Source organism: Streptomyces sp. ISL-94, from assembly GCF_018614075.1.
Lineage (GTDB): Bacteria > Actinomycetota > Actinomycetes > Streptomycetales > Streptomycetaceae > Streptomyces.
Window position 1 is genome coordinate 1 of record NZ_JAGGOZ010000023.1, and the last position, 56,972, is coordinate 56,972.

A 56,972-nucleotide genomic window follows, 5' to 3' on the forward strand; every position below is an offset into this window, starting at 1 on the left:
GTCGACGGCGCGCGCGGGAGCCCAGGCCGCCGGCGGTTGGCGGTCGAGCGGGCAGCCCCCGGCGGGCCGGCGCTCCTGCCCGCCGCCCGTTTCCGCGTGCCCGTGCCCGTACCCGTGCCCGTGCCCGTGCCCGTGCCCGTGCCCGTGCCCGTACCCGTACCCGTACCCGTACCCGTACCCGTACCCGTACCCGTACCCGTACCCGTACCCGTACCCGTACCCGTACCCGTGCCCGTACCCGTGCCCGTACCCGTGCCCGTACCCGTGCCCGTACCCGTACCCTGGCCTGCCGCGTGCTCGGCCTGGCGTGCTCACCGAGCCGCCGCTGCAGCCCCGGCGCCGGCTGAGGCGAGCGCGTCCGCGGGGTTCGAACGACGGCGGATGACCATCGCCATCAGGGCCGCCATCGCGCACAGGCCGCCGGACGCGTACCAGACCAGGTCGTACGAGCCGAAGGCGTCCCGCGCCAGGCCGCCGAGGAAGGCCACCACCGCCGCGCCGACCTGGTGCGAGGCCAGCACCCAGCCGAAGACGATCGCGCCGTCCTCCCCGTACTGCTCGCGGCACAGCGCGATCGTCGGCGGGACGGTCGCGACCCAGTCCAGGCCGTAGAAGATGATGAAGAAGATCAGCGGCGGCTGCACCGAGGGCGCCAGCAGCATCGGCAGGAAGAGCAGCGAGATCCCGCGCAGCGCGTAGTACACCGCGAGCAGGCGCCGGGCGTCGAAGCGGTCCGTGAACCAGCCCGAGGCGATCGTGCCGACCACGTCGAACACGCCGATCACCGCGAGCAGACCCGCGGCCGCCGTCACCGGCATGCCGTGGTCGTGGGCGGCCGGCACGAAGTGGGTCCGGACCAGACCGTTGGTCGAGGCCCCGCAGATCGCGAACGTGCCCGCCAGCAGCCAGAACGGTCCGGTCCGGGCCGCCTTGAACAGCACGGTGACGGCCCTGCGCGCCGCGCCCGGGACCGGCGCGGGCTTGGGCGCGTAGGTGCCCCCGTACGGGGCGAGGCCCACGTCCGCGGGGTGGTCGCGCAGGAGCAGCCACACGAAGGGGACCACGGCCAGGGCCGCAAGCGACACGGTGATCGACGCCGGCCGCCAGCCGTGGTGTTCCACCAGCCAGGACAGCAGCGGCAGGAAGATCAGCTGCCCGGAGGCACCCGCGGCGGTCAGGATGCCCGTGACCAGCCCGCGCCGGGCGGTGAACCAGCGGTTGGTCACCGTCGCCGCGAAGGCCAGCGCCATCGAGCCGCTGCCCAGGCCGACCAGCACGCCCCAGAACAGCACCAGCTGCCAGGAGGCGGTCATCCACACCGTGGCCGCCGAACCGCCGGCGATGACGGTGAGGGCCACCGCGACGACCTTGCGGATGCCGAAGCGGTCCATCAGGGCGGCGGCGAAGGGCGCGGTGAGCCCGTAGAGCGCGAGATTGACGGAGACCGCGAAGCCGATCGTGCCGCGCGACCAGTCGAATTCCCCGTGCAGCGGCTCGATGAGCACTCCGGGGAGGGAGGCGAAGGCGGCGGAGCCGATGATCGTCACGAAGCCGACGGCCGCGGCGAACCACGCGCGGTGGATACGTCCGGCCTGGCGGGGGGCGCGCGGGGCGGCGTGGGAGGTGGGTGCTGTCTGCGTCACGCCGACAGCTTCCGGCCTGCGGGGGCGCGTACGACAGTGGCCTGACTGTCACGCTTCGATATGATCGGGCCATGCATGCGCAACCGCAGGAGCCGCAAGAGCCGCAGGAACTGCAGGAGCCGCCGCGCGGCCGGAGGCCGCACCGGGTCGTCGTCCTCGCCCTCGCCGGACTGCTCCCCTTCGAACTCGGCATCCCGCACCGGATCTTCGGCCGTGCCAAGGATCCGGCCGGGCGGTCGCTGTACGAGATCCTCACCTGCGGGCTGGCCCCCGGGCCGGTGCCCACGGACGCCGACTTCGCGGTCCAGGTCGAGCACGGGCCCGAACTGCTCGCCGCGGCGGACACCGTGGTGGTGCCCGCCTCCTACGAGCTGGGCCCGGCCTACGAGCAGGGCCGGCTGACCGGCGAACTCGCCGCGGCCCTCGCGCACATCCGGCCCGGCACCCGGCTCGTGTCCATCTGCACGGGCGGCTACGTGCTGGCCGCCGCCGGGTACCTGGACGGGCGCCGGGCCACCACCCACTGGGCCTCCGCCGAGCACTTCCAGGCGCTGTTCCCGGCCGTACGGGTCGACGCGGGCGTGCTCTACACCGACGACGGGGACGTGCTGACCTCTGCCGGTGTCGCCGCCGGCATCGACCTGTGCCTGCACATCGTGCGCCGCGACCACGGCGCGGCCGTCGCCAACGAAGTGGCCCGGCGGACCGTCGTACCGCCGCACCGGGACGGCGGGCAGGCGCAGTTCATCGCCCGCCCAGTGCCGCAGCCGCAGCTCGCCAGCACCACGGCGGCCCGCGCCTGGGTGCTGGACCGGCTGCACGAACCGCTGCGCCTGAGCGACCTGGCGCGCCAGGAAGCCATGTCGGTACGGACCTTCACGCGCCGGTTCCGGGAGGAGTCGGGCGTCAGTCCGGGCGAGTGGATCACCGGTCAGCGCGTGGAGCGGGCCCGGCAGTTGCTGGAGCAGACGGATCTGCCGATGGAGCAGGTGGCGCGGGAGACCGGCTTCGGGACGGCCCAGTCGCTGCGCAAGCACGTGCAGGCGGCGCTGGGCGTCAGCCCGACCGCCTACCGCCGCACCTTCAGGGCAACGTCGGGAACCCTGCCATCTTCTGATGGGCCATCAGCCAAGGTCGGATCCGTGCATTGACTTCTCCCGCCGCCCGCTCGTGAATGGCCCCCTGTCGGCGGGACGGAACCCAGGGGGCGGGCAGTGCGAACACGGGCGCGCAGCAGGAGATGGTCGGCAGCCGTCGGCACGGCGGTGCTCGCGGCCGCGACCGGGGGCGCGCTGGGCGCACCGGCGGCCGCCGACGGGGCCGTGCCGCCTGCCGGGCCCCCCGGCCACGTACAGGGCCAGGTCACCTTCCCGACGCACTGCCTGCCGCCCCAGGAGGCCGGGCTCCCGCCCGCCGACGGCCCGACCACCGCCCGGATCACCGTCGACGACCCGGCCCCGCAGATCGGCGACACCGCCACCGTGACCTACCAGGTGGCTGCCACCCCCGCCGTGAGCCCCGTCGGCGGCGACCTCCCCGCCGACGTGCTGACCCCGACCGGGCGCGTCCTGCTCGCGGGCGCCCAGAAGGGCGAGGTCACCGTCGCCGGCGCCCGGCGCAACGATCCCGTCCCGCCGGGCGCGGCCCTCCCGGCCGTCACCATGACCGGCACCTTCACCGTCACCGCACCCGGCGGGATCACCCTGGCCCCCGGCGGTTACACCCTGCACACCAGCCACCTGCTCGACCTGGACACCACCTGCGCGGCCACCGGGACCCCCGTCTCCGAGCGCCTCACCGCGATCCCGCTGCCCACGGCCAACCTGCGCAGCGTCGCGCTCGCGGCGGCGTACGGGAAACCGGGCGCCAAGGTCAAGGTCACCGCCGCCGGATTCACCCCGGGCGCCACGGTGACGGTGGCGGGCCGGGCGGGTGCCGCCGAGACCGCCGACCGGGTGGCCGCCACGGCGGACCCGCTGGGCGTGGTCCTGGCGGAGCTGCCGGTCACCGACAAGGCCACCAGCGCGGTGGTCGCGTACGAGGGTCCGGCCTGGTCGGCGGGACAGGGCTCGGGCCCGGCCGCGTACACGGTCATCGGCCCCGCGCCGCTGCCGCCGGGCACGCAGAAGGTCAAGGCCACCGTCGAGCCGGGCGCGCTGGGCATGACGCAGACGGGCGGGGACATCGCGTTGGGGGCGGTCCCGTACGGCGACGGCGGCGCCGCCCCCGGCCGGATCGGCACCGTCACCGTCAAGGACGCGCGCGGCGGCCCGGCCGGCCGGCCCCTGCCCGGCGGCGGCCGCGAGCTCACCGGACTGCCCGCCGAGCTGCTGCCGGGCCAGGAAATCCGGCTCCGGACCGCCTGGGACGGCCCACTCGCCGCGGAATGGGCGGAGCTGACCGTACGCGCCCGGGCCGACGGAACCACAGCTCAGGGCAGTGCCGCCTACGCCGCGCACCCCCGGCTCGGGCCCCTTCTCACGGGCGGGACGGCCCTCGCGGCCGTGGCCTGGTCGGCGCTGGGAGTCGCATCGGGGAGAATGGCCCGTATGAGCGATCGTTCCCCCGAGTCCACCGCCCCGCACCGTGCGGGCTTCGCCTGCTTCGTCGGCCGCCCCAACGCGGGGAAGTCGACCCTCACCAACGCACTCGTGGGCACCAAGGTCGCGATCACCTCCAACCGGCCGCAGACCACCCGCCACACCGTCCGCGGCATCGTGCACCGCCCCGACGCCCAGCTCGTCCTCGTCGACACGCCCGGCCTCCACAAGCCGCGCACCCTGCTCGGCGAGCGCCTCAACGACGTCGTACGGAGCACCTGGGCCGAGGTCGACGTCATCGGCTTCTGCCTGCCGGCCGACCAGAAGCTCGGCCCCGGCGACAAGTTCATCGTCAAGGAGCTCGCGGGGATCAAGAAGACCCCCAAGATCGCCATCATCACCAAGACCGACCTCGTCGAGTCCAAGGTGGTGGGCGAGCAGCTCATCGCCGTCCACCAGCTCGCCGAGGAGCTGGGCTTCGAGTGGGCCGAGATCGTCCCCGTCTCGGCGGTCGGCGACAGCCAGGTCCGGCTGCTGGCCGACCTGATCGCGCCGCTGCTGCCGGAGAGCCCGCCGCTGTACCCGGAAGGCGACCTCACCGACGAGCCCGAGATGGTCATGGTCGCGGAACTGATCCGCGAGGCCGCGCTGGAGGGCGTACGGGACGAGCTCCCGCACTCCATCGCCGTGGTCGTCGAGGAGATGATCCCGCGCGAGAACCGCCCGGCCGACCGGCCGCTGCTCGACATCCACGCCAACGTCTACATCGAGCGGCCGAGCCAGAAGGGCATCATCATCGGCCCGAAGGGCGCCCGTCTGAAGGAGGTCGGGATGAAGTCGCGCAAGCACATCGAGGCGCTGCTCGGGACGCCCGTCTTCCTCGACCTGCATGTGAAGGTCGCCAAGGACTGGCAGCGGGACCCCAAGCAGCTCCGCAAGCTTGGCTTCTGATCCACTGGCCCTTGGCCCGCCGGACTCCGTCCGGCGGGCCCGCACCGGCGCCGGGCCGCCGGCACGGCCGCCCACCCCGCCGGGCAACCTTCTTAACCGTTCGGGCAAACCCCCGGCCCGCAGGCCGGCCGGTCAGGCCCCCGGCTGCGCCGGCGGCTCCGCGATCAGGGCCGTCGCCACGCGGCGGAATCCGGCGCGGGCGTAGACGCGGGCCACGTCCTCGTCGCCCGCCGAGAGGAAGACGGTACGGGCGCCGCGCGTGAGGGCGTCGGCGACCAGGGCCCCCGTGACCCCGAGGGCCAAGCCCTGGCGGCGGGCCGACGGGAGGGTGCCCACCGCCACCACCTCGGCGACGTCACCGACCGGGTTGTACTGGCCCGAGCACAGCACCAGGCCGTCGCGTACGGCGGCCGCCATGCCGGTACGGCCTGACGCGAGCATCCCGGACACCCTGGCCCTGCCCTCCTCCGCCGACGGCTCGGCCATCGCCGCCGCCAGCTCCGCCGGGCCGGCCTCGCCCAGCGCCGTCCCCGGGGCGGCGAAGGCCAGCGCCGGGACCGTGACCGCCGCCGTCAGCAGCGGGTCGTCCGCGCCGAGGAGGCGTATCTCCGGATGCGCGGGGAGCCGTACCGCGGCGGTGTCCAGCACCATCAGCGGATGCGCGTGGACGTAGAGTCCCGCCGCCTCCACCGCGGCCCGCAGGGAGGGGCTGTTTTCGGCCACCCACTCGAAGGCCTCGGGCACCTTCAGCTCCCGCTGCCGGGCCAGTACCCGGCGCACATCGGCCGCGGTCGCCGCCGGGCCGCCGAGCGCGGGCCGCGCGTAGTACGGCCACCCGGCGCCCTCCTGGACGAACAGGGTCAGCGGGCCGAAATCCTCGGCCCGCGCCCCGCCCACCCGCGGCACCGTGTCGTAGTACCGCTCCAGCTCGGACAGCGTCGAATCGATCATGTGGTCGGTCATCCGGTCATCCGGTCATCCAAGCAAAGCGGCGCCGCCGGGGCACCTGCGTTTACGCGCCCTGCTTCAGGGAGAACCCCTGCTCACGCCCCCTCTTTCAGAATGCGCGAGATGAGGGACCGCTGCGCCTCCGACAGGTTCGGCTCCTGGCAGGCCACCGTCCGCCCGTCCACCGTGATCCGGTACGAGAACCCGTCCCGCACCCGGTCCGCCGGAGGTCCCGGCGGACCGGGCCGCAGCGCCAGCTGGGCCAGGGCCTGCCACTCGGCCTCGTCCGGCCGGCCCGAGGTGTCCACCTCGGCCCGGCGCTCGATGCCCGCGAAGCCGCCCGTCCGTACCACCTGAATCCGCATGCGTCCCCTTTACCCCGCCAGCGGGACGCCCACCGCCGACCACGCCTTCTGGAGGGCCAGGTGTTCCGGGCCCCCGTCCCCGTAGCGGGCCACGGCGGCCGCCGTCGACAGCCGGGCGAAGTCGGCGAAGCCGGCGTTGGAGGCCAGCTGCCCGCCCGTCAGGGTGTCGTACCAGATCTGCCCGGCCCGCTCCCAGGCCTTGCCGCCCAGCTCGGTCGCCACCACGTAGAAGGCGTGGTTCGGGATGCCGGAGTTGATGTGCACCCCGCCGTTGTCGCGCTGGGTCTCCACGTAGTCGTCCATGGTCCCCGGCTGGGGGTCCTTGCCGAGTTCGTCGTCGTCGTACGCCGTCCCCGGCGCCTTCATCGACCGCAGCGCGACCCCGCTGACGTTGGGCCCCAGCAGTCCGGCCCCGATCAGCCAGTCGGCCTGGTCCGCCGTCTGCTCCAGCGAGTACTGCTTGATCAGCGAGCCGAAGACGTCCGACATCGACTCGTTCAGGGCGCCCGACTGCCCGTGGTAGTTCAGGTTCGCCGTGTACTGCGTGACCCCGTGGGTCAGCTCGTGCCCGATGACGTCCACCGACACCGTGAAGTCGAGGAAGAGGTCCCCGTCCCCGTCGCCGAAGACCATCTGCTGCCCGTCCCAGAAGGCGTTGTTGTAGTCCTCGCTGTAGTGGACGCTCGCGTCCAGCGCGAGCCCGGCACCGTCGATCGACCGCCGCCCGAAGCCCTTCAGGAACAGCTCGTACGTGGCCCCGAGCCCGGCGTACGCGCGGTTGACGGTGGCGTCCTTGCTCAGCGCGTCACCCTCGCCGCGCACCTTCTTCCCGGGCAGCCGGGTGCGGTGCTGGGCGTCGTAGACCGTCCGGCGCGGATCGTCGGAGGCCTCGGGGGCGGGCGCCCCCGGGGTGGCCGCGACGCCCCGGACGGCGGTGACCCGGCGCCGGGTGCGCAGGAGGGAGTCGCGTTCGAGGGTGCGCTGGGCGAGATCGGCGCGCCGTGAGTCGCCGGAGAGGGCGGCCTTGTCGAGCAGGTGCGGCGGCACGACGGTGCAGAAGACGGGGTGACGGTGGCTGTGGGAGGCGTCCATGCCCGGCAATGTGGCAGTGGGTCATGCCCGTGTCACTAGCTGCGACCATGATTCATTCGCTTGTCTGAAAGCGCGGCGCCGCGTTGACGGATCGGCCGAACCTTTCCGGAGCGAGGAGGCTTAGCTCACATTTGGTGTAAATCGGACAGGACGGTCTTGCATACTGAACAGGTCCTCGCCTTACGGCGTGGCTCGGCTAGGCTCGGTCCATCATGCGTTTCGGGCTGCTTCTCCTTAGCTGCCGCGGCGAGGGTCTGTAGTCGTAAGGCCGACCCCCTCCCCGCGGAGTTTGGTGTTGCGGTTTTACGACCGCCGTCGGCCGTCCCAGCGAACTACCGCGGACACGCGAGGAGCCCAACGCCATGAGTCAGCACACTTTTGTCGGTCGCCCCACGCCCATCACCAACGCGACCCACACCCAGAAGCCCTCCGGGATGCCGATCCACAAGTACGGCCAGTACGAGCAGGTGGACATCCCGGACCGCACCTGGCCGGACGCCCGCGTCACCAAGGCCCCCCGCTGGCTCTCGACCGACCTGCGCGACGGCAACCAGTCGCTGATCGACCCGATGACCCCCGCCCGCAAGCGCGAGATGTTCGACCTGCTGGTGCGCATGGGCTACAAGGAGATCGAGGTCGGCTTCCCGTCCTCCGGTGAGACCGACTTCGCCTTCGTGCGCTCCATCATCGAAGAGGGCGCGATCCCGGACGACGTGACCATCTCCGTGCTGACCCAGGCCCGCGAGGACCTGATCGAGCGGACCGTCGAGTCGCTGGTCGGCGCCAAGCGCGCCACCGTGCACCTGTACAACGCGACCGCCCCGACCTTCCGCCGGGTCGTCTTCCGCGGCTCCAAGGAGCAGATCAAGCAGATCGCCGTCGACGGCACCCGCCTGGTCATGGAGTACGCCGAGAAGCTGCTGGGCCCGGAGACCACCTTCGGCTACCAGTACAGCCCGGAGATCTTCACCGACACCGAGCTGGACTTCGCCCTGGAGGTCTGCGAAGCCGTCTGCGACGTCTGGCAGCCGGCCGAGGGTCGCGAGATCATCCTGAACCTGCCCGCCACCGTGGAGCGCTCGACGCCGTCCACCCACGCGGACCGCTTCGAGTGGATGGCCCGCAACCTGACCCGCCGCGAGCACATCTGCATCTCCGTGCACCCGCACAACGACCGCGGCACCGCCGTCGCCGCCGCCGAGCTGGCCCTGATGGCCGGCGCCGACCGCATCGAGGGCTGCCTGTTCGGGCAGGGCGAGCGCACCGGCAACGTCGACCTGATCACGCTGGGCATGAACCTGTTCTCCCAGGGCATCGACCCGCAGATCGACTTCTCGCAGATCGACGAGATCCGCCGCACCAGCGAGTACTGCAACCAGATGGAGGTCCACCCGCGCCACCCCTACGCGGGCGACCTCGTCTACACCGCCTTCTCCGGCTCCCACCAGGACGCCATCAAGAAGGGTTTCGACGCCATGGAGGCCGACGCGGCCGCCCAGGGCAAGACGGTGGACGACATCGAGTGGGCGGTCCCGTACCTGCCGATCGACCCGAAGGACGTCGGCCGCTCCTACGAGGCGGTCATCCGGGTCAACTCGCAGTCCGGCAAGGGCGGCATCGCGTACGTCCTGAAGAACGACCACAAGCTGGACCTGCCGCGCCGCATGCAGATCGAGTTCTCCCGGATCATCCAGGCCAAGACCGACGCCGAGGGCGGCGAGGTCACGCCGAAGGCGATCTGGGACGTGTTCTGCGACGAGTACCTGCCCAACCCCGAGAATGCCGCGTCACGATGGGGGCGCATCCAGCTGCGTTCCGGCCAGACCAGCACCGACAAGGACGGCACCGACACGCTGACCGTCGAGGCGGTCGTGGACGGCGTGGACACGGTGCTGAACGGCACCGGCAACGGTCCGATCTCGGCCTTCTTCGACGCGCTGGCCGGCATCGGCGTCGACGCCCGCCTGCTGGACTACACCGAGCACACGATGAGCGAGGGCGCCTCCGCCGTGGCCGCCTCGTACATCGAGTGCGCGATCGACGGCCGGGTCCTGTGGGGCATCGGCATCGACGCCAACACCACCCGCGCCTCCCTGAAGGCGGTCATCTCCGCCGTCAACCGCGCGGGCCGCTGAGTCACCTGTGACGGAGCCCTGTCCCTCCTGCCGGAGGGGCGGGGCTCCGCCGTGTTCCGCGGGGCCGGGGCGGGGGCGCACTTCGGCCAAGTCCGGCCCTCGCCCGATGTTGTCTTGTCACACGACTGACGCATCCTCACCGATGTGGCTAACATCACGCCAACCCGGCGATGTTGCCGTGGGGGTCCCTCCCGTGCCCCCGAAGGGCCACGGGGGCGTTTACGGAGGTGCGACGTGCTGCCAGTTCGGGGTGGGGACGGCCGGAAGCTGACGGTCTGGGGCATCCGTACCACCTGGAGCACCGTGGGCGACGGGGAGTTCTTCTGCCCGGCCTGCGGTGGAGACCGCAACTACCGCCGGCGGACCGGGCGCCGCCGTTTCGCCGTGCTCGGCGTGCCGCTGCTGCCGCGCGGGAGCGCCGGGCCCGTGGTCGAGTGCCAGGCCTGCCGGGAGCGCTTCGCCACCGACGTCCTGGACCACCTCACCACCACCCGCTTCACCGCGATGCTGCGCGACGCCGTGCACACCGTGGCGCTGGCCGTACTCGCCGCGGGCGGGACGGCCTCGCGCAGTGCGCTGGAGGCCGCTGTGCACGCCGTACGGGCCGCGGGGTTCCAGGACTGCACCGAGGAGCAGCTGGAGTCCCTCGTGGAGGCGCTGTCCAGCGACGAGGGCCGGCTCGGGCTGTACGGCGTACCGGAGTGCTGCGGGGCCGCGCTGTCGATAGAGCTCCACGAGGCCCTGGAGCCGCTGGCTCCGCACCTGGCGGGTCCGGGCCGGGAGTCGCTCCTGCTCCAGGGGGCCCGTATCGCGCTCGCGGACGGTCCGTACATCCCGGCCGAGCGCGAGGTGCTCTGCACGGTCGGCGCGGCGCTGCGGATCGACGCGGACGACGTGGCCCGGCTGCTGTCGGCGGTGCGCGCGCCGTAGCGGAACCCCTTACCGGCGACGCCCGAGCCCTGTGGGGCTCGGGCGTTTCGCTGTGCCGGACGCCGGGTCCCGCTGAGCGGAGCGGATCCGTCCGAAAGTGGCCGGGTACGAGGTAACAATCCGGCCTCACGGGGCCTGTTCCGGGCTCTCGTGAACCTCCTGTGAACGCTGGAATCACGTAGTCCACACACCGTCAGTCCACCAGCCGGACGCCCGGAGCGCTTGCTTCGACTTCGCTGGTCCGAACGGTTGCGCAGCTTGTTTCCGCAGGTCAGACGAGGGGCGCTCCGCACACGCGCAGTCGGAGTAGCTGCTTGGGGGTGGCTCTGCGCTTACACCTCCAGGTGAGGTCGCGCCACTGGAGAAACCTACAGATCAGGCAGCCCTCGGAGTCAACAATTTGTAGCAGTTGACGATATCTGTGAGGCCTCCCACAGGCGTTCAATTCCGGTCACACGACAACACGAGGCCGATAACACAGCGCGGCTTCGATGCACATAAGCGTGAACGCACTGACAACCCCGGCGGATCAACGGGATAGCGACCCACTCCGGCCGGGGACAACCAGATCTCCTCTCAGTTACCTACCTCTTTGAAGGGCAAGGCAGAGATGGCACGTGTCGCCGCCCGGCTCTCCACCAGTGGAGACCAGAGCACGCACCCGGTCGACGAGGTGCTCCCCGTCCCCAAGCTCGCGCTGTACGGCTTCCAGCACGTACTCGCGTTCTACGCCGGCGCGGTGATCGTCCCGATCATCGTGGGCGGTGCCCTCGGCCTGACCACCGAGCAGCTGGTCTACCTGATCAACGCGGACCTGTTCACCTGCGGTATCGCCTCGATCATCCAGGCCTTCGGCATCGGCCGGATCGGTGCCCGCCTGCCCCTGATCCAGGGCGTCACCTTCACCGCGGTGTCCCCGATGATCGCCATAGGCCTCGGGGCGGGCGGCGGAACGGCGGGCCTGCTCGTCATCTACGGCGCGGTCATCACGGCCGGCATCGCCACCTTCGCCTTCGCCTGGCTGCCCCCCAAGGCCTTCCGTACGGTCATGAGGCTCTTCCCGCCGGTCGTCACCGGCACGGTGATCACCGTCCTCGGCATCGTGCTGGTCCCCGTCGGCCTCAACGACGCCGCGGGCGGCCTCGGCAGCCCCGACTTCGGCGACCCCAAGCACTTCGCCTACGCCGGCGGCACCATGCTCTTCATCCTCGTCCTGATGAAGCTCGGCAAGCCGTTCCTCTCCAGCATCTCCATCCTGCTCGGCCTGGTCGGCGGAACCGCCGTCGCCTTCCTGCTCGGCGACGCCAAGTTCGGCGACGTGAGCAACTCGGACTGGATCGGCATCACCACCCCGTTCCACTACGGAGCGCCGAAGTTCGCCTGGTTCCCGATCCTGCTGATGCTCATCGTCATGCTGATCACCATGGTCGAGACCACCGGTGACACGTACGCCGTCGGCGACATCGTCGGCAAGGAGATCGACAGCGAGACCGTGGCCCGCGCCCTGCGTGCCGACGGAGCCGCGACCGCCCTCGGCGGCGTCCTCAACTCCTTCCCCTACGTGGCCTTCGCCGAGAACGTCGGCCTGGTCCGCATGACCAAGGTCAAGAGCCGCTTCGTCGTGGTCGCCGCGGGCGTCTTCATGATCGTGCTCGGCCTGATCCCGAAGGCCGCCGCGATCGTCGCCGCGGTCCCCCACGGCGTGCTCGGCGGCGCCGCGACCGTGATGTTCGCCATGGTGGCCCTGGCCGGTATCCAGACCCTCGCCAAGGTCGACCTCAAGGAGGAGAAGAACGCGCTGGTCGTGGGTGTCTCCCTGGCCTTCGCGCTGCTCCCCGCCACCGTCCCGGTGCTCTTCAAGGACCACATGGACACGGACCTCTCCTCGCTCCTCAACAGCGGTGTGACGCTCGGTGCCACGTCCGCGATCGTGCTCAACCTGATCTTCAACGGCCTGGCCAAGGACGACGCGCACAGCCTCGCACCGGCAGCGGTGCCCGCCCAGGCGGCGGCGCCGGACGACACCGAGGCGGAAGCCGAGGCGGAAGCCGAGGCAGCAGCCGAGGCAGAGGCCCCGTCCGAGGCCGAGCCGGCGGCAGCGGCTGCGGCCGAGGTGCCCAAGGCGAAAACGGCGGTTGGCGCCGAGACGGTGGCCGAGGCCACGGTCGGCGCCGCCGTGACCGCAGTCGCCGCCGGAGCCGCGAAGGCGGACACGGACGAGGAGGCCGCGCCCGCCACCTGATCCTCCCAAGGGGCGACGGCCCTCCGTCCGGACCCGTGTCCGGGCGGGGGGCCACCGCCACGCCCGCGCAGGCGACAATGGGCGCATGAGTCTGTTCCGCGACGACGGCATCGTGCTGCGCACCCAGAAGCTGGGTGAGGCGGACCGCATCATCACGCTGCTCACCCGAGGCCACGGCCGGGTGCGGGCCGTCGCCCGCGGCGTCCGGCGTACAAAGTCCAAGTTCGGCGCCCGGCTGGAACCTTTCTCCCATGCCGACGTGCAGTTCTTCGCCCGCGGCAGCGAGCTGATCGGCCGCAGCCTCCCGCTCTGCACGCAGACCGAGATCATCGCCCCGTACGGCAACGGCATCGTCACCGACTACGCCCGCTACACCGCCGGCACCGCGATGCTGGAGACCGCCGAGCGGTTCACCGAGAACGAGGGCGAGCCCGCCGTACAGCAGTACCTGCTGCTCGTCGGCGCCCTGCGCACGCTCTCGCGCGGCGAACACGAACCGCACCTCATCCTCGACGCCTTCCTGCTGCGCTCCCTCGCCGTCAACGGCTACGCACCCAGCTTCGAGGACTGCGCGAAGTGCGGGATCCACGGCCCCAACCGGCACTTCTCCGTCGCCGCGGGCGGGGTCATATGCGGGGACTGCCGGGTGCCGGGCAGCGTCGTACCCTCGTCGGAGGCCATCGCCCTGCTCAGTGCCCTGCTGACGGGCGACTGGACCCACGCGGACGCCTGCGAGGCGCGTCACGTGCGGGAGGGCAGCGGGCTGGTCTCCGCCTATTTGCACTGGCATCTGGAGCGCGGGCTACGCTCCCTGCGTTACGTCGAGAAATAGGAGCTGGACACATGGCACGACGCGGGATTCTGGGACGCTCTCGCCGGGAGTACAAGGTTCCCGAGCCGCACCCGTCCGGTGAGCGCCCGCCGAAGATCCCCGGCGAGCTCGTCCCGAACCACGTCGCGGTCGTCATGGACGGCAACGGCCGCTGGGCCAAGGAGCGCGGACTGCCGCGCACCGAGGGGCACAAGGTCGGCGAGGGCGTCGTACTCGACGTGCTCAAGGGCTGCCTGGAGATGGGTGTCAAGAACCTCTCCCTGTACGCCTTCTCCACGGAGAACTGGAAGCGCTCGCCCGACGAGGTCCGCTTCCTGATGAACTTCAACCGCGATGTCATCCGGCGGCGCCGCGACGAGATGAACGAGCTGGGCATCCGCATCCGCTGGGTCGGCCGCATGCCGAAGATGTGGAAGTCGGTCGTCCAGGAGCTCCAGGTGGCGCAGGAGCAGACCGTCGACAACGACGCGATGACCCTGTACTTCTGCGTGAACTACGGCGGCCGAGCGGAGATCGCGGACGCGGCGCAGGCCATCGCCCGCGATGTCGCCGCCGGCAGGCTGGACCCGTCGAAGGTCAACGAGAAGACCTTCGCGAAGTACATGTACTACCCGGACATGCCGGACGTGGACCTCTTCCTGCGGCCCAGCGGCGAGCAGCGCACCTCCAACTACCTGCTCTGGCAGAGCGCCTACGCCGAGATGGTCTTCCAGGACGTGCTGTGGCCGGACTTCGACCGCCGCAACCTCTGGGCGGCCTGCCTGGAGTACGCCCAGCGCGACCGCCGCTTCGGCGGGGCGGTCCCCAACCAGCCGGAGCCGAAGGCCTGACCACGCTCCGGTCGGCCCGCGCACCGGATCCTCCCTGGTCGGGGCGCGGGGAGGGCCGCTAGGGTGCGATGTCATGGACATGGATGTGGAGCAGGCGGTCCGCCTCGTCTACCGGACCACCGAGGCGGACCTCGCCCGAGCGCTGCGCGTGCGGGACGGCCGAACGGCGGCGGGGCGCCGCAAGAAGTGGCTGTTCCTCACCGTCGGGACGCTGTCCCTGCTCGGCGGAGTCCTCCTGCTGACGGGGGACGAGCGCACCGTCTCCAAGGCCGCGGGCTTTCTGGCCGGCGGTGCGGTCCTGTGGTGCGTCGCGCTCCTCGGTCCGCGTCTCCAGGCCCGCGCCTTCCGCGGGCTGCTGGAGAAGACGGGGGAGACCCGGGCCGTCGTCGACGGCACCGGGGTCCGGATGACGACGGCCACCGCCGAGTGCCGGATCGGCTGGGCCGCGCAGCCCACGTACGCGGAGACGGACACGCTGTTCCTGATGCTCAGCGATGACAAGGGGGCGGTGGCGATGACCGTCCTGCCCAAGCGCGGCGTCCAGGACCCGGTGGACGTCGACCGGCTGCGGGCGATCCTGGACCGGAACCTGAAGCGGCTCTAGGCCGCGGCCGCGGCGCAGTCCGCGCAGGTGCCGAAGATCTCCACCGTGTGGGCGACGTTCACGTAGCCGTGCTCGGCCGCGATGGACTCCGCCCACTTCTCCACGGCCGGGCCCTCCACTTCGACGGCCTTGCCGCACTTGCGGCAGACCAGGTGGTGGTGGTGGTCCCCGGTGGAACAGCGCCGGTACACGGACTCGCCGTCGCTGGTGCGCAGGACGTCGACGTCGCCGGCGTCCGCGAGGGACTGGAGGGTGCGGTAGACGGTGGTCAGGCCCACGGAATCGCCACGGTGCTTGAGCATGTCGTGGAGCTCCTGAGCGCTGCGGAACTCGTCCACCTCGTCCAGCGCCGCCGCCACGGCGGCCCGCTGCCGGGTGGATCGTCCTCGTACTGGCGCGGTATTCATCTCGCCAGGCGCAGTCGCCACCGGTTCCTCCTCGTATCGGCCTCCGGCCATTGTGCCAGGCGGCCGCCGGCCCTAGACCTTCACGTCGTCGCGCGTGCAGACCTCTTCGGCTTCGCGGGCCGCATCCGCGCGGCGCCTGGCCAGCGGTGTCGAGACCGCGGTCATCACCATGAAGACCGCGATGGCGAGCAGCACGATCGTTCCACCGGACGGCGCGTCGATGTAGTACGTGGTCACCGTGCCCGTGAGCGAGACGAGCACGCCGATCACCATGGCCAGCGACAGCGTCGCGGTGAATCCGCGGGTGACGCGCTGGGCGGCCGCCACGGGGATCACCATCATGGCGCTGACCAGCAGCAGGCCCACGATGCGCATGGCGACGGTCACGGTGACGGCCGCCGTGACCGCCATCAGCAGGTTCAGCGCGCGCACCGGCAGGCCGGTGACCCGGGCGAACTCCTCGTCCTGGCAGATGGCGAACAGCTGGCGGCGCAGGCCGAGCGTGACGGCGACGACGAACGCGGCGAGGACCACGACCGCCGTGACGTCCTCGGCCGAGACGGTGGTGATGGAGCCGAAGAGGTAGCTGATCAGGTTGGCCGTGGAGCCGCCCGGCGCCAGGTTGATGATCATGACGCCGCCGGCCAGGCCGCCGTAGAAGAGCATGGCGAGCGCGATGTCGCCGCTGGTCCGGCCCCGGGAGCGGATCAGCTCCATGCCGACCGCGCCGACGACCGCGACCAGGGTGGCCATCCACACCGGGCTGGCGTTGAACAGGAAGCCCAGCGCGACGCCGGTCATCGCCACGTGGCCGATGCCGTCGCCCATGACGGCCTGGCGGCGCTGGACGAGGTACGTGCCGATGGCGGGCGCGGTGACGCCGACCAGCACGGCCGCGAGCAGCGCCCGCTGCATGAAGGCGTAGTTCAGGAGGTCCATCAGCTCAGCAGTCCCGTCCGCAGGGGCTCGGCGTCGTGCGCCGCGTGGGGGTGTACGTGGTCGTGGCCGGGCAGGGCGTGCTGGCCCACGGCCTCGGGGGGCGGGCCGTCGTGGACGACGCAGCCGTCGCGCAGGACGACGGCCCGGTCGATCAGCGGCTCCAGCGGGCCCAGCTCGTGCAGGACGAGCAGGACGGTGGTTCCGGCGGCGACCTGCTCGCGCAGGGCTCCCGCGAGGACCTCCTGGTTGGCCAGGTCCACGCCGGCCATCGGCTCGTCCATGATCAGGAGTTCGGGCTCGACGGCGAGCGCCCGGGCGATGAGCACGCGCTGGTGCTGGCCGCCGGAGAGGGCGTTGACGGAGACGTCGGCGTGGGACTCCATGCCGACCAGCGTCAGGGCCCGCTCGACGGCGGCCTTGTCGGCCTTGCGCAGGATCCCGAAGCGGGAGCGGGCCAGGCGCCCGGAGGAGACGACCTCGCGGACAGTGGCCGGGACGCCGCTGGCGGCGGTGGTGCGCTGCGGGACGTACCCGATGCGCGACCAGTCGCGGAAGCGCTTGAAGCCGGTGCCGAAGAGGGACAGGTCACCACCGGAGAGCGAGACCTGGCCGACCACCGCGCGGACGGCCGTGGACTTGCCGGAGCCGTTGGCTCCGAGCAGCGCGACGACCTCGCCGCGGCGGACGGTGAGATCGATCCCGCGCAGCACGGGGCGCGAGCCGAGCGAGGCCGTGGCCCCGCGCAGGGATATGACGGGCTGGGCGTCAGCCGGTCGGGGCGTGGACTGCATGGCTCGCGCCTCCATTGCTGCTGTCATTACTTGGCTCCGAGCGCCTTCTGGAGGTTCTTCAGGTTGGAACGCATGACCTCGAAGTAGTCAGCGCCCTGGGACTTGTCGGTGATTCCCTCGAGCGGGTCCAGGACGTCCGTCTTCAGGCCGGTGTCCGTCGCGAGCGTCTTGGCCGTCTTGTCGCTGGCCAGCGTCTCGAAGAACACCGTGGTGACATTCTCCGCCTTCGCGACGGCCTGGAGGTCCTTCATGCGGGCCGGGCTGGGCTCGGACTCCGGGTCGAAGCCGGAGATGCCCTCCTGGTCGAGGCCGTAGCGCTCGGCGAGGTAGCCGAAGGCGGAGTGCGTGGTGATGAAGGTCTTGGTGGCCGTGTCCTTCAGGCTGTCCTTGAACTCCGTGTCCAGCGCGGTCAGCTTGCCGACCAGGTCGTCGGTGTTCTTCTTGTAGTCGGCGGCGTGGTCGGGGTCGGCCTTCTCCAGGGCCGCGCCGACGCCCTTGGCGACCTCCGCGTACTTGACCGGGTCGAGCCAGATGTGCGGGTCCTCGCCGGCCTCGCTCCCGTGCTCGTGGCCCTCGCCCTCGCCCGCGGCGTGGCCCTCCTCGCCCTCGTGGGCGTGGTCGTGGCCGGAGGTGCCGTGGACCTCGAGCCGGGTGAGGGTGGCGGCGTCGACGACGTTCTTCACGCCGGACTGGGCTACGGCCTTGTCGACGGCCGGCTGCAGGCTCTTGAGGTAGAGGACCACGTCGGCCTCGCCGAGCTGCGCGGTCTGCTTCGGGGTGATCTCCAGATCGTGCGGCTCGACGCCCGGCTTGGTCAGGGTGCCGGCCTTCACGTGGTCCTTGCCGATCTGCTCGGCGAGGAACTGCATCGGGTAGAACGACGCCATCACGTCGAGCTTGCCGTCCTCGCCGCCGGAGGCACCGGCCCCGGAGCAGGCGGTCAGGGCCGTGGCCCCGAGGCTGACGGCGGCGGCGAGGGCGGCAGCGGGTATGTGGCGTCGTACGTTCATGACATCCATTTTCATCAAAGATGGAAACGATTGTCAAAAACGCTGGTGAGAGGCATGGGGAGGACCCATGGAAGAGGGTCCCGATTTGAAAGGGGAGGTGCGGGCGCCGGTAACCTAAAGACTTCGCCGTTCGTCCTCGTAATGAAGAGAGCACCGTGGCCGCCGACAAGATCGAAACCATCGTCAGCCTGAGCAAGCGCCGTGGCTTCGTTTTCCCGTGCAGTGAGATCTACGGCGGCTCCAAGGCCGCCTGGGACTACGGCCCGCTCGGTGTCGAGCTGAAGGAGAACATCAAGCGCCAGTGGTGGAAGGCGATGGTCACCGGACGTGAGGACATCGTCGGCATCGACTCCTCCGTCATCCTGGCCCCCGAGGTCTGGGTGGCCTCCGGTCACGTCGCGACCTTCTCCGACCCGCTGACCGAGTGCACCGCCTGTCACAAGCGTCACCGCGCGGACCACCTGGAAGAGGCGTACGAGGCCAAGCACGGCCGCCTGCCCGCCAACGGCCTCGCCGACATCAACTGCCCCCACTGCGGTGTGAAGGGCCAGTTCACCGAGCCGAAGCAGTTCTCCGGCATGCTGGAGACCCACCTCGGCCCGACCCAGGACACCGGCTCCAAGGCGTACCTGCGCCCCGAGACCGCCCAGGGCATCTTCACCAACTTCGCCCAGGTGCAGACCACCTCGCGCAAGAAGCCCCCGTTCGGCATCGCGCAGATGGGCAAGTCCTTCCGGAACGAGATCACTCCGGGCAACTTCATCTTCCGCACGCGCGAGTTCGAGCAGATGGAGATGGAGTTCTTCGTCAAGCCGGGCGAGGACGAGCAGTGGCAGGAGTACTGGATGCAGGAGCGGTGGAACTGGTACCGCGACCTCGGCATCCGCGAGGAGAACATCCGCTGGTACGAGCACCCGAAGGAGAAGCTGTCCCACTACTCGAAGCGCACCGCCGACATCGAGTACCGCTTCAACTTCGGTGGCAATGAGTTCTCCGAGCTCGAAGGCGTCGCGAACCGCACCGACTTCGACCTCAAGGCGCACTCCGCGGCCTCCGGCCAGGACCTCACCTACTTCGACCAGGAAGCCGGCGAGCGCTACACCCCGTACGTCATCGAGCCGGCGGCCGGCGTCAACCGCGCCATGCTCGCCTTCATGCTCGACGCGTTCAACGAGGACGAGGCCCCGAACGCCAAGGGCGTCATGGAGAAGCGCACCGTGATGCGCTTCGACCCGCGCCTGGCCCCGATCAAGGTCGCCGTCCTGCCGCTGTCCCGCAACCCGCAGCTGTCGCCGAAGGCCAAGGGCCTCGCCGCCGACCTGCGCAAGAACTGGAACATCGAGTTCGACGACGCCGGTGCCATCGGCCGCCGTTACCGCCGCCAGGACGAGATCGGTACGCCGTTCTGCGTCACCGTCGACTTCGACACCCTGGACGACAACGCGGTGACCGTGCGCGAGCGCGACACCATGAAGCAGGAGCGCGTCTCCCTGGACCAGATCCAGAGCTACCTCGGCAGCCGCCTGCTCGGCTGCTAGGTCCTGCCTGGGGACACACGAAGACCGGTGGCCCGGTGCGCGAGGTGCGCACCGGGCCACCGGTCTGTCCGGCCCCGGGTCAGGCGGCCGGGGCTCCGGCCTCGGCGGCGGCCGCCTCGGCGGCGCGGCGCTCGCCTTCGGCCTGGGACCGCTTCCCGTAGAGCGCCGTCCACACGCCCAGGCAGCCCAGCACCCCGTAGATCATGATCGGGCTCAGGGCCACCATGGTCTTGGTGTCCAGTACGTACGTCAGGCCGATCCGGACCAGCGCCTCGGCGATGTAGGCCACGCCCCAGACCAGGGTCATGGTGCGCATGGTGGTACGGAAGCCCTCGTACTGCCACAGGCCGTTCCACCAGGCCGTGCTCTCGGGAGTGCCGTCGGTGGCGAACTTGCGGCCGAAGTAGAACATCAGCGGGCGCGCTGCGAGCAGGGTGGCCAGGCAGAGCACGCCGAATAGCCCGGTCACGCCCGAGTCCTTGATCAGCAGGGCGCGGGCCGAGTGGGCGCCGACGAGCGAGACGATGGCCGTGATCACCAGGAACACCAGGGTGACGACGGCGAATTCGTCGAGCTTGCGGCGCCAGGCCACGCTGATGGCGCTGTCGAGCACCGGCCAGGCGCCGCTGAGGAGCAGCGCCGAGAACTCGCTCCAGTTGTGGTCCTCGGTGAGCGTGTTGTACGTGATGATCGGCGCGACCACGTTGAGGCCGATGGTCAGGATCCAGCCGAGGGCTGTGGCGGCGCCGGAGCGGGCGGGAGGTGCGGGGCGTGCTGCTTGGGCGGACAAGGTTCCCCCTGGGACGTGCCTGATGAGTGCGGTAGGGGGACCGTAGGGACACGCAAGTGACATGTACAAGCCGACCACACCCAAAATGATCACCAAGGCGTCCGGACCGACCGGTTCCGGACAGGCCGGGCCCGGGCCGGGCCGTGGCCCGCGTCAGGCGCGCAGGCCCCGGATGATCAGCGAGGTGACCGCCTCGAACTCCGTGAAGATCGTGGGCGAGACCCAGTCGGCCGCGTACTGCGGATCGTGGAAGCGACCGGTGGCATCGAAGACCGCGCGGGCGGCGGCCGGCACGTCGTCGGCGGCGAGCGAGCCCGCTTCGACGCCCTCGGCGATGATCCGGGCCAACTGGTCGATCAGCTCGGTCAGGTGTGTGTCCACGATGCCGCTGTTCTCGGCGAGCAGCACGGTGTAGGTGGCGAACAGCTCCGGGTCGTCGCCGGCCTTGTGGCGCTTGGCCTCGAAGAGGGCCTCCAGCCACGCCTCCAGCTTGGAGGGGGCGCTCTCGGCGGGCGCCGAGGCGATCTCCTCCAGCATGAGGACGCTCTTGGCGAGCCAGCGGTCCGTGACGGCCTCGCGCAGCGCCGCCTTCGACGGGAAGTGCCGGTACACGCTGCCGTGGCTGACGCCCAGGGCCCGGGCCACGTCCACCACTGTCGCCTTGGTGGGCCCGAAGCGGCGCAGCACCTCCTCGGTGGTCTCGAGGATGCGCTCGGGTGTCAGGGGCTCGGAGGCAGCGGTTGGCATGGGACGACCGTACCGCCGGCTCAGCGTTCGCTGTCGAGGTGGGCCATCTGGGCCGCCGGGTACCGGTCACCCGCCGCGGCGCCGACGGGCACGGCCTCCTCGATGGCGGCCAGGTCGGCCGCGCCGAGCGTGATGTCCGCGGCGCCCAGCGCCTCGGCGAGCCGGTCCCGGCGGCGGGCGCCCACCAGCGGCACGATGTCCTCGCCGCGCGAGAGCACCCAGGCGATCGCGGTCTGGGCCACGCTCACGCCCTTGTTCTCCGCGACCTTGCGCAGGGCGTCGACCAGGTCGAGGTTGCGGTCGAGGTTGGCCCCCTGGAATCGGGGGCTCATGCCGCGGAAGTCGCCCGGGTCCAGCGCGCGGTCGCGGGTGAAGTGGCCGCTGATCAACCCGCGGGAGAGCACCCCGTACGCGGTGATGCCTATGCCGAGCTCGCGGGCGGTCGGCAGGATCTCGTCCTCGATGCCGCGGGAGAGGAGCGAGTACTCGATCTGGAGGTCCGCGATCGGGGCCACGGCGGCGGCCCGGCGCAGGGTGTCCGCGCCGACCTCGGAGAGGCCGATGTGGCGGACGTGCCCGGCCTGGACCGCCTCGGCGATGGCGCCGACGGTCTCCTCGATCGGCACGTCCGGGTCCACGCGGGCGATCCGGTAGATGTCGATGTGGTCCCGCCCGAGCCGCTGGAGCGAGTAGGCCAGGAAGTTCCTGACGGCCTCGGGCCGGCCGTCGTAGCCGGTGAAGCCGCCCTCGACCGTGCGCAGGGCGCCGAACTTGACGCTGGTCAGCGCCTTCTCGCGGGCCGCGGCGGGCGCGGTGCTGAGGGCTTCGCTGATCAGCAGCTCGTTGTGGCCCATGCCGTAGAAGTCGCCCGTGTCGAGCAGGGTGACGCCCGCGTCGAGCGCCGCGTGGATGGTCGCGACGGACTCGGCGCGGTCGGCCTCACCGTAGAGAGCGGACATCCCCATGCAGCCGAGACCGAGGGGGAAGACGGACGGGCCGGTGGCGCCGAGCGTGCGGCGGGCCGGGGCGGTCGTGGTTGCGGTGACGGTGACGTTCTCTTTCGTAGCCATGGAAGGAGAATGGCATGACGAGTGACAGATTGCAATATCTGTCACTCGTCAGTGTGAGGCGGCTACGACAGGGCCCGCAGGATCAGGGCCGCGGCCGCGGCCGCGGCCGCGACCACGGCGAGGACGGCGGCCGGAGTGAGTTCGTAGTCCTTGGCCCGAAGGTGGGAGACCACCGCGCCGATGAAGTAGAGGGTCACGCCGATGGCCGCCGCTATCCCCAGCGGGGTGATCCACAGGCCGGCGACCAGGCCGATGGCGCCAGCGGCCTTGAGGGCGGCCAGGCGTGGCAGCCAGGAGTCCGGAACCTGGACCTTCTGCGTGCTCACGACGATCTGGTCGTTGCGCTGCAGCGTGACGCTGGCGGAGGCGGTGAGGATACGCGGCGCTCGACGCGGTCGAGCAGGGCCTGTTCGCCGCCTCTCGGAGGGCGACCAGGCCACGCTGCGCGGCTTGCTGGCGCGGATCGACGCGCACGCGGACGATTTCGACTGCCAGGAGTAGGCCCGCGGCCCGGCTGCTGCCAGGCCGCAGCGGGCCGAGACGCGGTCAGGCGTCGGCCGGGGCGGGGGCGGCGGCCGGGTCGAGGGCGCGGGCCGTGCGCTCTGCCGTCGAGCGGGCCCAGCGGCCGCTCGAGGCCGCCCCCACCACCAGGACCAGCAGGCCGCAGGCCGTGATGATCCACCAGGCCGGGCCGGTCGCCCCGGCGAAGTCCGAGCCGTCCGCCAGGCCCGCCGCCAGGACGGAGCCGACGATCGCGACGCCCAGCGTGCCGCCGGTCTGCCTGCTGGTGGAGGCGATGGCCGCCGCGACACCCGCCTGGGAGCGCGGCATGCCGGACACGGCCGTATTGGTGATCGGGGCGTTGACCATGCCGAAGCCGAGCCCGAACAGCACGTACGCCGTGAACAGGAGCGGCGTCGAGGTCTCGGCCTCGAACGCGGCGAAGAGCAGCCCGCTCGCGCCCATCGCGACACCCGCGATCAGCAGCGGCAGCCGCGGCCCCCGACTGCCCACCAGCCGCCCCGACAGCGGCGCGAAAAGCATGGTCAGCGCCGCCATCGGCAGCATGTAGAGCCCGGCGTGCAGCGCGTCCAGCCCCCGTACGTCCTGGAGGTACAGGGTGTTCAGGAAGAGGAACCCGGCCATCCCGGCGAAGGCGGTGATCGCGATCACGGTCGCCCCGCTGAAGGGGACGCTGCGGAAGAACCGGAGGTCGATCAGCGGCTCCTCGCGCCGGGGCTCGTACACCAGCAGCCCCACCAGCGAGGCCACGGCCACCAGGGCGCACCCCATGATCAGCGGCGAGTGCCAGCCCGCGGCCGGCGCCTCGATGATCCCGTACGTCAGACTGCCCAGCAGCGCCATGACCAGCAGCTGGCCCACCGGGTCCGCCCGGCGCGGCCGCGCCGCACGCGATTCGGGGATGTGGCGCAGGGTCAGCGCGAGCGCCACGAGGCCGACCGGCAGGTTCACCCAGAAGATGGAGCGCCAGCCCACGCTGTCCACCAGCACGCCGCCGATCAGGGGACCGGCGGCCATGGAGATGCCCCCGACCGCGCCCCATACGCCGATGGCCCGGGCCCGCTCCGCGGGATCCGTGAAGGTGTTGGTGATGATCGACATCGCCACCGGGTTGAGCATGGCGCCGCCGACCGCCTGGACCATCCGGAAGACGATGAGCCAGTCCAGGCTGGGCGCGAGCGAGCACAGCAGGGAGCCGGCGGAGAAGAGCACCAGCCCGGCGACGAACACCCTGCGGCGCCCGATCCGGTCGGCCGTGGAGCCCATGAGCATCAGCAGTGAGGCCAGGACCAGCGTGTAGGCGTCGATCGTCCACTGCATGCCCGAGACCGAGGCGTCCAGATCGCGGCGCATCGAGGGCAGCGCGACGTTGAGCACGGTGTTGTCGAGGCTGACGATCAGCAGGCTGATGCAGCAGATCGCCAGAACGATCATGCGCTGCCGGCGACTCGGCTGACCCGGCTGACTCGGCTCGATCATGCCGCCGATCGTACGTCTGCCCGACCGCCTCGGCATGCGGGACAATGGGCGGATGACCACGCTTCCTCCGCCTCTCGCGATCGGCCCGCACACCGTCCAGCCCCCGGTGGTGCTCGCGCCTATGGCCGGCATCACCAATGCCCCGTTCCGTACCCTCTGCCGAGAGTTTTCCGGCGGCAAGGGGCTGTTCGTGAGCGAGATGATCACGACCCGCGCCCTGGTCGAGCGCAACGACAAGACCATGCAGCTGATCCACTTCGACGAGACGGAGAAGCCGCGCTCGATCCAGCTGTACGGGGTGGACCCGGCGACGGTCGGCAAGGCGGTCCGCATGATCGTCGAGGAGGACCGTGCCGACCACATCGACCTGAACTTCGGCTGCCCCGTCCCCAAGGTCACCCGCAAGGGCGGCGGCTCGGCCCTCCCGTACAAGCGGAACCTGCTGCGCGCGATCCTGCGCGAGGCCGTCGCGGGCGCCGGCGACCTGCCGGTGACCATGAAGATGCGCAAGGGCATCAACGACGACCACCTCACCTACCTCGACGCCGGCCGGATCGCCGTCGAGGAGGGGGTCACCGCCATCGCCCTGCACGGGCGCACCACCGCCCAGCACTACGGCGGCACCGCCGACTGGGACGCCATCGCGCGGCTCAAGGAGCACGTGCCGGAGATCCCGGTGCTCGGCAACGGCGACATCTGGTGCGCGGAGGACGCGCTGCGCATGGTCCGCGAGACCGGCTGCGACGGCGTGGTCGTCGGCCGCGGCTGTCTGGGGCGGCCGTGGCTGTTCAACGACCTGATCGCGGCCTTCGAGGGCCGGCCGGAGGACTTCCACAAGCCGACGCTGCGGGAGGTGGCGGGGACCATGCACCGCCACGCGCAGCTGCTGGGGGAGTGGATCGGCGACGAGGCGCGCGGGGTGATCGACTTCCGTAAGCACGTGGCCTGGTACCTCAAGGGCTTCTCGGTGGGTTCCGAGATGCGCAAGAAGCTCGCGGTCACCTCTTCACTGGCCGAACTGGACGCTCATCTGAGCGAGCTGGACTTGGAGCAGGCGTGGCCCGAGAGTGCGGACGGTCCACGGGGCCGGACGTCCGGAAACAACCGAGTTGTCCTGCCGGACGGCTGGTTGAAGGATCCGTACGACTGCGCGGGTGTGAGCGAGGACGCTGAACTGGACACCTCAGGAGGCTGACAAATCGCCCTCCGTGCTGCGTGATATACGCCACGCATGGGAAAGGTTTCGCTCAGATGAGCAGCGAGGTCACGGGTAAGACTTTCAAAGGGTGGCACTGGGTGCCACCCTTTGTCTGTTCAAGACTTGAACGCAAATGGATCGATGATCGCTCATCCGAGCATGAACAGGCCACTTTAGAGCCCTCTTCCTTCGGGATGTGAACGCTCTTCGGGCCTTCTGATTACTCGTGAGTTACTTTCGATCTGCTGGCGCACGGGTGGTTACAGCCGCATGTCGACCAAGTGGACATACCCATAAGCCTTTGATCTGGGTATGTTCCTGGCCGTCAGGGCAGCCACCGAGCCTCGAGGAGTCGAGACCCGTGTCGGAAAACAAAGATCAGAAGTTCGTCTACGACTTCACAGAGGGCAACCGCGACCTCAAGGACCTTCTCGGCGGCAAGGGTGCGAACCTCGCCGAGATGACCAACCTTGGCCTCCCGGTCCCTCCCGGCTTCACCATCACCACCGAGGCCTGCAAGGTCTACCTGGAGAGCGGTACGGCCCCGGCCGCGCTGCGCGACGAGGTCAGCGCCCACCTTGCCGCCCTCGAGACGAAGATGGGCAAGAAGCTCGGCCAGTCGGACGACCCGCTGCTGGTCTCCGTGCGCTCCGGCGCCAAGTTCTCGATGCCGGGCATGATGGACACCGTCCTCAACATCGGCCTCTCCGACGAGTCCGTGACCGGCCTTGCCTCCCAGGCCGGTGACGAGCGCTTCGCGTGGGACTCGTACCGCCGCCTCATCCAGATGTTCGGCAAGACCGTCCTCGGCGTCGAGGGCGAGCTCTTCGAGGACGCCCTCGACGAGGCCAAGGCCGCCAAGAAGGTCACCGTCGACACCGACCTCGACGCCGCCGACCTGAAGAAGCTGGTCACGCGCTTCAAGAAGATCGTGGCGAAGGAGGCCGGCCGCCCCTTCCCGCAGGACCCCCGCGAGCAGATGGACCTCGCCGTCGAGGCGGTCTTCAACTCCTGGAACACCGACCGCGCCAAGCTCTACCGCCGCCAGGAGCGCATCCCGAGCGACCTGGGCACCGCGGTCAACATCTGCTCCATGGTCTTCGGCAACCTCGGCCCCGACTCCGGCACCGGTGTCGCCTTCACCCGCGACCCCGCCAGCGGCCACCAGGGCGTCTACGGCGACTACCTGCAGAACGCCCAGGGCGAGGACGTCGTCGCCGGCATCCGCAACACCGTGCCGCTGGCCGACCTGGAGACCATCGACAAGGCCTCCTACGACCAGCTCATGACGATCATGGAGACGCTGGAGACCCACTACAAGGATCTCTGCGACATCGAGTTCACCATCGAGCGCGGCCAGCTGTGGATGCTCCAGACCCGCGTCGGCAAGCGCACCGCCGGCGCCGCCTTCCGCATCGCCACCCAGCTCGTGGACCAGGGCCTGATCGACGAGGCGGAGGCCCTCCAGCGCGTCAACGGCGCCCAGCTCGCGCAGCTGATGTTCCCGCGCTTCGACGACGACGCCAAGACCACGCTGCTCGGCCGCGGCATCGCCGCCTCCCCGGGCGCGGCGGTCGGCAAGGCCGTCTTCGACTCGTACACGGCCGTCAAGTGGTCCCGCTCCGGCGAGAAGGTCATCCTGATCCGCCGCGAGACCAACCCGGACGACCTGGACGGCATGATCGCCTCCGAGGGCATCCTGACCTCGCGCGGCGGCAAGACCTCGCACGCGGCCGTCGTCGCCCGCGGCATGGGCAAGACCTGTGTCTGCGGCGCCGAGGAGCTCGACGTCGACACCAAGCGCCGCCGCATGACGGTCGGCGACACGGTCATCGAAGAGGGCGACGTCGTCTCCATCGACGGCTCCACCGGCAAGGTCTACCTCGGTGAGGTACCCGTCGTACCGTCCCCGGTCGTCGAGTACTTCGAGGGCCGCATGCACGCCGGCGCCGACGACGCCGACGAGCTCGTCGCCGCCGTGCACCGGATCATGGCGTACGCCGACCGGGTCCGCCGGCTGCGGGTGCGTGCCAACGCCGACAACGCCGAGGACGCGCTGCGCGCCCGCCGCTTCGGCGCCCAGGGCATCGGCCTGTGCCGCACCGAGCACATGTTCCTCGGTGAGCGCCGCGAGCTGGTCGAGCGCCTGATCCTCGCCGACACCGACGGCGAGCGCGAGGAGGCACTCAGTGCCCTCCTGCCGCTCCAGAAGAAGGACTTCGTCGAGCTGTTCGAGGCGATGGACGGCCTGCCCGTCACCGTCCGCCTGCTCGACCCGCCGCTGCACGAGTTCCTGCCCGACATCACCGAGCTGTCGGTGCGCGTCGCCCTCGCCGAGTCCCGCAAGGACGCCAACGAGAACGACCTGCGCCTGCTCCAGGCCGTCCACAAGCTGCACGAGCAGAACCCGATGCTGGGTCTGCGCGGTGTCCGCCTGGGCCTGGTCATCCCCGGCCTGTTCGCCATGCAGGTGCGGGCGATCGCCGAGGCCGCGGCCGAGCGCAAGAACGCCAAGGGCGACCCGCGCGCCGAGATCATGGTCCCGCTCGTGGGCACCGTCCAGGAGCTGGAGATCGTCCGCGACGAGGCCGACGCAGTCATCGCCGAGGTCGAGGCCGCCACCGGCACCAGCCTCAAGCTGACCATCGGCACGATGATCGAGCTGCCCCGCGCCGCCCTGACGGCCGGCCAGATCGCCGAGGCCGCGCAGTTCTTCTCCTTCGGTACGAACGACCTGACCCAGACGGTGTGGGGCTTCTCCCGCGACGACGTCGAGGCCAGCTTCTTCACCGCGTACCTGGAGAAGGGCATCTTCGGGGTCTCGCCCTTCGAGACCATCGACAAGGAGGGCGTCGGCTCCCTGGTCCGCAGCGCCGTCGAGGCCGGCCGGGCCACCCGCCCCGACCTGAAGCTCGGCGTCTGCGGCGAGCACGGCGGAGACCCGGAGTCCGTCCACTTCTTCCACGAGGTCGGCCTCGACTACGTCTCCTGCTCGCCCTTCCGGATTCCGGTGGCGCGCCTGGAGGCCGGTCGTGCGGCCGCCGAGGCGAAGGGCAGCGACAGCCGCTGATCCCCGGCCCTCACAAGGGCCTGCAGACCGCGTCCGCCCCCGGGTTCCCTGACCCCCGAGGGCGGACGCGCCTATTTCTTTGTTGTTCAACGAATCCTTACGCCAGCAGGCGGTGGACGGATCCCCACCCGTCCACCGCCGCTGTCATTCTGCCGGACACGTCGGCGCTTCCCGGTGCGACCGACCGCCAGGCCCCGCAAAGCCCCCCACGGCCTTCGCGGAGCGTTTCGGTCGCATCGGAGTGTGCCCGGCGGAGTACAGGATTTCGGTTGTCACGCCCCTGCCGAAAGGGGTTTCAACTGTGGCCGAAAGGGCGTGGTGACCACGTGTGACGGCATGCATACTCATGGGGCGGGGGGATTGCGGTTGCACAGGTGGGGGTTCGGTGCTGCGTATCCATTTCACTGGAGTGGACCTGGCACGCGTACGGATGGCAGGGCGTCCCGATGCGTTGTGGGAAACGATTCTCAGCTTTCATCGCTTAAGAGACCGGCGCGATGCCCGGTTGTTCGGTGAATGGCGGACGGAAACCCGGAGCAGGTTGAATAGTGAAACACGCATGCTCGGTATGCTTATACCGGGGCGGGGCTATTTCCCCGATTTCCTCACCCCCGTGGAGGGTCAGTACGGGTGGGACGTCGGCCTCGACGCCCTGCGCGGAATCCGTCCCGAGCGGCTGCGGCGGGAGCTGTCGCTGCTGACGGCGGGCGCGCCGCCGACGCCGCGGCTACGGGACTTCGTGGACGGCGGGACCAAGCACCTGCCGAGGCTGCTGGGCGAGCTGCGGGGCTACCACCGGGCGGCCGTGGAGCCGTACTGGACGCACATCCAGGCCCAGATAGAAGCCGAGCGGGCCGCCCGCGGCCGGGCGCTGCTGGACGGCGGCGCGGACGAGCTGCTGGCCTCGCTGCCGCCGATGCTGCGGTGGCGGGCCCCGGTGCTGGAGTGCGACTACCCGGTGGACCGCGACGTACGGCTGCGGGGGCGCGGGCTGCTGCTCCAGCCGTCCTTCTTCTGCCGCCGTACCGCGGTGACCCTGCACGACCCGGAGCTGGCGCCGGTACTGGTCTACCCGGCCGCGGCCCACTTGGCCTCGGCGCCCACCGGGAGCGAGACGGCGCGGCCGGCGGTGGAGGAGCAGCGGGTCCGCACGCTGGGCAAGCTGGTGGGGCACACCCGGTCGGTGGTCCTGCGGGCCATCGGGGACGGGGCCACCACCAGCGAGCTGGCCCGCCGGGCGGGGGTGTCGCTGGCCTCTGCCAGCCAGCACGCGTGCGTGATGCGGGAGGCCGGGCTGGTGACGACGCTGCGACACGGGAGCGCGGTGCTGCACACCGTGACCCCGTTGGGGGCGGCGCTGCTGAAGGGTGGAGCGGTGGCCTCGTGACGGCGGCCCCGCGACGGGGGCCGTACCACGGTGGGCTGGACCCGCTGGAGTGCGGCCGGTTGGACGGGCGCGGCACCGCCTCTCCCCCAGCTACCGCTGGGAGGTGCCCCCAGCGGCTCTGCCCCACACCCCGCGCCTCAAACGCCGGCGGGGCTGGTGTTGCGGCGCCCGTCGGCGCTGGGCGGATGCCTCAAGCGCCGACGGGGGCTGGACGCGGTGGACGGACGTCAATTCCTCATGACGCGGGAGCGACCGGCTCGGGGTCAATGGGCGTGCCATTCCTCCCGTGGCGGTTCCGGGGTGCCGCGGGGCCGCGTTCCTTTCCGCGCGGTGGCATTGGGCGGGACTTCCTCCCCTGGGCAGGCCCTCGGTGGGGGAGGATGGTGGAACCATGAACCACTCCGCCGCCGCCGACATCTCGGGCCGCGCCGACCTCGAGGCCGTGCTGCTCCGCTTCTACACGGCTGCCTTCGCGGACCCGCAGATCGGGCCGTTCTTCACGCAGCTCGCGGGCACTGACCTGGAGGTCCACCTGCCGCGGATCACCGACTTCTGGGAGCGGGCCCTCTTCCGCACGGCCGACTACCGGCGCAACGCCTTCGCCCCGCACGCCGCGCTGCACTCGGCGCGGGCGATGACCGCCGCCGACTTCGGGCGCTGGGTGCAGCTGTGGAACGCGACCATCGACGGCCTCCACCGCGGGCCGAACGCGGAGCGCGCCAAGGCCCAGGGCGAGCGGATCGCGCTGACCCTCCACAAGCGGCTGGCCGGCCACGACGCCTCGCTCGAGAGCGCGGACGGCCTGGGCTTCATCCCGCTGGCGGCCCTTGAGCTGCGCTCGGCACTGGCCTGACCTGCGGTTCCGAGAAATCTCAGAAAAAATGCACGGGAAGCGATGACTTTCCCGGGACGCTCCGGTCTACCTCTCGAAAGCAACGACGACCCGAGGGAAGAGAGACCGCGATGTCCGCCGCCACCATGATCTTCGTGAACCTGCCCGTCAAGGACCTGGACGCCACCAAGGCCTTCTGGGCCAAGCTCGGCTACTCCTTCAACGCCCAGTTCACCGACGAGAACTGCGCCTCGATGCCGATCACCGACAGCATCGTCGCGATGTTCCTCACGGAGGCCCGCTACAAGGACTTCACCCACAAGGCCATCGCGGACGCCACCACGACCTCCGAGGTGCTGCTGTGCCTGAGCGCCGAGAGCCGCACCGCGGTCGACGAGCTGGTCGACGGGGCCCTGGCGGCCGGGGCCACCGAGCCCCGCCCCGCCCAGGACCACGGCGTCATGTACGGCCGGGCCTTCGACGACCTCGACGGCCACACCTGGGAGATCATGTGGATGGACCCGGCCGTGGTCCAGGGCTGAGCGTCGAGGGTTGACGTCCCTACGAGGTGGCGGCGGTCCGCACCGGGTAGGTCCGGACCTCCACCTCCTCGTCGTCCAGGCAGCGCCCCGACTCCAGGTCGAAGCGCTGCTTGAGCAGCGGCGAGGCCACGAAGGGCCGGCCCGCCGCACACCCCAGCAGCCCCCGCGAGAGCACCTGCGCCCCGGTGAAGGGGTCCTGGTTGCCGATGGCGTACGGGCGCCCCGCGCGGTCGACGAACACCGCGGCCTGGCTCCCGTCGGGCAGCAGGGCGGCGACCCCCCGCCCGGGGGTGAGCGCGGAGAGCTCGCACACCGTGAGCCAGCCCTCCGCCACCTTCAGTTCCACGGTCATCGGACTCCTCCGATCGTCAGGACGGCCAGGTCGGGCTTGACCTGGTCGCGCTCGGGCACGAACTTCACGGTCGGGTCGGGGGCGCCGGGCGCGTTGACGAACGACACGAACCGGCGCAGCCGCTCCGGGTCCTCCAGCGTCTCGGCCCACTCGTCGCGGTAGTGCGCCACGTGGTCGGCCATCAGGGCCTCCAGCTCCGCGCACAGCCCCAGCGAGTCGTGCACGACCACGTCCCGCAGGTGGGCCAGCCCGCCCTCCAGCCGCTCCAGCCAGGTCGAGGTCCGCTCCAGCCGGTCGGCGGTGCGGATGTAGAACATCAGGAACCGGTCGATCAGCCGGACCAGTTCCGCGTCCGACAGGTCCTGGGCGAGGAGGTCGGCGTGGCGCGGGGTGGCCCCGCCGTTGCCGCCGACGTAGAGGTTCCAGCCGCTCGCCGTCGCGATGACCCCGAAGTCCTTGCTCTGCGCCTCCGCGCACTCGCGGGCGCAGCCGGAGACCGCCGACTTGAGCTTGTGCGGGGCGCGCAGCCCCCTGTAGCGCAGCTCCAGGTCGATGGCCATCCGTACGCTGTCCTGCACCCCGTAGCGGCACCAGGTCTGCCCCACACAGGACTTCACCGTCCGCAGGGCCTTGCCGTACGCGTGCCCGGACTCGAATCCGGCATCGACGAGCCGGGCCCAGATCCGCGGGAGCTGGTCCACGCTCGCACCGAACAGGTCGATCCGCTGACCGCCGGTGATCTTCGTGTAGAGGCCGAAGTCCCGGGCCACCTCGCCGATCACGATCAGCTTGTCGGGGGTGATCTCACCGCCCGGGATCCGCGGGACGACCGAGTAGGAGCCGTTGCGCTGCAAGTTCGCGAGGAAGTGGTCATTGGTGTCCTGGAGGGCGGCCTGCTCCCCGTCCAGGACGTAGCCGCTCGCGCCCACGGTGGGGGCGAGCGAGGCGATGATGGAGCCGATGGTCGGCTTGCACACCTCGCAGCCGTCGCCGCCGCGCGCCTCCGGGCGGCCGTGGCCGTCGAGGAGCTGCTGGTACGAGGTCAGGCGCAGGGTGCGGACGATCTCGTAGAGCTCCGCGCGGGTGTAGGGGAAGCAGCCGCACAGGCCCTTGTCCGCGGCGGCGGGCAGCAGCTGCCCGATCACCTTGATGCAGCTGCCGCAGCCGGTGCCCGCCTTGGTGCACTTCTTGACCTCGGGCAGGGTGGCGCAGGCGGTGATGGCCTTCTTGGTGACGTTGTGGCAGGAGCAGATCACCGCGTGGTCGGGGAGTGAGGACGGGCCGAGCGCGACGGGCGCGCCCACGCCGGCGGGCAGCACCAGCTGCTCGGGGGCGACGGGCGGGACGCTGCCGGTGAGCGGGCGCAGCAGGCCGTAGGAGTCCGCGTCGCCGACCAGGATCCCGCCGAGGAGGACCCCGTCGGGGGAGACGACCAGCTTCTTGTAGACGCCGGAACGGGAGTCGGACCACACCACGTCGAGGCTGTCGGGGGCGGTTCCGTGGGCGTCGCCGAAGGAGGCCACGTCCACGCCGAGCAGCTTGAGCTTGGTGGAGAGGTCGGCTCCGGTGAACTGCTTCTCGCGGCCCAGCAGATCCTCGGCGGCGGTCTCGGCCATCTCGTAGCCGGGGGCCACCAGGCCGTAGACGCGGCCGTCGACGGCGAGGGCGCACTCGCCGATGGCGTAGACGTGCGGGTCGGAGGTCCGGCAGCGGGCGTCGACGGCGATGCCGCCGCGCTCGCCGACGTCCAGCCCCGCGTCACGGGCCAGCTGGTCGCGGGGGCGGACGCCTGCGGAGAAGACCACGAGGTCGGTGTCGACGGTGGAGCCGTCGGAGAGCCGCATGCCGCTGACCCGGCCGTCCTCGCCGGTCAGCACCTCCTGGGTGCCGACACCGGTGTGGACGGTGAGGCCCATGGACTCGATGGTGCGCAGCAGGGCCGCGCCGCCGCCGTCGTCGACCTGGACGGGCATCAGGCGCGGCGCGAACTCGACGATGCGGGTGGTGAGTCCGAGCCCCTGGAGCGCGCCGGCCGCTTCGAGCCCGAGCAGACCGCCGCCGACGACCGCGCCGCTGGTGCGGCCCTGTGCGTACTCCTCGATGGCGAGGAGGTCCTCGATCGTGCGGTAGACGAAGCACCCGGGGGCGTCCTTGCCGGGGACCGGCGGGACGAAGGGATAGCTGCCGGTGGCCAGCACCAGGACGTCGTACGGGAACACCTGGCCGGAGCGGGAGGTGACGGTACGGGCGTCCCGGTCGATGTGCTCGGCGGGGTCGTCCAGGTGGAGGGCGATGCCGTGCTCCTCCATGAACCCGGCGGGCGTCATGGACAGGTCCTCGGCGGTGCTGCCGGAGAAGTACGAGGTCAGGTGCACGCGGTCGTAGGCGGGCCGGGGCTCCTCGCAGAGCACGGTGACCCGGTGCGTCCGGGTCGCACCGCGCTCGGCGAGGGCCTCCAGGTAGCGCTGGCCGACCATGCCGTGCCCGATGAGCACGATCGTGGGCAGGGGCTTGGTCATGTCAGTGGCCTCCGTCGTCGGTGAGCAGGTGGAACAGGCTGTTCAGGTCCTCGTCGTCCGCCCAGCCGCGGGCGAGGGCGCCCACGGTGGACAGCTCGCCCAGCAGGACCCCGCCGACGAGGCGGTCGCCGCGGACGACGACCGTCCGGTAGGTCCGGCGGGTGGCGTCGGCGAGGCGGACCACGTCGTCGCCGGGGCGGGGCGTGGTCTCGCCGAAGGCGGCGAGGTCGAAGGGGTCTCCGGTCCCGCCGAGGGTGAGGCGGGTGAGGGCGCGGGTGCCGGTGTACTCCGTGGGGGGGCCGGTGAGGGTGGCGGCGAGGGCATCGGCCTGCTCCAGGGCGGCGCCGGCCAGGCCGTACACCTGGCCGGCGTGCTCGGCGCAGTCGCCGATGGCGTGGATGCGGGGGTCGCCGGTGCGGAGGTGGCCGTCGACCACGATGCCCTTGCGGACCTCCAGGCCGGCTGCCTGGGCCAGGCCCGTGCGGGGGCGGACGCCGCAGGCGAGCACGACGACCTCGGCGTCGAGCCGGTAGCCGTCGGCAAGCTCGACCCCGGTGACCTTGCGGGGGCCTCCTCCTTGTGCGGCCGGGTGCGGCGCCGTAGACGTTGTCGTCAGGCCGCGGACCCGGCACTCGGTGTGGATCTCGATCCCGAGCTCGGTCAGGTGGGTGTGCAGCATGGCAGAGGCGGACGCGTCCAGCTGGCGCTCCATCAGCCGCTCCGACTGCTGTGCCAGGACCACCTGCGCGCCCCGCGCGGCCAGCGCACGGGCCGCCGAGACGCCCAGCAGGCCCCCGCCGATCACCACCGCCCGGACCCCGGGCCGGACGGTCGCCGAGAGAGCCAGGCAGTCGTCCATGGTGCGGAAGGCGTGCACTCCGTGGGGGAGCTCCCGGCCTTCCGGTTCGAACAGGCCCCGCAGCGGCGGCAGTACCGGGTTGGACCCGGTGGCCAGCACCAGGGTGTCGTATCCCAGAGCCGCACCGTCGTCGCAGTGGACCGTCCGGTCGGCGCGGTCGACGCGGACCGCCCGCACCCCCCGCCGCAGCACCGGGCCGGGCGTCGGGAGCGCGATCACCTCCGGCGCGTACCGGCCCGCCAGGACCTCGGCGAGCAGGACCCGGTTGTAGGGGGCGTGCGGCTCCTCGCCGAGCACGGTCACCTCCGCGTCCCCGCCCAACCGCGCAGCGAGCCGCAGGCCCGCGAGGCCGCCGCCGATCACCACCACACGCTGCTTCGAGGTCATGCCCCGAGCGTGCGCGCTCGCTGTTTCCCCGCCGGATCGCCCCTGTTACCCGGCGGGAACGCCCACCTCAGCGTCCGGGTCAAGCGTCCGTGAGGCCTTCCTCAAGGCCGCCTTAAGGGCCCTCGCCACCGCCGTTGCGGCCCTTAGCGTGATCCGCATGCGAGATGCGGCAGGGCGGGTCAGGAGCGGGATCCTGGGAGGGGCGGGGGTGGTCGCCCTGCTGTGGGCGGCCCAGGTGCGCCCCTCGGCCCGGCCCGACGCCCTGTTCGCCACCGCCGCGCACCTGACCGGGCTGCTCGCCGGGTACGGGGTGCTGGTGCTGCTGTTCCTGATGGCCCGGGTGCCCGCCGTCGAGCACGGGGTGGGCGCCGACCGGCTCGCCCGCCGGCACGCGTTCGGCGGCCGCCACGTGCTCATGCTCTGCTTCGGGCACGGGCTCTTCGCCCTGCTCGGATACGCCGTGCACGGGGGAATCGATGTGGTCTCCGCCGTCCGGGACCTGCTCGGCTACCCCGCGCTCGCCGCCGCCGCGGCCGGGGCCGTCCTCCTGGCCGCGGTCGGTGTGACCTCCGCCCGTGCGGTACGCCGCCGGGTCTCGCACGAAACCTGGCGCGGGGTGCACCTCCTCGCCTACCTCGCCGCCGCGCTCGCCTTCGGCCACCAGCTCGCCGGGCCCGATCTCGCCCTCGCCGCCTGGTTCTGGGCCCTCGCCCACACCGTGGTCGCCGTCCTGCTGCTCTGGTACCGGGCCGTGGTCCCCGTACGGCAGGCCCTGCGGCACGCGCTGCGGGTCGCAGAGGTCCGGGTCGAGGGGCCCGGGGTGGTCTCCGTCGTCGTGTACGGGGAGCACCTCGCGGAACTGCGCGCGGAGCCTGGCCAGTTCCAGCGCTGGCGGTTCCTTCAGCGGCGGCTGTGGCACACCGCCCTGCCGTTCTCGCTGTCCGCGCCGGTCCGCGGGAACACCCTGCGGATCACCGTCAAGGGGCTCGGCGGCCACTCCCGCCGCATCCGCCGGCTGCACCCGGGCACGCGGGTGCTGGCCACCGGGCCGTTCGGGGTGCTCACTGCCGCCCGGCGGACCCGGCCGAAGGTGCTGCTGATCGCGGGCGGGGTCGGGATCACCCCGATGCGGGCCCTGTTCGAGACGCTGCCCGGCGGCCCCGGGGACCTCACCCTCCTCTACCGGGCCGGGGCGGAGGAGCACCTGGTCCTGCGCGCCGAGCTGGAGGCCATCGCCGCCGAGCGGCAGGCCGGGCTGCACTACCTGCTCGGGCCCTCGGACGCGGCCTACGACCCGCTCGCCCCGCGGGCGCTGGCCGCTCTGGTGCCGGACCTGCCCGAGCACGACGTGTACCTGTGCGGGCCTCCGGGGATGGCCGAGGCGACCCGGGCCGCCCTGCTGCGGGTCGGGGTGCCTGCCGGACGAATCCATTCCGAGTGCTTCGGCTTCTGACCGACGAGAGGACCCGCCGCGCCGTGCGTCACCCGCTGCACATCGCCCTGTCCGTGCCCGCCGCCGTGCCCGCCGCCGCATCGGCCCCCGTGCCCGCTGCCGTGCCCGCCCCCGCCCCGGGCCGGCACCGCCGCCGCTCCGCGCCGGCGTCCGTATCCCCGGCGCAGCGGCTGGCGGCCGGGCTCGGCCTGGCGAGCGTGCCGGCCGTCAGTGTGCTGACGGCGGTCGTGGAGCCGGCGGCTCCGGTGGCCCCGGACCGGGCGCCGGCCCGCCAAAGCTCAACCTTTGCGCAACTTTCCGGGGATTGACGGCTCCTGTGGCCGACAGGTCCATAGGGTCGGATGGTGCCTGACATATCAATGACCATGATCATCATGCTGTGCGTGGCCGCCGCGGCGGCCGGCTGGATCGACGCCGTGGTGGGCGGCGGCGGCCTGCTGCTCCTGCCGGCCCTCCTCCTGGGCCTGCCGAACGCCCACCCCGCCACCGTCCTCGGCACCAACAAGGCGGTGGCCATCGTCGGCACCGCGGGCGCGGCCGTGACCTACGTCCGCAAGGCCCCGGTGAACGTGAAACTCGCCGCCCGCATCGGCCTCGCCGCGCTCGCGGGCTCGATGGGCGGCGCCGCGCTCGCCGGGGGCATCAGCAAGGACGCGCTCCGGCCGCTGATCATGGTGGTCCTGGTGGTCGTCGCCGGCTTCGTCCTCTTCCGGCCCGCCTTCGGCACCGCCCCGTCCGCCTCGCCCGTCAGCCGGCAGCGGGTGCTGCTCGCCATCGGGCTCGCCGGCCTCGGCATCGGTTTCTACGACGGCCTCATCGGGCCGGGCACCGGCACCTTCCTGGTACTCGCCCTCACCGCGCTGCTCCACCTGGACCTGGTCACCGCCTCCGCGACCGCCAAGATCGTCAACTGCTGCACCAACGCCGGGGCGCTCGCGATGTTCGCGTACCAGGGCATGGTGCTGTGGCAGCTGGCCGCGCTGATGGCGGTGTTCAACCTGGCCGGCGGCATGATCGGCGCGGGCATGGCCCTCAAGAAGGGCAGCGGCTTCGTCCGGGGCGTGCTGCTCACGGTGGTGGGCGCCCTCGTGGTCAAGCTCGGCTTGGAGCAGTGGGGCTGACGGGCCGGAGCGGGTTCTAGTACGTACCGGTGAGGTGGGCGAAGACGACCACGTTGCCGCGGTAGCCCGTGCGCGGGGAGAAGCCGCCGCCGCAGGTGATCACCCGCAGCTCGGCGCGCTGCGAGGGCCCGTACACGCGGGTGTCGGGGAAGGCCTTGGCGTCGTAGACCTCGACCGCGTGGACCGTGAACACGGCGGTACGGCCGTCCGCGCGCGGGACCTCGATGGCGGCCCCGCGGTGCAGTGCGCCGAGGCTGTAGAAGACCGCCGGCCCGGCCGCGTTGTCCACGTGCCCGGCGATGACGGCGGTGCCGGGGGCGCCCGGGGTGGTGCCGTCGCGATACCAGCCGGCCAGATCGCGCCGGGCGGGCGGGGGCACTTCGAGACTGCCGCCCGGCTCCAGGCCGAGCCCGGTCAGCGGGGCGTCCACGCGGATCGAAGGGATCCGGATCCGGGTGGGCGGGGAGCCGGGGAGCGGCGCGATACCGGGGCCGGTGGCTCCGGCGGCGGTCAGGGCCTCGGCCGGGGAGGGCAGCGGCGGCCCGATCGGCTCGCGGGAGCCGCTGGTGACGAGCCAGATGCCGACGCAGGCAGCGAGCGCGACGAGTCCCCCGTGGCGGGGGGACAGGGTGCGGACGGCTCGGTTCGGCGCGCGGGCGCCCGATCGGGGGCCGTTGCCGGCCGTGGGCCAGGACTGCCGGTCGCGCCCCCGGACGCCACCGAAATCGCCACCCATTGCGTACCCCCTCGGCTTCCGTTTCGGGGTGACAGGCCGTCGCCCGGCCCCGCGAACGGGGGGGACCTCGCGGGGCGGGCGACGGGGACGGTACCGGTCGGACCACGGCCGGAGCCGCGGTGGGCGTCCGTCAGCTCTGCGTGCCGCTCGCCCGGCGACGCAGGAGCCAGGTACCGCCGACGGCGGTGGCGGCCAGCACTGCCGCTCCCGCCGCGATCTTGGCGGGGTCGGTGGTGGTGGTCGTGCCACCGCCCACCCCGGTCCGTACGTGGCCCTGCGGGCCGCGTTCGGTGACGACCAGGTCGCCGGTGGCGAACTTGCCGTTCGCGCAGGTCACCCCGATGTCGTAGGTGCCGGGGCGGGTGGCGTGGGCGACCTGGAACTGTCCCACGACCACCTCCTTGTGGGTGCCCGGAACCAGCTTGAACCGGCCGCCGCCCACCGTGGTGGCATCACCCTCCGCGTGGCTGCCGGAGCCGCAGGCGGTGGTGTTCACGGTGACGGTGGCGCCCGGGGCGGCGGACTTGGGCCACACCTCCAGCGCGGCGAAGTCGCCGGGCGCGAAGCCCACCATGCCCAGATCCGCGGCGGCGACCGCACCGGCGACCGGGCCGGTGAACGCGGCTGCGGTCAACGCGGTCGCCGTCAGCGCGTGGGCGGTACGTCGGCGCATGGGACTCTCCCTGGGGACACGGGGTCGTGCTTCCGAGGTAACCCGGCCCGCCTGCCGCGCGCCTGCTGATGTCCCGTCAGGTCGGCCCGCCCACACCCCGCGCCCGGGCCGTTTCCGCAGGTCAACGCCGGCCACACGGCCATCCGTGGCACCCGCGCCGTCCGGGTGACGGGGGACGGCCACCGCGAGGTTGCGCAGCAGCGGTGCGTACGGTGGTGGCGTGCGGGCACGTCGGGACTCTGGTCCCGGCCCGTGGACTGTCGCGCCGTATCCCAGGGAGGGCCCCCGTGACATCGGTCGTTCGGCCGCCGGATCCGTTCGCTCCGCCCGTTCCGCTCCCGTTCTTCGTCTACGGGACCCTCCGCCCGGGCGAGGTCAACCACGAGCTCTTCCTGCGCGGCCGCACGGTCGTGGAGGAGCCTGCCCGCCTCCCGGACGCGGCGCTCTACGACGGCCCCGGCTACCCGTTCGCGGTCCACCGTCCCGGCTCGGCCGTCGTCGGGGAGCTGATCACCGCCGCCCCGGGCGCCTACGGGGAGCTGCTGGCCGCCCTGGACCGGCTGGAGGAGTACGAGGGCCCGGGACGCCCGGGCAACATCTACGACCGGATCGCCCGGCAGGCCCTGCGCCCCGACGGCGCCCCCGTCCGTGCCTGGGTCTACCTGGCGTCCCCGCTGCTCGCCCGCGACCTGCGGGAATCGGGCACCGAGATACCGGGCGGCGACTGGCTGGGGCGCTGAGGGCTGTCACCTCTGTTACAGGCCTTCGGCGCCGCGGTTGCGGAGCCGCTGCCCGTACTGCTGGAGCACCCACAGCTCCTCCTGGACCGCGGCCAGTTGCTCCGGCGGGGCCTGCGGGCCCAGCCGGGACATTGTGCCCTGGATCTCGTGGACCCGGCGGTCGACGGCGCGCAGCCGGACCTGCACCAGCTGGACGCCGGCGTAGACCTCGTCCACCGTCTTCGCGTGGATGGCCTCGACGGCCAGCTCGGTGACGAGCGCGCGGACGGTGTCGTTCGGGGCCGCGTCGCGCACGCGCGCCAGGTAGTCGTCCGTGCCCAGCGAGGCGCCCCCCGCGTCCTGGATGGCCTGGCGCACGGCCGCGTAGGGCGGGGCGGTGAACTCGTCCATGCCGTACGCGTCGAAGGCGGGCGAGACCAGGGCCGGGCGCTGGAGGGCCAGCTTCAGCAGCTCGCGCTCGGTGCGGTGGGCCGGGCTGCGCAGGTTCAGCGCCGGGCCGCCGGCCGGCCGGCCGGCGGGAGCGGGGGCGGCCTCGTAGGACGGGCGGCCCCGGCCCTGCTGCGGGGGCTGGTTGCCGCGTTCGCGCGCCCAGCGCGCCAGCTGCGCGACGCGCTTGACCACGAACTGCTCGTCGCGGATGCCGAGCATGCCCGCGAGCTGGACCGCGGACTCGTGCTGGATCGCGATGTTCTTGATGTTGGCGACGACCGGAGCGGCCTCGTCCAGGGCGGCCGCCCGGCCGGCCGGGTTCTCCAGGTTGTGCCGGGCGACGATGTGCCGCAGGGCGAACTCGAACAGCGGGGTACGGGACTCCACCAGCCCGGAGACCGCGGCGTCCCCCTGGGCGAGGCGCAGGTCGCAGGGGTCCATGCCGCCCGGGGTGACCGCGATCGAGGTCTCGGCGGCGAACTTCTGGTCGTCCTCGAAGGCCCGCAGCGCCGCCTTCTGGCCGGCCGCGTCGCCGTCGAAGGTGAAGATCACCTCGGCGGTGGCGTTGTCCATCAGCAGCCGGCGCAGGATCTTGATGTGGTCCCCGCCGAAGGCCGTGCCACAGGTGGCGATCGCGGTGGTGACCCCGGCCATGTGGCAGGCCATCACATCCGTGTAGCCCTCGACCACCACGGCCCGGGAGGTCTTGGCGATCTCCTTCTTGGCCAGGTCGATGCCGTACAGCACCTGGGACTTCTTGTAGATCGCCGTCTCGGGGGTGTTCAGGTACTTGGGACCGTTGTCGTCGTCGCGCAGCTTGCGCGCGCCGAAGCCGACCACCTCGCCGCTGATGTCGCGGATCGGCCACATCAGCCGGCCGCGGAAGCGGTCGATGGGCTTGCCGCTGCGGCTGTCCTGGGCGAGCCCGGAGGTGATCAGCTCCTTGTCGCTGAAGCCCTTGCCGCGCAGGAAGCGGGTCAGGTGGTCCCAGCCGGCCGGGCTGTAGCCCACGCTGAAGTGCGCGGCCGCGCCCTGGTCGAAGCCGCGCTCCGCCAGGAACTTGCGGCCGATCTCCGCCTCGGGGCTGTCCAGCTGGTCGACGTAGAACTGGGCGGCTGCCTTGTGCGCCTCGACCAGGCGGATGCGCTCGCCCCGGCCGCTGGTGCCGGCGGTGTAGCCGCCCTCCTCGTAGCGCAGGGTGATGCCGGCCTGGCCGGCCAGCCGCTCGACCGCCTCCGAGAAGGAGAGGTGGTCGATCTTCATGATGAAGTCGAGGGTGTCCCCACCCGCCTGGCAGCCGAAGCAGTGGTAGAGACCCTTGCTGGGGCTGACCTGGAAGGACGGGGACTTCTCGTCGTGGAAGGGGCACAGGCCCTTGAGGTTGCCGCCGCCCGCGTTGCGCAGCTGGAGGTAGTCGGAGACCACGGCGTCGATCGGGACCGCGTCCCGTACCGCCTTCACGTCGTCGTCGTTGATCCGTCCTGCCACGCGTGAAGTCTACGGCCGGACACCGGCAAACCCGTCAGGCACCCTCGGCCGGGACCAGCGAGGCAAGCGGAACGGACGGGTCCGCCAGGGCGTCGCGGTCCACGGGCGTCTTCGACCTGATCAGGGCCTGGATGTGCTCGGTGACATCCCACACATTCACGTTCATACCGGCGAGCACCCGCCCGTTCGAGAGCCAGAAGGCGATGAACTCCCGCTTGCCCACGTCCCCGCGGACCAGCACCTGGTCGTAGCCGCCGGGCGGCGCGTACCCCGAGTACTCCAGGCCCACGTCGTACTGGTCGGAGAAGAAGTACGGCACCCGGTCGTAGGCGACCTCCTGCCCCAGCATGGCCCGCGCGGCCGCCGGTCCGCCGTTCAGGGCGTTCGCCCAGTGCTCGACCCGCAGCCGGGTCCCGAGCGCCGGGTGGTAGGCGCCCGCCACGTCCCCGACCGCGTAGACGTCCGGGTCGGACGTACGGAGGGAGGCGTCCACGGCGATCCCGCCGCCGTGCTCCCGGTCCACCAGGGCCAGCCCGGAGGTCTCGGCGAGCGCCGTCCGCGGCGCGGCCCCGATCGCGGCGAGCACCACGTGCGCCGGATGCTCCTCCCCATCGTCCGTACGGGCGGCCAGCACCATGCCGTCGTGGCCGACGATCTCCGTCAGCCGGGCCCCGAAGTGGAACCGCACCCCGTGATCGGTGTGCAGGTCCGCGAAGAGCCGGCCGACCTCCGGGCCGAGCACCGCGTACAGCGGGGTGGCCTCCGGCTCGACCACGGTCACCTCGGCGCCGTACCCGCGCGCCGCGGCGGCGACCTCCAGGCCGATCCATCCGGCGCCCGCGATCAGCAGGTGGCCGTTGTCCCGGCCCAGGGTGGCCAGCACGTTGCGCAGGCGCTCGGCGTGCGCGAGCCGCCGCAGGTGGTGCACCCCGGCCAGGCCCGTGCCCGGGATGTCCAGGCGGCGCGGCTCGGCGCCGGTGGCCAGCAGCAGCTTGTCGTAGTGGAGGGCGGTGCCGTCGCCGAGGACCACCTTCTTGGCGTCCCGGTCCAGCTGGACCGCGGGCTGGCCGAGGTGCAGCTCGATGTCGGAGGCCGCGTACCAGGACGGCTCGTGGACGAAGACGCTGTCGCGGTCGTCCTTGCCCGTCAGGTACCCCTTGGAGAGCGGGGGCCGTTCGTAGGGATGGTCGCGCTCGTCGCCGATCAGGATCACCCGCCCCGTGAACCCCTCGGCCCGCAGCGTTTCGGCCGCCTTTGCCCCGGCCAGCCCCGCGCCGACGATGACGAATGTCCGGTGTGCGTCGACCACCTGATGCCTCCTCATAACCTCTCCGCCACATGCGACCACATGCGAGCGTCCCGCACTGAGCCTGCCGCGTGAAGGGGGAGTGGCCCGATCAGCTCACCCTTCGGCGCGTCGGGTGCGCTGGGTGAGGCGCGCGTGCAGGGAGCGGGCCGCTGCGTCCGTGAGGGACGCGATCTGGTCGATGACCGCCCGTTTCCTGGCCTTGTCGTCGGGGGCCGCGTCGAAGAGGGCGCGGAACTGCGGATCCAGGCCCTCGGGGGCGCGGCCGCTGAGGGCCTCGGCGAGTTCGGCCAGGACGATGCGCTGGTCGGCGCGGATCCGCTCCTGCTCGTCGCGCTGCATGACGTACAGGTCGGCCACCGCCTTGAGCACGGCGCACTCGTTGCGGGCCTCGCGCGGGACCACCAGTTCGGCGGCGTAGCGGGTGAGGCGGCCGGAACCGTGCGCCTCGCGGGTGGCACCCTCGGCCGCGAGGCAGAAGCGGCCGATGAGCTGGCTGGTCGCGTCCTTCAGACGGGCCTGGGCGACGGCGGAACCGTCGTACCCGTGGGGCCACCACTCCTGCTCCATCAGCCGGTCCAGGGCCTCGCGGAGCTCCTCCGGCTCGGTGGCGGCGGGCACGTACCGGCCGATGGCCACCCGCCAGATCGCCTCGCGCTCGGGCTCGGCGAAGAGGAGGTTGGGGTCGAGGTGGCCCGCGTGCAGGCCGTCCTCGAAGTCGTGGACGGAGTACGCGACATCGTCCGCCCAGTCCATGACCTGGGCCTCGAAGCACTTGCGGTCCGCGGGCGCGCCGCGGCGCAGCCACTCGAAGACCGGCAGGTCGTCCTCGTACGCGCCGAACTTCACCGAGCCGGGGTCCGTGGGGTGGTCCCCGCGGGCCCACGGGTACTTGGTGGCGGCGTCCAGACAGGCCCGGGTGAGGTTGAGGCCGACGCTGACGAGCTCGCCGCTCGCCGGGTCGGGCACGAACCGCTTGGGCTCCAGGCGGGTCAGCAGGCGCAGCGACTGGGCGTTGCCCTCGAATCCGCCGCAGTCCTTGGCGAACTCGTTGAGTGCCTCCTCGCCGTTGTGCCCGAAGGGCGGGTGGCCCATGTCGTGGGAGAGGCAGGCCGCCTCGACGAGGTCGGGATCGCAGCCGAGCGCGGCGCCCAGCTCCCGGCCGACCTGGGCGCATTCCAGGGAGTGGGTGAGGCGGGTACGGGGGCTCGCGTCCCAGTCGTAGGAGCGGGTGCCGGGGGTGACGACCTGGGTCTTGCCGGCGAGGCGGCGCAGCGCGGCGGAGTGCAGGACGCGGGCGCGGTCGCGCTGGAAGGCCGTCCTGCCCGGCCGTTTGTCGGGCTCGGCGGCCCAGCGCTCGGTGGCCGCGGAGTCGTACAGGGGGTCTGCGGGGGCGTGCGCGGTGCCTTCCATCCTCCAATCTTCGCAGGGATTCCCCGGCCTTCAGGCGGGGCGCGCATGGGATCCGTGGGCAGGAGGTGCGGGAGCCGGTAGGAATGTCAGTGGTCAGGTCTAGGCTCAATCACATCGATCTGAGGGGGTGGGCTGGGTGATCCGTGCGTACAAGTTCCTCATGCGGCCCACCGTGGGTCAGACGATCGCGCTCGGCGAGATGCTGCGGGATCACTGCTCGCTCTACAACGGGGCGTTGCAGGAACGCCGGGACGCTTACCGGCATGTGTCGAAGACGAGCATCCGGTAGGGGCAGCAGTCCGCGCAGCTCAAGGAGATCCGGGCGTTCGACCCGGAGCTCAGGGGCGCTGGTCGTTCTCCTCGCAGCAGGCGACCTTGCGCCGTCTCGACAAGGCGTTCGCCGCGTTCTTCCGCCGGGTCGAGTCCGTCGACACCCCGGGCTATCCCCGGTTCCGTGGGGTCGGCTGGTTCGACACGGTCGACTTCGCCAAGGACGGGGACGGCTGCCGCTGGGACTCGACCCCGCACGATCCGGTGACCCGGTCCGCCTCCAGGGTGTCGGGCACGTCCGCGTGAACCAGCACCGCCCGGTGGTCGGCCGGGTCGAGACCGTGTCGGTCAAGCGCGAAGGCAAGCGCTGGTACGTGGTGCTGACCGCCGGGCAGGACCGGCCCGAACCGCTGCCGGAGACGGGGTCCGCAGTCGGTATCGACCTCGGTATCGCATCGTTTCTCACCACGTCCAAAGGTCAGCACGTACCCAACCCGCGCCACGGCCGCCGTGTCGCCACCAAGCTTGAAGCCGCACAGCAGGCCCTGGCCCGCTGCGAGCGAGGTAGTAACCGGCGTAAGAAGGTCGTGCAGCGCGTTGCCGCCCTGCACCGCAAGGTCCGGCGTCAGCGCCTGGATCACGCTCACAAGACCGCGCTGGACTCGGTCCGCGAATACGACGTGATCGCGCACGAGGACCTCGAGATCCGCAACATGACCAAAGCCCCCGCGCCTAAGCCCGACCCCGGCCAACCGGGAACCTTCCTGCTCAACGGGGCCGCCGCGAAGGCCGGGCCGGGCTGGTCCGTCGCGAAGTCCCACCGGCCTGGCGAGAAGCCCCGCCCCTCACGGCGGGGAGGAGTCACGAAGAGACGGTAACCGGAACCTCTGACAAATCCGGATCAGGCGGAGACGAGTTCCGGCCGCGCGGGGTCGCGGAGCAGGGCGCGGGCCTGGTCGTAGCGGTGCAGCAGCAGGCGGGCCAGGGCCGGATGGCAGCCCAGCGGCGCGGCGGCGGAGCCGGGCGCGGCCGCCGCGGACTGGGCGGCGAACCGGCCGGGCGCGGTGAAGTACGAGGCCACGGCGATCCGGTGGTGGCCGCGGGCGGTCAGGGCGTGGACCGCGTCGGGGACGGTCGGCGCGGCGGCGGAGGCGTAGGCGGGGACCACCGGGACGCCGCCGAGGCGCTCGGCGAGCAGGGCCGCGGTACGGCGGGTGTCGACGGCTGATTCGGGGTCGCGGGAGCCCGCGGAGGCGAGCACGACGGCCGAACCGGTGGTCCAGCCGGCCTCCAGGAGGCGTTCGTGGAGGGCCTCGACGAGCAGCGGATGCGGGCCGAGCGGGGCGGCGACGGCGGTGCGCAGGTGGGCCGCCCGGGCGGCGAAGGCGGGGAGGTCGCGCTTGACGTGGTGGCCGCGGCCGAGGAGCAGCGGGACGAGGACGGCCTCGCCGCGCAGCTCCCGCAGGACCTCGTCGAGCGGCGGCTCGCTCAGCTCGATGTGCCCGAGCCGGACATGGAGCCGGGGACGGAGTTCGCGGACGAGGTCGAGGAGCGCGCGGGCGGTGTGCGCGGCGCGCGGGTCGCGGCTGCCGTGCGCGACGGCGACGAGGGTGGGCTGCATGGGCGGACTCCGGGTCGGCGCAGGCCGTCCAGCTGGGTGCCCAGCTGGACGGTGATGCGGCTGAGCAGTTCGACCGCGCTGTCGAAGGGGAGGGCGGGGGACTCGGGAGGGTGCACCGGCTCCGTCATGGACCGATCCTGCGCGCCGGAGGTTGCCGGGGCGTTGCGCCGGGGTGACGGGTGTTTTCCGGCTGCTCACTCGCTCATTCGTACGGGTGAAAGGAGGGGAGGGTGGAACTGCGGGGCCGTGCCGGTTCGTCAGTCCGTGCGAATGATGTTGGGCGTGAGGCGTGAGGCGTGATGGGGGATGGGATCGATCATGGAGATGCCGGGCTGGGTGCGGTCGGTGGCGGGACGGCGGCCGGGGCTGCCGCGGGGCGTGCGGGGCGCCCGAGGCGTCCGGGGGGTCCGCCGTGGCGGGGGTGTCCGGGGCCGGAGGCGGGCCGTGCAGGTCGTGATGGCCGGCTGCGTGCTGGCACTGCTGCCCGCGGCGTGGACGCACGCGGCGGCCGCCGACCGGCTGCGGACCACGGCCGACGCGCCCGCCGCCGGGGTGGCCGTGGTGTTCGGGGCGGGCCTGTGGAACGGCCGCCCCACCCCCTACCTGGCCGGCCGGCTCGACGCCGCCGTCGAGCTGTACCGCGCCGGGAAGGTCAAGGTCGTGCTGGTCACCGGGGACAACAGCCGCACGGAGTACGACGAGCCCGATGCGATGCGCGCGTACCTCACGGCACACGGGGTGCCGGAGAAGCGGATCGTCGCGGACTACGCCGGCTTCGACACCTGGGACTCGTGCGTACGGGCCAAGGAGATATTCGGGGTCGAGAGGGCGGTGCTGATCAGCCAGGGCTTCCACATACGCAGGGCCGTCGCCCTGTGCGAGGCGGCGGGCGTGGACTCGTACGGGGTCGGGGTGCCCGACGAGCACGACGCGACCTGGTACTACGGCGGGACCCGCGAGGTCTTCGCGGCCGGCAAGGCGGCGCTGGACGCGGCCTTCAAGCCCGAGCCGCGCTTCATGGGGCCGAAGGAGCAGGGGGTGTCGCAGGCCCTGGGCGCTCTGGCAGACTGACGCCGCAGCCGACTATGCCGATTAGTCATATGCCGGTCTGTAGGTTCTCCCGGTCCTGTCGGCACGAGCATCAGAGGTGTGGAACCCGTGGCTGTTGTGGATCTGAGCGGCAAGGCCGTCGTCATCACCGGTGGGGCCTGCGGGCTGGGCGCGGCGGCCGCGCAGGCCGTCGTGGACGGCGGCGGCAAGGTGCTGATCACCGACATCCTGGAGGCGGAGGGCGCCGAGACGGCCGCCAAGCTGGGCGACGCGGCCCGCTTCCTCCGGCACGACGTGACGAGCGAGGCCGACTGGCAGGCGGCGCTGGAGTACGCGGTCGCCGAGTTCGGCCGCTTGGACGGCCTGGTGAACAACGCCGGCATACCCACCGGCCAGTTCCTGGAGCACGAGAGCGTCGAGCACTTCCGCCAGGTCGTGGAGATCAACCTCGTCGGCGTGTTCATCGGCATCAAGGCCGCGATCCCGCTGCTCCGGGCGAACGGCGGCGGATCCATCGTCAACATCTCCTCCGCCGCCGGCCTCACCGGCCTGGCCCTCACCGCCGGCTACGGAGCGTCCAAGTGGGGCGTGCGCGGCCTGTCGAAGATCGGTGCGGTCGAGCTCGCCGAGGCGAAGATCCGTGTCAACTCCGTCCACCCCGGCATGACGCTGACCCCGATGACCGCCCCCATCGGCATCCGGACGGGCGACGGCAACTACCCCGGCGCCCCGCTGGGCCGCGTCGGAGTCCCCGAGGAGATCGCCGCCGCGATCGCGTTCCTCCTCTCGGACGCCGCGGGCTACATGACGGGCGCCGAGCTGGCGGTGGACGGCGGCTGGACCGCGGGCCTGACGGTGAAGTACCTCACCGGCCAGTAGCCCGGCCGGCCGGCCGAGCCGGGCGGGCACACCGACGGCCAGGCCGTCTATCCGGGTGCCCCGGCCGGCCCGCCGGCATAGGGTCCGGCCCGTGGAACAGGAGTCCCCCCTCGTACAACAGGACGCACCCCTAGTCCGTGACGTCTTCCCGGATCTGGCGTCCGAGCTCGTGCGGCTCCTGGAGGAGGAGGACGAGCGCGACCTCGCCCTCTGTGCGTACGACCTCCGGCTGGTCGAGGCGTGCGGCTGCGGGGACGGCTTCTGCCAGAGCATCCGTACGCATCCGCATCCGGAGGGCACGCCCTACGGCCCCGGTCACCGCATGGTGGCCCTCGACCCGGGCAACGGCTTCCTGAACATCGATGTCATCGACGGCCGGATCGTGTACGTCGAGATCGTCGATCGTCCACCGCTGCGGCGGGCCTCACCGCAGCCCCCGGCCGGTGCTGAGGCAGAGCACCCCGACTCGTAACGCGGGACGGCGGCCGGTGTAACACCGCCGACGCACGCTGGGCTCCATGCACACCCCGGAAGCCGCCCCCGCCATCGCCACGCACTGCCCGTACTGCGCGCTGCAGTGCGGGATGAACCTCCGGCCCGAGCCGGGCGGGGTGGGCGTGGCGGTGGAGGAGCGTGCGGATTTTCCCGTCAACCGGGGCGCGCTGTGCGGCAAGGGCCGCACCGCCCCCGCTGTGCTCTCCTCCCGGGTGCGCCTGACCGAGCCGCTCGTCCGCACCCACGCCGGGACGCTCGAACCGGCCACCTGGGAGGAGGCCCTCGACGCCGTCGCCGCGGGCCTCGCCCGCACGGGCCGCGCGCACGGGCCGGACGCCGTCGGGGTCTTCGGCGGCGGCGGGCTCACCAACGAGAAGGCCTACGCGCTCGGCAAGTTCGCCCGCGTCGCCCTGCGCACCTCGCAGATCGACTACAACGGCCGCTTCTGCATGTCCTCGGCCGCCGCCGCGCACCAGCGGGCCTTCGGGCTCGACCGGGGCCTGCCCTTCCCGCTGGAGGACATCCCCCGCACCGGCTGTGTGATCCTCGTCGGCTCCAACCTGGCCGAGACCATGCCGCCCGCCCTGCGCTACCTCACCGAGCTCAAGGCCAACGGCGGCACCCTGATCGTCATCGACCCGCGCCGCACCCGCACCGCCGACCAGGCCGACCTGCACCTCGCCCCGCGCCCCGGCACCGACCTCGCGCTCGCTCTCGGCCTGCTGCACCTGGTCGTCGCGGAGGGCCGCACCGACGAGGAGTTCATTGCCGAGCGCACCACCGGCTGGGAGGAGGCCCGGGCCGCGGCCATGGCCCACTGGCCCGAGCTGGTGGAGCGCATCACCGGCGTCCCCGTGCCCAAGCTCCGCGAGGCCGTCGCCCTGTTCTGCGCCCCGGAATCCGCCATGGTCCTCACCGCCCGCGGTCCCGAGCAGCAGTCCAAGGGCACCGACACCGTCGGCGCCTGGATCAACCTCTGCCTGGCCACCGGCCGTGCCGGCCGCCCGCTCTCCGGCTACGGCTGCCTCACCGGCCAGGGCAACGGCCAGGGCGGCCGCGAGCACGGTCAGAAGGCCGACCAGCTCCCCGGCTACCGCAAGCTCACCGACCCGGCGGCCCGCGCGCACGTCGCCGAGGTCTGGGGCGTCGACCCCGACACCCTGCCCGGCCCGGGCCGCAGCGCGTACGAACTCCTCGACGCACTCGGCACGGACGTGAAGGCCCTCCTCCTCATGGGCTCCAACCCGGTGGTCTCCGCCCCCCGCGCCGCCCACATCGAGGACCGCATCCGCTCCCTGGACTTCCTCGCCGTGGCCGACGTCGTCCTCTCCGAGACCGCCGCCCTCGCGGACGTGGTCCTCCCCGTCACCCAGTGGGCGGAGGAGACCGGCACCACCACCAACCTGGAGGGCCGCGTCCTGCTCCGCAGGCAGGCACTCACCCCGCCGCCGGGCGTCCGCACCGACCTGGAGGTCCTGCACGGCCTGGCCGCCCGGCTCGGCGTGGAGAAGGGGTTCCCCACCGCTCCCGAGGAGGTCTTCGAGGAGCTGCGCCGCGCCTCGGCCGGCGGCCCCGCCGACTACTCCGGCATCTCCTACTCCCGCATCGAGGCCGAACAGGGCGTCTTCTGGCCCTGCCCGCCGGACTCCCCGGGGCAGCCCCGCCTCTTCCTGGACCGCTTCGCCACCGACGACGGCCGGGCCCGCTTCGTCCCCGTCTCCCACCGCGAGGCCGCCGAGGTCCCCGACGCGGAGTACCCGGTCCTCCTCACCACCGGGCGCGTGGTCGCCCAGTACCAGTCCGGCGCCCAGACCCGCCGGGTGGACGAACTCAACGAGGCCGCCCCCGGCCCCTTCGTGGAACTCCACCCCCGGCTCGCCGCCCGCATCGGCGCGGTCGACGGCAGCCCGCTGGCGGTGACCTCCCGCCGCGGCCGGGCGGTGGCCCCGGCCCGGATCACCGACACCATCCGCGCGGACACGGTCTTCATGCCGTTCCACTGGCCGGGCGAGGGCCGCGCCAACACGCTGACCAACCCGGCACTGGACCCGGTGTCCCGGATGCCGGAGTTCAAGGTCTGCGCGGTCCGCGTCGAGCCGGTGTAGCGGCCTCGGACGATTTCTTGCCGCAGTCTTGGCCACCGCTTTGGCCAACGGCCCGTGTGCGGCGAACTACCGTTCCCGCCATGCCCATACGCCCCCTCCCGTACCGCAAGCCGACCCGCGGGCGCGACTACTGGGTCCTGGACGACGTCCTTCCGGACGCGGACTCCGTGCGGGCCCGCTGCCTGGCGAAGGACGACTGGGTCCAGGGCGCCCCGCACAAGCCAGAGCCCTGGCCGGGCCTGCGCGCCATGCCCGCACTGGAACCGCCCGAACTGGCCCGCGTGGAACGGCTGGTGCGCCAGGCCACCGGCGCGCCGCGGATCTGGGCCGATAACCCGGCCGGCGCCGGCACCTTCAACCACAACTGCGTCCAGGTCGTCGGCAAGGACGAGTGCGAGCCCCGCCCGCACACCGACTCCCGGACCGTGTGCCGCTACGCCGCCGTGCTCTACCTCAGCCCGGACACCCCCGAGGACTGCGGCACCAGGACCGTTTCCACCGTGACCCGCACCGGGTCGAAGCCCGCCTCGCGCAACGCGGGCACCAGGGCCTCGTGGCCGGTGCGGTCCCGCAGGGTCAGCATCGGCTGGGACACCATACGGCCCCGCTCCAGCATGAGGTGCGTCACCTTCAACTCCCGTGCCCCTGCCCAGGCGTCGAGGCGGCCCAGCGCCTCCGCGTCCCCGCACCGCACCGCACCGTGACGTGGGTTTCGTACTCGTACATGAAGTCGATCTTGTCGGACATGCGTCCGGTCCGCATCGGGATTCCCGCCGGGGGGTAACCATGCGGTCACGCACCGATTGCAGAAAATGCCCGCACGCCCCTCGTGGCAGCGATGTGCCGTACCCCACACTGAGTTGCGGTGCCTGAGTCCTCGGACCCCTGGAGGTCGCCCCCGTGCAGACCCAGACCCAGCCCCTGATCGTGACCGATGAGCCCGAGCGCGAGGCCGAGGCCATGGACGACGAGCCAGAGCCTCTCGAGCTGATCGAGCCGGTGCCCACACAGCGCAGGCGCAGCAGCAGCGGCGGCGACCGTGCGGGCGGAGCGGGTCCTTCCGCCGATCTGTTCCGACAGTACCTGCGCGAGATAGGCAGGATCCCGCTGCTCACCGCCGCCGAGGAGGTCGACCTCGCGCGGCGCGTCGAAGCCGGGCTGTTCGCCGAGGAGAAGCTCGCCGGCACCCCGGATCTCGACTCCCGGCTCGCCGTGGACCTCGACCGGCTGGTCGTCATGGGCCGGATGGCCAAGCGCCGCCTCATCGAGTCGAACCTGCGGCTCGTGGTCTCCGTCGCGAAGCGCTACGTGGGCCGCGGGCTCACCATGCTCGACCTCGTGCAGGAGGGGAACCTCGGGCTCATACGGGCCGTTGAGAAGTTCGACTACGCCCGCGGGTACAAGTTCTCCACCTACGCCACCTGGTGGATCCGGCAGGCCATGTCCCGGGCCCTCGCCGACCAGGCCCGGACCATCCGCGTGCCCGTCCACGTCGTGGAGCTGATCAACCGCGTCGTGCGCGTCCAGCGCCGCATGCTCCAGGAGCGCGGGTACGAGCCCACCGCCGAAGAGGTCGCCGCCCACCTGGAGCTGACCCCCGAGCGGGTCATGGAGGTGCTGCGCCTCGCCCAGGAGCCGGTCTCCCTGCACGCTCCGGTCGGCGAGGAGGACGATGTCGCGCTCGGCGACCTCATAGAGGACGGCGACGCCGCGTCACCCGTGGAGTCCGCCGCCTTCTTCCTGCTGCGCGAGCACCTCGAAGCGGTGCTGTCGACCCTCGGCGAGCGCGAGCGCAAAGTCGTCCAGCTGCGGTACGGGCTCGACGACGGGCGTCCCCGCACCCTGGAGGAGATCGGCCGGATCTTCGGCGTCACGCGCGAGCGGATCCGCCAGATCGAGTCCAAGACCCTCAACAAACTGCGCGACCATGCCTTCGCCGACCAGCTGAGGGGCTACCTGGACTGACGGGACGGACGGCACCGACGGTCGAGGGGACAGCCGGAAACGGGAAACGGGAAAGGGGCGCCCCGAAGGACGCCCCCACCCTGCCGGCCCGCGGTCAGTCGACCTCGGCGACCGCCTGCGCGAACTGCGCCGCGTACAGCCGCGCGTACGCGCCGCCCGACTCCAGCAGCTCCTCATGCGTGCCCTGTTCCACGATCGAGCCGCTCTCCATCACCAGGATCACGTCCGCGTCGCGGATCGTGGACAGCCGGTGCGCGATCACGAAGGACGTACGGCCGTGCGCCAGGCGCGCCATCGCCTTCTGGATCAGCACCTCGGTACGGGTGTCCACGGAGCTCGTCGCCTCGTCGAGCACCAGGATCACCGGGTCCGACAGGAACGCCCGGGCGATGGTGATCAGCTGCTTCTCGCCGGCGCTGACGCCCGCGCCCTCGTCGTCCAGCACGGTGTCGTAGCCGTCCGGCAGGGTGCGGATGAACCGGTCGGCGTGCGCCGCCCGCGCGGCTTCCTCGATCTCGGCGCGCGTCACCTCGCGCGAAGCCCCGTACGCGATGTTCTCCGCGATCGTGCCGCCGAACAGCCAGGTGTCCTGGAGCACCATGCCGATCCCGCCGCGCAGTTCCTCGCGGGTCATCTTCGCGATGTCCACGCCGTCCAGGGCGATCTCCCCACCCGTGACCTCGTAGAACCGCATCAGCAGGTTCACGAGCGTGGTCTTGCCGGCGCCCGTCGGGCCGACGATCGCGACCGTATGGCCGGGCTCGACGCTCAGCGACAGGTTCTCGATCAGCGGCTTGTCCGGCTCGTAGCGGAAGGCCACCTTGTCGAGTGTCACCTGGCCGCGCAGGGTCTCCGGCCGCTCCGGAACCTCAGCGTCCGGCTCCTGCTCCGCCGCGTCCAGCAGCTCGTACACCCGCTCCGCCGAGGCGACGCCGGACTGCACGAGGTTCGCCATCGAGGCGACCTGCGTCAGCGGCATCGAGAACTGCCGCGAGTACTGGATGAAGGCCTGAACGTCACCGATCGACAGGGTGCCCGAGGCGACCCGCAGACCGCCGACGACCGCGATCAGGACGTAGTTGATGTTCGAGATGAAGAACATCACCGGCTGCATGATGCCGCTGACCAGCTGCGCCTTGAAGGAGGCCCGGTACAGCGCCTCGTTCTGCTCGGCGAAGACCGCCGCGGACTCCTTCTGCCGGCCGAAGACCTTGACCAGGTTGTGGCCCGAGTACATCTCCTCGATGTGCGCGTTGAGCACGCCGGTGGTCTTCCACTGAGCCACGAACTGCGGCTGCGACTTCTTGCCGATCTTCGCCGCGACGAAGACCGAGAGCGGTACGGTCACCAGCGCCACCAGCGCCAGCAGCGGCGAGATCCAGAACATCATCGCGAGCACGCCGACGATGGTCAGCAGCGAGTTGAGCAGCTGCCCCATCGTCTGCTGGAGCGTCTGCCCGATGTTGTCGATGTCGTTCGTCGCCCGGCTCAGCACCTCGCCGCGCTTCTGCTGGTCGAAGTACGACAGCGGCAGCCGCGACAGCTTCCCCTGGAGCTCCTCGCGCATCCGGTACACGGTGCCGTTCATGATGTGGTTCGACAGGCGCGTCGCGACCAGCATCAGCAGGCCCGCCACGGTGAAGACCACCAGCGCCCAGATGGCCACGACCCCGACGGCGCCGAAGTCGATGCCCTTGCCGGGGGTGAAGTCCGTGCCGGACAGCATGTCCGCCATGCCGCCGTGGCCGTCGGCGCGCATGCCCTCCAGCGCCTGCTGTTTCGTCAGGCCCGCCGGGATCTCACGGCCCACGATCCCCGCGAAGACCAGGTCGGTGGCCTCGCCGAGGATCTTCGGCCCGACGACCGCGCAGGCGACGGAGCCGACCACGGCCAGGACCATGCCCCAGATCTTGGCCCGGTCGTGGGCGAGCTGGCGCAGCAGCCGCTTGCCCGAGCCCTTGAAGTCCATGGACCGCTGGGCCGGTCCCATCATCATCCGTCCTCCGGGCCCGCTCATGCGGCCTCCGCCTCCGTCAGCTGGGAGAGCACGATCTCCCGGTAGGTCTCATTGCCGGCCATCAGCTCGTGGTGGCGTCCCTCGCCCACCACCTGGCCCTCGTCGAGGACGATGATCCGGTCGGCGTCGCGGATCGTGGAGACCCGCTGGGCGACGATCACCACGGTCGCGTCCTCGGTCTCGCGGGCGAGCGCCGCGCGCAGCGCCGCGTCCGTCGCGTAGTCCAGGGCCGAGAAGGAGTCGTCGAAGAGGTAGATCTCGGGGCGCTGCACCAGGGTGCGGGCGATGGCGAGCCGCTGGCGCTGGCCGCCGGAGACATTGGTTCCGCCCTGGGTGATGGGGGCCTCCAGGCCGCCCTCCAGCTCGGAGACGAAGTCCCTGGCCTGGGCCACCTCCAGGGCCCGCCACAGCTCCTCGTCGGTCGCGTCGGGGCGCCCGTAGCGGAGGTTGGAGGCGACGGTTCCGGAGAAGAGGTACGGCTTCTGCGGGACCATGCCGACCGTCTTGGCCAGCAGCTCGGGGTCGAGCCGGCGGACGTCCTCGCCGTCGACCAGCACCTCGCCGCCGGTCGCGTCGAACAGCCGCGGAACCAGGCCCAGCAGGGTCGACTTGCCGCTGCCCGTGGAGCCGATGACCGCCGTGGTCTCGCCGGGGCGGGCCACCAGGTCCACGCCGCGCAGCACCGGCGCCTCGGCGCCCGGGTAGCGGAAGTCGGCACCGCGCAGCTCCAGCATGCCGTGCCGCAGGAGCTTGCGTACCGGGTCGGTGGGCGGGACCACGCTGGAGTCGGTGTCCAGGACCTCCTGGATGCGCTCCGCACAGACCTCTGCGCGCGGCACCATCATGAACATGAAGGTGGCCATCATCACGGACATGACGATCTGCATCAGGTAGGCGAGGAAGGCCGTCAGCTGGCCGATCTCCATGCCCTCGCTGTCGATGCGCATCGCACCGAACCAGATGACGGCGACGCTGGAGATGTTGACGACCACGATGACGGTGGGGAACATCAGCGCGAGGAGCTTGCCGGCGGCCAGCGAGACACCGGTGAGATCCTCGTTGGCCGCCCGGAAGCGGTCCTTCTCGTAGTCGTCGCGGACGAAGGCGCGGATCACCCGGTTGCCGGTGATCTGCTCGCGCAGCACGCGGTTCACGGTGTCCAGGCGCTCCTGCATCCGGCGGAACAGCGGGCGCGTCTTGAGGACGATCGCGCCGACCGCCAGGCCGAGGACGGGGACGACGGCCAGCAGCACGCCCGACAGCTTCACGTCGAGGGACAGCGCCATTGCTATGCCGCCCACGCACATGATCGGCGCCGAGACCATCAGCGTGAAGGTCATCAGCACGAGCATCTGGACCTGTTGGACGTCGTTCGTCGTACGGGTGATCAGGGACGGGGCCCCGAACTGGCCGAGCTCCCGCGCGGAGAAGCTCTGCACGCGGTCGAAGACGGCGGCGCGGACGTCCCGGCCGAAGGCCGCCGCGGTGCGGGCGCCGTAGTAGACGGCCCCGACGTTGCAGACGAGCTGGATGAGCGAGACGCCGAGCATCAGCGCGCCGAAGCGCAGGATGTAGCCGGTGTCCCCGTTGACGACACCGTTGTCGATGATGTCCGCGTTGAGCGTGGGCAGGTAGAGGCTCGCGCTGGTCTGCAGCAGTT

General features: G+C 71.8%; 50 protein-coding genes and 1 pseudogene (1 of these 51 running past the window's edge). 26 read left to right on the top strand and 25 right to left on the bottom strand.

Going from position 1 to position 56,972, the window contains the following annotated elements:
* Positions 1–315, bottom strand: a 315-nt coding sequence (locus tag J7E94_RS08100) for a hypothetical protein (RefSeq protein ID WP_374224404.1), incomplete at its 3' end; no start/stop codon positions are given.
* Positions 312–1,643 carry an MFS transporter gene (locus J7E94_RS08105; RefSeq protein ID WP_215013628.1) on the bottom strand — a complete coding sequence of 444 codons (1,332 nt, stop codon included), beginning with the start codon at positions 1,641–1,643 and terminating at the stop codon, positions 312–314. The genes J7E94_RS08105 and J7E94_RS08100, both read right to left, overlap by 4 nt.
* Before the next feature lie 71 nt (positions 1,644–1,714).
* On the opposite strand from J7E94_RS08105, the gene J7E94_RS08110 reads away from it, so the two are divergent.
* Together J7E94_RS08110 and era are read left to right on the top strand one after the other, a co-directional pair.
* On the top strand, positions 1,715–2,794 hold the full coding sequence (locus J7E94_RS08110) for a GlxA family transcriptional regulator (RefSeq protein WP_215013630.1): 1,080 nt from the start codon (positions 1,715–1,717) through the stop codon (positions 2,792–2,794).
* 1,389 nt (positions 2,795–4,183) lie between these two features.
* Positions 4,184–5,134, top strand: a complete 951-nt coding sequence (gene era, locus J7E94_RS08115) for a GTPase Era (protein WP_215013789.1) — start codon at positions 4,184–4,186, stop codon at positions 5,132–5,134.
* A gap of 132 nt (positions 5,135–5,266) precedes the next feature.
* On the opposite strand, the gene J7E94_RS08120 is transcribed toward era, so the two are convergent.
* The 3 genes from J7E94_RS08120 to J7E94_RS08130 form a co-directional block, all read right to left on the bottom strand.
* Positions 5,267–6,097, bottom strand: a complete 831-nt coding sequence (locus J7E94_RS08120) for a GNAT family N-acetyltransferase (protein WP_251056322.1) — start codon at positions 6,095–6,097, stop codon at positions 5,267–5,269.
* 80 nt (positions 6,098–6,177) lie between these two features.
* Positions 6,178–6,447 carry a protealysin inhibitor emfourin gene (locus J7E94_RS08125; RefSeq protein WP_215013632.1) on the bottom strand — a complete coding sequence of 90 codons (270 nt, stop codon included), beginning with the start codon at positions 6,445–6,447 and terminating at the stop codon, positions 6,178–6,180.
* A 9-nt stretch (positions 6,448–6,456) separates the two neighbouring features.
* Complete coding sequence (locus tag J7E94_RS08130; protein ID WP_215013634.1) at positions 6,457–7,539, bottom strand: M4 family metallopeptidase; 1,083 nt, start codon at positions 7,537–7,539, stop codon at positions 6,457–6,459.
* 362 nt (positions 7,540–7,901) lie between these two features.
* Between J7E94_RS08130 and leuA the strand changes: the two genes are divergently transcribed.
* The 6 genes from leuA to J7E94_RS08160 all read left to right on the top strand — a co-directional run bounded on the left by leuA (position 7,902) and on the right by J7E94_RS08160 (position 15,112).
* Positions 7,902–9,674 (top strand): 2-isopropylmalate synthase, encoded by a 1,773-nt coding sequence (leuA, locus tag J7E94_RS08135; protein WP_215013636.1) that lies wholly within the window; start codon positions 7,902–7,904, stop codon positions 9,672–9,674.
* 234 nt (positions 9,675–9,908) lie between these two features.
* Positions 9,909–10,604 (top strand): TerB family tellurite resistance protein, encoded by a 696-nt coding sequence (locus J7E94_RS08140; protein ID WP_215013638.1) that lies wholly within the window; start codon positions 9,909–9,911, stop codon positions 10,602–10,604.
* Positions 10,605–11,214: 610 nt separating this feature from the next.
* Complete coding sequence (locus J7E94_RS08145; protein WP_215013640.1) at positions 11,215–12,846, top strand: nucleobase:cation symporter-2 family protein; 1,632 nt, start codon at positions 11,215–11,217, stop codon at positions 12,844–12,846.
* A gap of 85 nt (positions 12,847–12,931) precedes the next feature.
* On the top strand, positions 12,932–13,678 hold the full coding sequence (gene recO, locus J7E94_RS08150) for a DNA repair protein RecO (RefSeq protein WP_215013642.1): 747 nt from the start codon (positions 12,932–12,934) through the stop codon (positions 13,676–13,678).
* 11 nt (positions 13,679–13,689) lie between these two features.
* Positions 13,690–14,508 carry an isoprenyl transferase gene (locus J7E94_RS08155; RefSeq protein WP_215013644.1) on the top strand — a complete coding sequence of 273 codons (819 nt, stop codon included), beginning with the start codon at positions 13,690–13,692 and terminating at the stop codon, positions 14,506–14,508.
* A 73-nt stretch (positions 14,509–14,581) separates the two neighbouring features.
* Entirely contained in the window at positions 14,582–15,112 is a 531-nt protein-coding gene (locus J7E94_RS08160; protein ID WP_215013646.1) for a hypothetical protein, read from the top strand.
* Here the strand turns inward: J7E94_RS08160 and J7E94_RS08165 are convergent.
* From J7E94_RS08165 to J7E94_RS08180, 4 genes are read right to left on the bottom strand one after another with little or no spacing between them, the layout of a single operon-like run.
* Entirely contained in the window at positions 15,109–15,540 is a 432-nt protein-coding gene (locus tag J7E94_RS08165; protein ID WP_308344710.1) for a transcriptional repressor, read from the bottom strand. The genes J7E94_RS08160 and J7E94_RS08165 overlap by 4 nt on opposite strands.
* A gap of 51 nt (positions 15,541–15,591) precedes the next feature.
* Positions 15,592–16,458 carry a metal ABC transporter permease gene (locus J7E94_RS08170; RefSeq protein WP_215013648.1) on the bottom strand — a complete coding sequence of 289 codons (867 nt, stop codon included), beginning with the start codon at positions 16,456–16,458 and terminating at the stop codon, positions 15,592–15,594.
* Positions 16,458–17,249 (bottom strand): metal ABC transporter ATP-binding protein, encoded by a 792-nt coding sequence (locus tag J7E94_RS08175; protein ID WP_215013650.1) that lies wholly within the window; start codon positions 17,247–17,249, stop codon positions 16,458–16,460. Before J7E94_RS08175 ends, J7E94_RS08170 begins: the two co-directional genes overlap by 1 nt.
* Before the next feature lie 26 nt (positions 17,250–17,275).
* Positions 17,276–18,259 (bottom strand): metal ABC transporter substrate-binding protein, encoded by a 984-nt coding sequence (locus J7E94_RS08180; RefSeq protein ID WP_215013652.1) that lies wholly within the window; start codon positions 18,257–18,259, stop codon positions 17,276–17,278.
* 155 nt (positions 18,260–18,414) lie between these two features.
* Here J7E94_RS08180 and J7E94_RS08185 point away from each other — a divergent pair, with 155 nt between their 5' ends.
* Positions 18,415–19,797: a glycine--tRNA ligase gene (locus tag J7E94_RS08185; RefSeq protein WP_215013654.1), complete on the top strand. Its 1,383-nt coding sequence runs from the start codon at positions 18,415–18,417 to the stop codon at positions 19,795–19,797.
* Between the two features lie 79 nt (positions 19,798–19,876).
* Here J7E94_RS08185 and J7E94_RS08190 read toward each other — a convergent pair whose 3' ends face one another.
* The 4 genes from J7E94_RS08190 to J7E94_RS08205 all read right to left on the bottom strand — a co-directional run bounded on the left by J7E94_RS08190 (position 19,877) and on the right by J7E94_RS08205 (position 22,730).
* Positions 19,877–20,587 carry a VC0807 family protein gene (locus J7E94_RS08190; protein ID WP_215013656.1) on the bottom strand — a complete coding sequence of 237 codons (711 nt, stop codon included), beginning with the start codon at positions 20,585–20,587 and terminating at the stop codon, positions 19,877–19,879.
* Positions 20,588–20,740: 153 nt separating this feature from the next.
* On the bottom strand, positions 20,741–21,334 hold the full coding sequence (locus J7E94_RS08195; protein ID WP_215013657.1) for a TetR family transcriptional regulator: 594 nt from the start codon (positions 21,332–21,334) through the stop codon (positions 20,741–20,743).
* A 20-nt stretch (positions 21,335–21,354) separates the two neighbouring features.
* Positions 21,355–22,404 carry an aldo/keto reductase gene (locus J7E94_RS08200; RefSeq protein ID WP_215013658.1) on the bottom strand — a complete coding sequence of 350 codons (1,050 nt, stop codon included), beginning with the start codon at positions 22,402–22,404 and terminating at the stop codon, positions 21,355–21,357.
* 62 nt (positions 22,405–22,466) lie between these two features.
* The gene (locus J7E94_RS08205) at positions 22,467–22,730 is read right to left on the bottom strand and encodes a DoxX family protein (protein WP_308344711.1); all 264 of its coding nucleotides are present in this window, start codon (positions 22,728–22,730) and stop codon (positions 22,467–22,469) included.
* On the opposite strand from J7E94_RS08205, the gene J7E94_RS08210 reads away from it, so the two are divergent.
* Positions 22,723–22,905: a hypothetical protein gene (locus J7E94_RS08210; RefSeq protein WP_215013813.1), complete on the top strand. Its 183-nt coding sequence runs from the start codon at positions 22,723–22,725 to the stop codon at positions 22,903–22,905. The two genes, J7E94_RS08205 and J7E94_RS08210, sit on opposite strands and share 8 nt — an antisense overlap.
* Positions 22,906–22,950: 45 nt before the next feature.
* On the opposite strand, the gene J7E94_RS08215 is transcribed toward J7E94_RS08210, so the two are convergent.
* On the bottom strand, positions 22,951–24,360 hold the full coding sequence (locus J7E94_RS08215; protein WP_215013794.1) for an MFS transporter: 1,410 nt from the start codon (positions 24,358–24,360) through the stop codon (positions 22,951–22,953).
* A gap of 79 nt (positions 24,361–24,439) precedes the next feature.
* Between J7E94_RS08215 and dusB the strand changes: the two genes are divergently transcribed.
* The 5 genes from dusB (at position 24,440) to J7E94_RS08240 (ending at position 31,434) form a co-directional block, all read left to right on the top strand.
* Positions 24,440–25,600 (top strand): tRNA dihydrouridine synthase DusB, encoded by a 1,161-nt coding sequence (gene dusB / locus J7E94_RS08220; protein ID WP_215013796.1) that lies wholly within the window; start codon positions 24,440–24,442, stop codon positions 25,598–25,600.
* Between the two features lie 364 nt (positions 25,601–25,964).
* On the top strand, positions 25,965–28,673 hold the full coding sequence (gene ppdK, locus J7E94_RS08225) for a pyruvate, phosphate dikinase (protein ID WP_215013659.1): 2,709 nt from the start codon (positions 25,965–25,967) through the stop codon (positions 28,671–28,673).
* A 385-nt stretch (positions 28,674–29,058) separates the two neighbouring features.
* Positions 29,059–30,060 carry a helix-turn-helix transcriptional regulator gene (locus tag J7E94_RS08230; RefSeq protein ID WP_215013660.1) on the top strand — a complete coding sequence of 334 codons (1,002 nt, stop codon included), beginning with the start codon at positions 29,059–29,061 and terminating at the stop codon, positions 30,058–30,060.
* A 391-nt stretch (positions 30,061–30,451) separates the two neighbouring features.
* The gene (locus tag J7E94_RS08235) at positions 30,452–30,913 is read left to right on the top strand and encodes a group III truncated hemoglobin (protein WP_215013661.1); all 462 of its coding nucleotides are present in this window, start codon (positions 30,452–30,454) and stop codon (positions 30,911–30,913) included.
* Positions 30,914–31,023: 110 nt separating this feature from the next.
* Positions 31,024–31,434 (top strand): VOC family protein, encoded by a 411-nt coding sequence (locus tag J7E94_RS08240; protein ID WP_215013662.1) that lies wholly within the window; start codon positions 31,024–31,026, stop codon positions 31,432–31,434.
* 19 nt (positions 31,435–31,453) lie between these two features.
* Here J7E94_RS08240 and nirD read toward each other — a convergent pair whose 3' ends face one another.
* Genes nirD through J7E94_RS08255 form a run of 3 tightly spaced genes read right to left on the bottom strand, consistent with a single transcriptional unit; the run spans position 31,454 to position 35,551 of the window.
* Positions 31,454–31,786, bottom strand: a complete 333-nt coding sequence (nirD, locus tag J7E94_RS08245) for a nitrite reductase small subunit NirD (RefSeq protein ID WP_215013664.1) — start codon at positions 31,784–31,786, stop codon at positions 31,454–31,456.
* Positions 31,783–34,305, bottom strand: coding sequence for a nitrite reductase large subunit NirB (gene nirB / locus J7E94_RS08250; RefSeq protein ID WP_215013665.1), 2,523 nt, complete (start codon positions 34,303–34,305; stop codon positions 31,783–31,785). The genes nirD and nirB overlap by 4 nt, the downstream gene beginning before the upstream one ends.
* Before the next feature lies 1 nt (position 34,306).
* Positions 34,307–35,551 carry an NAD(P)/FAD-dependent oxidoreductase gene (locus J7E94_RS08255; protein ID WP_215013666.1) on the bottom strand — a complete coding sequence of 415 codons (1,245 nt, stop codon included), beginning with the start codon at positions 35,549–35,551 and terminating at the stop codon, positions 34,307–34,309.
* A gap of 157 nt (positions 35,552–35,708) precedes the next feature.
* Between J7E94_RS08255 and J7E94_RS08260 the strand changes: the two genes are divergently transcribed.
* Genes J7E94_RS08260 through J7E94_RS08270 form a run of 3 tightly spaced genes read left to right on the top strand, consistent with a single transcriptional unit; the run spans position 35,709 to position 38,125 of the window.
* Positions 35,709–37,004, top strand: coding sequence for a ferric reductase-like transmembrane domain-containing protein (locus tag J7E94_RS08260; RefSeq protein ID WP_215013667.1), 1,296 nt, complete (start codon positions 35,709–35,711; stop codon positions 37,002–37,004).
* A 23-nt stretch (positions 37,005–37,027) separates the two neighbouring features.
* Positions 37,028–37,312, top strand: a complete 285-nt coding sequence (locus J7E94_RS08265; RefSeq protein WP_215013668.1) for a hypothetical protein — start codon at positions 37,028–37,030, stop codon at positions 37,310–37,312.
* Positions 37,313–37,348: 36 nt separating this feature from the next.
* Positions 37,349–38,125: a TSUP family transporter gene (locus J7E94_RS08270; protein ID WP_215013669.1), complete on the top strand. Its 777-nt coding sequence runs from the start codon at positions 37,349–37,351 to the stop codon at positions 38,123–38,125.
* A 16-nt stretch (positions 38,126–38,141) separates the two neighbouring features.
* Here the strand turns inward: J7E94_RS08270 and J7E94_RS08275 are convergent, their stop codons facing one another.
* Together J7E94_RS08275 and J7E94_RS08280 are read right to left on the bottom strand one after the other, a co-directional pair.
* Positions 38,142–38,861, bottom strand: a complete 720-nt coding sequence (locus J7E94_RS08275; RefSeq protein ID WP_215013670.1) for a class F sortase — start codon at positions 38,859–38,861, stop codon at positions 38,142–38,144.
* A gap of 130 nt (positions 38,862–38,991) precedes the next feature.
* The gene (locus tag J7E94_RS08280) at positions 38,992–39,534 is read right to left on the bottom strand and encodes a hypothetical protein (RefSeq protein WP_251056325.1); all 543 of its coding nucleotides are present in this window, start codon (positions 39,532–39,534) and stop codon (positions 38,992–38,994) included.
* A 287-nt stretch (positions 39,535–39,821) separates the two neighbouring features.
* Between J7E94_RS08280 and J7E94_RS34310 the strand changes: the two genes are divergently transcribed.
* The gene (locus J7E94_RS34310; RefSeq protein WP_308344713.1) at positions 39,822–40,274 is read left to right on the top strand and encodes a gamma-glutamylcyclotransferase family protein; all 453 of its coding nucleotides are present in this window, start codon (positions 39,822–39,824) and stop codon (positions 40,272–40,274) included.
* A gap of 15 nt (positions 40,275–40,289) precedes the next feature.
* Here J7E94_RS34310 and dnaG read toward each other — a convergent pair whose 3' ends face one another.
* The 3 genes from dnaG to J7E94_RS08300 form a co-directional block, all read right to left on the bottom strand.
* Positions 40,290–42,191, bottom strand: a complete 1,902-nt coding sequence (gene dnaG, locus J7E94_RS08290) for a DNA primase (protein ID WP_215013674.1) — start codon at positions 42,189–42,191, stop codon at positions 40,290–40,292.
* Between the two features lie 34 nt (positions 42,192–42,225).
* Positions 42,226–43,500 carry an FAD-dependent oxidoreductase gene (locus J7E94_RS08295; RefSeq protein ID WP_215013676.1) on the bottom strand — a complete coding sequence of 425 codons (1,275 nt, stop codon included), beginning with the start codon at positions 43,498–43,500 and terminating at the stop codon, positions 42,226–42,228.
* Between the two features lie 93 nt (positions 43,501–43,593).
* Positions 43,594–44,910: a deoxyguanosinetriphosphate triphosphohydrolase gene (locus tag J7E94_RS08300; protein WP_215013678.1), complete on the bottom strand. Its 1,317-nt coding sequence runs from the start codon at positions 44,908–44,910 to the stop codon at positions 43,594–43,596.
* A 136-nt stretch (positions 44,911–45,046) separates the two neighbouring features.
* Between J7E94_RS08300 and J7E94_RS08305 the strand changes: the two are divergent.
* Positions 45,047–46,058: pseudogene (locus J7E94_RS08305) on the top strand (RNA-guided endonuclease InsQ/TnpB family protein).
* Positions 46,059–46,081: 23 nt separating this feature from the next.
* Here J7E94_RS08305 and J7E94_RS08310 read toward each other — a convergent pair.
* Positions 46,082–46,801 carry a sirohydrochlorin chelatase gene (locus tag J7E94_RS08310; protein WP_215013680.1) on the bottom strand — a complete coding sequence of 240 codons (720 nt, stop codon included), beginning with the start codon at positions 46,799–46,801 and terminating at the stop codon, positions 46,082–46,084.
* A 318-nt stretch (positions 46,802–47,119) separates the two neighbouring features.
* Between J7E94_RS08310 and J7E94_RS08315 the strand changes: the two genes are divergently transcribed.
* The 6 genes from J7E94_RS08315 to J7E94_RS08340 all read left to right on the top strand — a co-directional run bounded on the left by J7E94_RS08315 (position 47,120) and on the right by J7E94_RS08340 (position 53,295).
* Complete coding sequence (locus J7E94_RS08315; protein WP_374224410.1) at positions 47,120–47,872, top strand: vancomycin high temperature exclusion protein; 753 nt, start codon at positions 47,120–47,122, stop codon at positions 47,870–47,872.
* A gap of 87 nt (positions 47,873–47,959) precedes the next feature.
* Entirely contained in the window at positions 47,960–48,730 is a 771-nt protein-coding gene (locus tag J7E94_RS08320) for a glucose 1-dehydrogenase (RefSeq protein ID WP_215013682.1), read from the top strand.
* A 91-nt stretch (positions 48,731–48,821) separates the two neighbouring features.
* A complete protein-coding gene (locus tag J7E94_RS08325) occupies positions 48,822–49,202 on the top strand; it encodes a hypothetical protein (protein ID WP_215013683.1) in 381 nt (126 codons plus the stop codon).
* A 46-nt stretch (positions 49,203–49,248) separates the two neighbouring features.
* A complete protein-coding gene (locus J7E94_RS08330) occupies positions 49,249–51,330 on the top strand; it encodes a molybdopterin oxidoreductase family protein (protein WP_215013684.1) in 2,082 nt (693 codons plus the stop codon).
* An 80-nt stretch (positions 51,331–51,410) separates the two neighbouring features.
* On the top strand, positions 51,411–52,034 hold the full coding sequence (locus J7E94_RS34315) for a hypothetical protein (RefSeq protein ID WP_251056326.1): 624 nt from the start codon (positions 51,411–51,413) through the stop codon (positions 52,032–52,034).
* 181 nt (positions 52,035–52,215) lie between these two features.
* Positions 52,216–53,295, top strand: a complete 1,080-nt coding sequence (locus J7E94_RS08340; protein WP_374224411.1) for an RNA polymerase sigma factor — start codon at positions 52,216–52,218, stop codon at positions 53,293–53,295.
* Between the two features lie 94 nt (positions 53,296–53,389).
* On the opposite strand, the gene J7E94_RS08345 is transcribed toward J7E94_RS08340, so the two are convergent.
* Together J7E94_RS08345 and J7E94_RS08350 are read right to left on the bottom strand one after the other, a co-directional pair.
* Positions 53,390–55,312: an ABC transporter ATP-binding protein gene (locus J7E94_RS08345; protein WP_215013685.1), complete on the bottom strand. Its 1,923-nt coding sequence runs from the start codon at positions 55,310–55,312 to the stop codon at positions 53,390–53,392.
* Positions 55,309–56,972, bottom strand: the 3' portion of a protein-coding gene (locus tag J7E94_RS08350; protein ID WP_215013698.1) for an ABC transporter ATP-binding protein. 70 nt of this gene lie beyond the right edge of the window; the window shows 1,664 of its 1,734 coding nt (coding positions 71–1,734); its start codon lies beyond the right edge, outside the window — the gene reads right to left on this strand; it ends in the stop codon at positions 55,309–55,311. Before J7E94_RS08350 ends, J7E94_RS08345 begins: the two co-directional genes overlap by 4 nt.

Excerpts from the sequence above, each read along its gene's own strand:
- J7E94_RS08110 (WP_215013630.1), top strand. The coding sequence starts at position 1,715 with ATGCATGCGCAACCGCAGGAGCCGCAAGAGCCGCAGGAACTGCAGGAG.
- era (WP_215013789.1), top strand. The coding sequence starts at position 4,184 with ATGGCCCGTATGAGCGATCGTTCCCCCGAGTCCACCGCCCCGCACCGT.
- J7E94_RS08120 (WP_251056322.1), bottom strand. The coding sequence starts at position 6,097 with ATGACCGACCACATGATCGATTCGACGCTGTCCGAGCTGGAGCGGTAC.
- J7E94_RS08125 (WP_215013632.1), bottom strand. The coding sequence starts at position 6,447 with ATGCGGATTCAGGTGGTACGGACGGGCGGCTTCGCGGGCATCGAGCGC.
- J7E94_RS08130 (WP_215013634.1), bottom strand. The coding sequence starts at position 7,539 with ATGGACGCCTCCCACAGCCACCGTCACCCCGTCTTCTGCACCGTCGTG.
- leuA (WP_215013636.1), top strand. The coding sequence starts at position 7,902 with ATGAGTCAGCACACTTTTGTCGGTCGCCCCACGCCCATCACCAACGCG.
- J7E94_RS08145 (WP_215013640.1), top strand. The coding sequence starts at position 11,215 with ATGGCACGTGTCGCCGCCCGGCTCTCCACCAGTGGAGACCAGAGCACG.
- recO (WP_215013642.1), top strand. The coding sequence starts at position 12,932 with ATGAGTCTGTTCCGCGACGACGGCATCGTGCTGCGCACCCAGAAGCTG.
- J7E94_RS08155 (WP_215013644.1), top strand. The coding sequence starts at position 13,690 with ATGGCACGACGCGGGATTCTGGGACGCTCTCGCCGGGAGTACAAGGTT.
- J7E94_RS08160 (WP_215013646.1), top strand. The coding sequence starts at position 14,582 with ATGGACATGGATGTGGAGCAGGCGGTCCGCCTCGTCTACCGGACCACC.
- J7E94_RS08170 (WP_215013648.1), bottom strand. The coding sequence starts at position 16,458 with ATGGACCTCCTGAACTACGCCTTCATGCAGCGGGCGCTGCTCGCGGCC.
- J7E94_RS08175 (WP_215013650.1), bottom strand. The coding sequence starts at position 17,249 with ATGCAGTCCACGCCCCGACCGGCTGACGCCCAGCCCGTCATATCCCTG.
- J7E94_RS08180 (WP_215013652.1), bottom strand. The coding sequence starts at position 18,259 with ATGAACGTACGACGCCACATACCCGCTGCCGCCCTCGCCGCCGCCGTC.
- J7E94_RS08195 (WP_215013657.1), bottom strand. The coding sequence starts at position 21,334 with ATGCCAACCGCTGCCTCCGAGCCCCTGACACCCGAGCGCATCCTCGAG.
- J7E94_RS08200 (WP_215013658.1), bottom strand. The coding sequence starts at position 22,404 with ATGGCTACGAAAGAGAACGTCACCGTCACCGCAACCACGACCGCCCCG.
- J7E94_RS08215 (WP_215013794.1), bottom strand. The coding sequence starts at position 24,360 with ATGATCGTTCTGGCGATCTGCTGCATCAGCCTGCTGATCGTCAGCCTC.
- dusB (WP_215013796.1), top strand. The coding sequence starts at position 24,440 with ATGCGGGACAATGGGCGGATGACCACGCTTCCTCCGCCTCTCGCGATC.
- J7E94_RS08235 (WP_215013661.1), top strand. The coding sequence starts at position 30,452 with ATGAACCACTCCGCCGCCGCCGACATCTCGGGCCGCGCCGACCTCGAG.
- J7E94_RS08240 (WP_215013662.1), top strand. The coding sequence starts at position 31,024 with ATGTCCGCCGCCACCATGATCTTCGTGAACCTGCCCGTCAAGGACCTG.
- nirD (WP_215013664.1), bottom strand. The coding sequence starts at position 31,786 with ATGACCGTGGAACTGAAGGTGGCGGAGGGCTGGCTCACGGTGTGCGAG.
- nirB (WP_215013665.1), bottom strand. The coding sequence starts at position 34,305 with ATGACCAAGCCCCTGCCCACGATCGTGCTCATCGGGCACGGCATGGTC.
- J7E94_RS08255 (WP_215013666.1), bottom strand. The coding sequence starts at position 35,551 with ATGACCTCGAAGCAGCGTGTGGTGGTGATCGGCGGCGGCCTCGCGGGC.
- J7E94_RS08260 (WP_215013667.1), top strand. The coding sequence starts at position 35,709 with ATGCGAGATGCGGCAGGGCGGGTCAGGAGCGGGATCCTGGGAGGGGCG.
- J7E94_RS08275 (WP_215013670.1), bottom strand. The coding sequence starts at position 38,861 with ATGGGTGGCGATTTCGGTGGCGTCCGGGGGCGCGACCGGCAGTCCTGG.
- J7E94_RS08280 (WP_251056325.1), bottom strand. The coding sequence starts at position 39,534 with ATGCGCCGACGTACCGCCCACGCGCTGACGGCGACCGCGTTGACCGCA.
- J7E94_RS08300 (WP_215013678.1), bottom strand. The coding sequence starts at position 44,910 with ATGGAAGGCACCGCGCACGCCCCCGCAGACCCCCTGTACGACTCCGCG.
- J7E94_RS08310 (WP_215013680.1), bottom strand. The coding sequence starts at position 46,801 with ATGCAGCCCACCCTCGTCGCCGTCGCGCACGGCAGCCGCGACCCGCGC.
- J7E94_RS08315 (WP_374224410.1), top strand. The coding sequence starts at position 47,120 with ATGGAGATGCCGGGCTGGGTGCGGTCGGTGGCGGGACGGCGGCCGGGG.
- J7E94_RS08330 (WP_215013684.1), top strand. The coding sequence starts at position 49,249 with ATGCACACCCCGGAAGCCGCCCCCGCCATCGCCACGCACTGCCCGTAC.
- J7E94_RS34315 (WP_251056326.1), top strand. The coding sequence starts at position 51,411 with ATGCCCATACGCCCCCTCCCGTACCGCAAGCCGACCCGCGGGCGCGAC.
- J7E94_RS08345 (WP_215013685.1), bottom strand. The coding sequence starts at position 55,312 with ATGAGCGGGCCCGGAGGACGGATGATGATGGGACCGGCCCAGCGGTCC.